Origin of the sequence: Pseudomonas sp. 313, assembly GCF_000316965.1 — a bacterium.
In the GTDB taxonomy this organism is placed as follows: domain Bacteria; phylum Pseudomonadota; class Gammaproteobacteria; order Pseudomonadales; family Pseudomonadaceae; genus Chryseomonas; species Chryseomonas benzopyrenica.
The window spans coordinates 1-57471 of the sequence record NZ_ANBZ01000014.1; the positions used below are offsets into that span (position 1 = coordinate 1).

The 57471-nt window shown below is 65.4% G+C and carries 47 protein-coding genes and 2 pseudogenes (1 of these 49 only partly in view); 17 read left to right on the top strand and 32 right to left on the bottom strand.

Going from position 1 to position 57471, the window contains the following annotated elements:
* Positions 1-189: 189 nt before the first annotated feature.
* Together hisN and C722_RS0100525 are read right to left on the bottom strand one after the other, a co-directional pair.
* On the bottom strand, positions 190-996 hold the full coding sequence (gene hisN, locus C722_RS0100520) for a histidinol-phosphatase (RefSeq protein WP_017638645.1): 807 nt from the start codon (positions 994-996) through the stop codon (positions 190-192).
* Positions 997-998: 2 nt separating this feature from the next.
* Positions 999-1949 (bottom strand): adenosine deaminase, encoded by a 951-nt coding sequence (locus C722_RS0100525; RefSeq protein ID WP_017638646.1) that lies wholly within the window; start codon positions 1947-1949, stop codon positions 999-1001.
* A gap of 228 nt (positions 1950-2177) precedes the next feature.
* Here C722_RS0100525 and C722_RS0100530 point away from each other — a divergent pair, with 228 nt between their 5' ends.
* The 3 genes from C722_RS0100530 (at position 2178) to C722_RS0100540 (ending at position 5076) form a co-directional block, all read left to right on the top strand.
* A complete protein-coding gene (locus tag C722_RS0100530; RefSeq protein ID WP_017638647.1) occupies positions 2178-3278 on the top strand; it encodes an acyltransferase in 1101 nt (366 codons plus the stop codon).
* Positions 3279-3396: 118 nt separating this feature from the next.
* On the top strand, positions 3397-4503 hold the full coding sequence (locus C722_RS0100535) for a calcium:proton antiporter (RefSeq protein ID WP_017638648.1): 1107 nt from the start codon (positions 3397-3399) through the stop codon (positions 4501-4503).
* 9 nt (positions 4504-4512) lie between these two features.
* The gene (locus tag C722_RS0100540; RefSeq protein WP_017638649.1) at positions 4513-5076 is read left to right on the top strand and encodes a DedA family protein; all 564 of its coding nucleotides are present in this window, start codon (positions 4513-4515) and stop codon (positions 5074-5076) included.
* A gap of 268 nt (positions 5077-5344) precedes the next feature.
* Here C722_RS0100540 and C722_RS0100545 read toward each other — a convergent pair whose 3' ends face one another.
* The gene (locus C722_RS0100545) at positions 5345-6364 is read right to left on the bottom strand and encodes a branched-chain amino acid aminotransferase (protein ID WP_017638650.1); all 1020 of its coding nucleotides are present in this window, start codon (positions 6362-6364) and stop codon (positions 5345-5347) included.
* 386 nt (positions 6365-6750) lie between these two features.
* On the opposite strand from C722_RS0100545, the gene C722_RS0100550 reads away from it, so the two are divergent.
* On the top strand, positions 6751-7242 hold the full coding sequence (locus tag C722_RS0100550) for a hypothetical protein (RefSeq protein ID WP_173149181.1): 492 nt from the start codon (positions 6751-6753) through the stop codon (positions 7240-7242).
* Between the two features lie 4 nt (positions 7243-7246).
* On the opposite strand, the gene C722_RS0100555 is transcribed toward C722_RS0100550, so the two are convergent.
* Both C722_RS0100555 and C722_RS0100560 read right to left on the bottom strand, forming a co-directional pair.
* The gene (locus C722_RS0100555) at positions 7247-8290 is read right to left on the bottom strand and encodes a zinc-dependent alcohol dehydrogenase family protein (RefSeq protein WP_017638652.1); all 1044 of its coding nucleotides are present in this window, start codon (positions 8288-8290) and stop codon (positions 7247-7249) included.
* 94 nt (positions 8291-8384) lie between these two features.
* Complete coding sequence (locus tag C722_RS0100560) at positions 8385-9077, bottom strand: 3'-5' exonuclease (RefSeq protein WP_017638653.1); 693 nt, start codon at positions 9075-9077, stop codon at positions 8385-8387.
* 209 nt (positions 9078-9286) lie between these two features.
* Here C722_RS0100560 and C722_RS0100565 point away from each other — a divergent pair, with 209 nt between their 5' ends.
* Entirely contained in the window at positions 9287-11620 is a 2334-nt protein-coding gene (locus tag C722_RS0100565; RefSeq protein ID WP_017638654.1) for a DNA polymerase II, read from the top strand.
* A 162-nt stretch (positions 11621-11782) separates the two neighbouring features.
* A complete protein-coding gene (yghX, locus tag C722_RS0100570) occupies positions 11783-12673 on the top strand; it encodes a YghX family hydrolase (RefSeq protein WP_017638655.1) in 891 nt (296 codons plus the stop codon).
* 535 nt (positions 12674-13208) lie between these two features.
* On the opposite strand, the gene C722_RS26605 is transcribed toward yghX, so the two are convergent.
* On the bottom strand, positions 13209-16550 hold the full coding sequence (locus tag C722_RS26605; RefSeq protein ID WP_017638656.1) for a PAS domain S-box protein: 3342 nt from the start codon (positions 16548-16550) through the stop codon (positions 13209-13211).
* A 244-nt stretch (positions 16551-16794) separates the two neighbouring features.
* Here C722_RS26605 and C722_RS0100580 point away from each other — a divergent pair, with 244 nt between their 5' ends.
* Complete coding sequence (locus C722_RS0100580; RefSeq protein WP_051226123.1) at positions 16795-17178, top strand: response regulator; 384 nt, start codon at positions 16795-16797, stop codon at positions 17176-17178.
* Here the strand turns inward: C722_RS0100580 and C722_RS0100585 are convergent.
* The 4 genes and pseudogenes from C722_RS0100585 to C722_RS0100600 form a co-directional block, all read right to left on the bottom strand.
* Positions 17175-17567, bottom strand: coding sequence for a response regulator (locus C722_RS0100585; protein WP_017638658.1), 393 nt, complete (start codon positions 17565-17567; stop codon positions 17175-17177). The genes C722_RS0100580 and C722_RS0100585 overlap by 4 nt on opposite strands.
* Before the next feature lie 83 nt (positions 17568-17650).
* Complete coding sequence (locus C722_RS0100590) at positions 17651-18658, bottom strand: NAD(P)-dependent alcohol dehydrogenase (RefSeq protein ID WP_017638659.1); 1008 nt, start codon at positions 18656-18658, stop codon at positions 17651-17653.
* Between the two features lie 105 nt (positions 18659-18763).
* Positions 18764-19147 (bottom strand): annotated as a pseudogene (locus C722_RS0100595) (DUF4398 domain-containing protein); the annotation flags it as partial.
* Positions 19148-19177: 30 nt separating this feature from the next.
* Positions 19178-19609: a DUF4398 domain-containing protein gene (locus C722_RS0100600; RefSeq protein ID WP_017638661.1), complete on the bottom strand. Its 432-nt coding sequence runs from the start codon at positions 19607-19609 to the stop codon at positions 19178-19180.
* Positions 19610-19765: 156 nt separating this feature from the next.
* Between C722_RS0100600 and C722_RS0100605 the strand changes: the two genes are divergently transcribed.
* Complete coding sequence (locus C722_RS0100605) at positions 19766-21391, top strand: methyl-accepting chemotaxis protein (protein WP_017638662.1); 1626 nt, start codon at positions 19766-19768, stop codon at positions 21389-21391.
* 4 nt (positions 21392-21395) lie between these two features.
* Here the strand turns inward: C722_RS0100605 and C722_RS0100610 are convergent, their stop codons facing one another.
* Complete coding sequence (locus C722_RS0100610; RefSeq protein ID WP_017638663.1) at positions 21396-22565, bottom strand: HPP family protein; 1170 nt, start codon at positions 22563-22565, stop codon at positions 21396-21398.
* 257 nt (positions 22566-22822) lie between these two features.
* Here C722_RS0100610 and nhaA point away from each other — a divergent pair, with 257 nt between their 5' ends.
* Positions 22823-23992: a Na+/H+ antiporter NhaA gene (gene nhaA / locus C722_RS0100615; RefSeq protein ID WP_017638664.1), complete on the top strand. Its 1170-nt coding sequence runs from the start codon at positions 22823-22825 to the stop codon at positions 23990-23992.
* A gap of 12 nt (positions 23993-24004) precedes the next feature.
* Positions 24005-24382 carry a fluoride efflux transporter CrcB gene (crcB, locus tag C722_RS0100620; protein WP_017638665.1) on the top strand — a complete coding sequence of 126 codons (378 nt, stop codon included), beginning with the start codon at positions 24005-24007 and terminating at the stop codon, positions 24380-24382.
* A 19-nt stretch (positions 24383-24401) separates the two neighbouring features.
* On the opposite strand, the gene C722_RS0100625 is transcribed toward crcB, so the two are convergent.
* Together C722_RS0100625 and C722_RS0100630 are read right to left on the bottom strand one after the other, a co-directional pair.
* Positions 24402-25454: an acyltransferase gene (locus tag C722_RS0100625; protein WP_017638666.1), complete on the bottom strand. Its 1053-nt coding sequence runs from the start codon at positions 25452-25454 to the stop codon at positions 24402-24404.
* Positions 25455-25804: 350 nt separating this feature from the next.
* Entirely contained in the window at positions 25805-26326 is a 522-nt protein-coding gene (locus tag C722_RS0100630) for a hypothetical protein (protein WP_017638667.1), read from the bottom strand.
* A 232-nt stretch (positions 26327-26558) separates the two neighbouring features.
* On the opposite strand from C722_RS0100630, the gene C722_RS0100635 reads away from it, so the two are divergent.
* Positions 26559-27995 carry a dihydrolipoyl dehydrogenase gene (locus C722_RS0100635; protein ID WP_017638668.1) on the top strand — a complete coding sequence of 479 codons (1437 nt, stop codon included), beginning with the start codon at positions 26559-26561 and terminating at the stop codon, positions 27993-27995.
* Between the two features lie 170 nt (positions 27996-28165).
* Here the strand turns inward: C722_RS0100635 and C722_RS26865 are convergent, their stop codons facing one another.
* From C722_RS26865 to C722_RS0100655, 5 genes and pseudogenes are all read right to left on the bottom strand, one after another.
* Positions 28166-28933: a methyl-accepting chemotaxis protein gene (locus C722_RS26865; protein WP_371099765.1), complete on the bottom strand. Its 768-nt coding sequence runs from the start codon at positions 28931-28933 to the stop codon at positions 28166-28168.
* Positions 28934-29020: 87 nt separating this feature from the next.
* Positions 29021-30109: pseudogene (locus C722_RS26870) on the bottom strand (cache domain-containing protein); the annotation flags it as partial.
* Positions 30110-30263: 154 nt separating this feature from the next.
* The gene (locus tag C722_RS0100645; protein WP_017638670.1) at positions 30264-31682 is read right to left on the bottom strand and encodes a sugar porter family MFS transporter; all 1419 of its coding nucleotides are present in this window, start codon (positions 31680-31682) and stop codon (positions 30264-30266) included.
* Positions 31683-31828: 146 nt separating this feature from the next.
* Entirely contained in the window at positions 31829-35656 is a 3828-nt protein-coding gene (locus C722_RS0100650; protein WP_017638671.1) for an ATP-binding protein, read from the bottom strand.
* A gap of 241 nt (positions 35657-35897) precedes the next feature.
* Entirely contained in the window at positions 35898-36791 is an 894-nt protein-coding gene (locus tag C722_RS0100655; RefSeq protein WP_081594552.1) for a LysR family transcriptional regulator, read from the bottom strand.
* Between the two features lie 96 nt (positions 36792-36887).
* Here C722_RS0100655 and C722_RS0100660 point away from each other — a divergent pair, with 96 nt between their 5' ends.
* On the top strand, positions 36888-38057 hold the full coding sequence (locus C722_RS0100660; protein WP_017638673.1) for an MFS transporter: 1170 nt from the start codon (positions 36888-36890) through the stop codon (positions 38055-38057).
* 16 nt (positions 38058-38073) lie between these two features.
* On the opposite strand, the gene C722_RS0100665 is transcribed toward C722_RS0100660, so the two are convergent.
* Complete coding sequence (locus C722_RS0100665) at positions 38074-38634, bottom strand: carboxymuconolactone decarboxylase family protein (protein WP_017638674.1); 561 nt, start codon at positions 38632-38634, stop codon at positions 38074-38076.
* 180 nt (positions 38635-38814) lie between these two features.
* Between C722_RS0100665 and C722_RS0100670 the strand changes: the two genes are divergently transcribed.
* Complete coding sequence (locus C722_RS0100670; RefSeq protein WP_017638675.1) at positions 38815-39315, top strand: GNAT family N-acetyltransferase; 501 nt, start codon at positions 38815-38817, stop codon at positions 39313-39315.
* A 51-nt stretch (positions 39316-39366) separates the two neighbouring features.
* Here C722_RS0100670 and C722_RS0100675 read toward each other — a convergent pair whose 3' ends face one another.
* The 8 genes from C722_RS0100675 to C722_RS0100710 all read right to left on the bottom strand — a co-directional run bounded on the left by C722_RS0100675 (position 39367) and on the right by C722_RS0100710 (position 50138).
* Positions 39367-40182, bottom strand: coding sequence for an SDR family oxidoreductase (locus tag C722_RS0100675; protein ID WP_017638676.1), 816 nt, complete (start codon positions 40180-40182; stop codon positions 39367-39369).
* 70 nt (positions 40183-40252) lie between these two features.
* Entirely contained in the window at positions 40253-40732 is a 480-nt protein-coding gene (locus C722_RS0100680) for a hypothetical protein (RefSeq protein WP_017638677.1), read from the bottom strand.
* A 127-nt stretch (positions 40733-40859) separates the two neighbouring features.
* A complete protein-coding gene (locus C722_RS0100685) occupies positions 40860-41981 on the bottom strand; it encodes a hypothetical protein (protein WP_017638678.1) in 1122 nt (373 codons plus the stop codon).
* Between the two features lie 350 nt (positions 41982-42331).
* Entirely contained in the window at positions 42332-45148 is a 2817-nt protein-coding gene (locus C722_RS25570; RefSeq protein WP_081594553.1) for a metallophosphoesterase, read from the bottom strand.
* A 1082-nt stretch (positions 45149-46230) separates the two neighbouring features.
* Entirely contained in the window at positions 46231-47667 is a 1437-nt protein-coding gene (locus C722_RS0100695) for an NAD(P)(+) transhydrogenase (Re/Si-specific) subunit beta (RefSeq protein WP_017638680.1), read from the bottom strand.
* A 1-nt stretch (position 47668) separates the two neighbouring features.
* Entirely contained in the window at positions 47669-47983 is a 315-nt protein-coding gene (locus C722_RS0100700; RefSeq protein ID WP_017638681.1) for an NAD(P) transhydrogenase subunit alpha, read from the bottom strand.
* Between the two features lie 39 nt (positions 47984-48022).
* A complete protein-coding gene (locus C722_RS0100705; protein ID WP_017638682.1) occupies positions 48023-49141 on the bottom strand; it encodes a Re/Si-specific NAD(P)(+) transhydrogenase subunit alpha in 1119 nt (372 codons plus the stop codon).
* 124 nt (positions 49142-49265) lie between these two features.
* Positions 49266-50138: an alpha/beta fold hydrolase gene (locus C722_RS0100710; protein WP_017638683.1), complete on the bottom strand. Its 873-nt coding sequence runs from the start codon at positions 50136-50138 to the stop codon at positions 49266-49268.
* A 73-nt stretch (positions 50139-50211) separates the two neighbouring features.
* On the opposite strand from C722_RS0100710, the gene C722_RS0100715 reads away from it, so the two are divergent.
* Both C722_RS0100715 and C722_RS26385 read left to right on the top strand, forming a co-directional pair.
* Positions 50212-50775 (top strand): TetR/AcrR family transcriptional regulator, encoded by a 564-nt coding sequence (locus C722_RS0100715; RefSeq protein WP_017638684.1) that lies wholly within the window; start codon positions 50212-50214, stop codon positions 50773-50775.
* Positions 50776-50835: 60 nt separating this feature from the next.
* Positions 50836-50973 carry a hypothetical protein gene (locus C722_RS26385; RefSeq protein WP_017638685.1) on the top strand — a complete coding sequence of 46 codons (138 nt, stop codon included), beginning with the start codon at positions 50836-50838 and terminating at the stop codon, positions 50971-50973.
* A 600-nt stretch (positions 50974-51573) separates the two neighbouring features.
* Here the strand turns inward: C722_RS26385 and C722_RS0100725 are convergent.
* The gene (locus C722_RS0100725) at positions 51574-52422 is read right to left on the bottom strand and encodes an ureidoglycolate lyase (RefSeq protein WP_017638686.1); all 849 of its coding nucleotides are present in this window, start codon (positions 52420-52422) and stop codon (positions 51574-51576) included.
* 43 nt (positions 52423-52465) lie between these two features.
* Positions 52466-53206 (bottom strand): SDR family oxidoreductase, encoded by a 741-nt coding sequence (locus C722_RS0100730; RefSeq protein WP_017638687.1) that lies wholly within the window; start codon positions 53204-53206, stop codon positions 52466-52468.
* A 347-nt stretch (positions 53207-53553) separates the two neighbouring features.
* Here C722_RS0100730 and C722_RS0100735 point away from each other — a divergent pair, with 347 nt between their 5' ends.
* Positions 53554-54384 (top strand): PhzF family phenazine biosynthesis protein, encoded by an 831-nt coding sequence (locus C722_RS0100735; RefSeq protein WP_017638688.1) that lies wholly within the window; start codon positions 53554-53556, stop codon positions 54382-54384.
* Here C722_RS0100735 and C722_RS0100740 read toward each other — a convergent pair.
* Positions 54374-54559: a hypothetical protein gene (locus C722_RS0100740; protein WP_017638689.1), complete on the bottom strand. Its 186-nt coding sequence runs from the start codon at positions 54557-54559 to the stop codon at positions 54374-54376. The two genes, C722_RS0100735 and C722_RS0100740, sit on opposite strands and share 11 nt — an antisense overlap.
* A 176-nt stretch (positions 54560-54735) precedes the next feature.
* Between C722_RS0100740 and C722_RS0100745 the strand changes: the two genes are divergently transcribed.
* Entirely contained in the window at positions 54736-55518 is a 783-nt protein-coding gene (locus tag C722_RS0100745; RefSeq protein ID WP_017638690.1) for an aldolase, read from the top strand.
* A gap of 9 nt (positions 55519-55527) precedes the next feature.
* On the opposite strand, the gene C722_RS0100750 is transcribed toward C722_RS0100745, so the two are convergent.
* On the bottom strand, positions 55528-55809 hold the full coding sequence (locus tag C722_RS0100750) for a hypothetical protein (protein WP_017638691.1): 282 nt from the start codon (positions 55807-55809) through the stop codon (positions 55528-55530).
* A gap of 381 nt (positions 55810-56190) precedes the next feature.
* Positions 56191-57471 carry the 3' portion of a PAS domain-containing sensor histidine kinase gene (locus C722_RS0100760; protein WP_017638692.1) on the bottom strand. 807 nt of this gene lie beyond the right edge of the window, so the window shows 1281 of its 2088 coding nt (coding positions 808-2088); its start codon lies off the right edge, out of view — the gene reads right to left on this strand; its stop codon occupies positions 56191-56193.

The window sequence follows — 57471 nt, forward strand, 5'->3', positions numbered from 1 at the left end:
CCCATGGCCGCGATTGCTGAGGGTTAGCTATAGGGCCCTGGCGGGTTACAGAGGGCTGCTGGTGGTTCTTGTCTCGAACAGCCTCTCCCCCAAACCTCGATAAGCAGCCAGAGCGCCGATAAGCCAGGCTGGACGAACTGTAATGTTGGGCTTCGCTGCGCTCAGCGCCAACCTACGAAAGTGGGCGTCCTAGGCCAGGTGCTTGAGCCTTTCCACCAACTGCGCATGCAGCGCCGGATCACCGCAGGCGAGGATGGCCCCACCCTGCTGGGCGTCACCACCATCCCAGGCCGTCATGCGGCCGCCGGCGCCTTCGATGATGGGGATCAGCGCCTGGACGTCGTAGGGCTGCAGGCCCGCTTCGATGATGACGTCGACGAAGCCCGAGGCCAGCATGCAGTAGGCGTAGCAGTCGCCGCCGAAGCGGGCCAGCTGCACCTCGGCGGCCACGGCGTCGAAGGCCGCCAGGCGCTCGGGGGTGTCGAAGATGTCGCGGCTGGTGCACATCAACCGGGCCTGGGCCAGGCTGGCGCAGGCGCGGGTGCGCAGGGCCGCGCCGTTGCGCCAGGCGCCGGCCGGGGTGCCCAGGTAGCGCTCGCCGGTGAAGGGCTGGTTCATCACTCCGATCACCGGACGGTTACCGTCGTTGAGCGCCACCAGGGTGCCCCACAGCGGCAGGCCGGTGATGAAGGCGCGGGTGCCGTCGATGGGGTCGAGCACCCAGCTCAGGGGACTGCTGCCGGCGACGTTTTCCTCTTCCTCGCCGAGGATGCCGTGATCCGGGTGCTCGGCCTGGATGAGTTCGCGCATGGCCCGTTCGGCGGCCTTGTCGGCGATGGTCACCGGGTCGTAGCGGCGGCCGGCGATGGCGGCGTCGCCCTTGTCGTCCACCGCCAGCTGGGCGCGGAAGTAGGGCTGGATGGCCACGGCGGCGGCGTCGGCCAGGCGCTCGGCGAAGCGTTCGTAGTAGGAGATCTCGGCAGCGGTCAGGCTCATGCTCATTTCACCAGGCGGGCGTCGAGGCTGTTCTGTGCCAGGCGCTGGGCCTGTGCCTGGGTCATGCCCAGGCCTTCGTGCAGGGCCATGAAGTTCTCGGTGACGTAGCCGCCGAAGTAGGCCGGATCGTCCGAGTTGACGGTGACCTTGAGGCCGCGGTCGAGCATCTTGAGGATGGTGTGCTGGCTCATGTCGTCGAACACGCAGAGCTTGGTGTTGGACAGCGGGCAGACGGTGAGCGGGATCTGCTGGTCGACCAGGCGATCCATCAGGCGCTCGTCCTCGAAGGCGCGCACGCCATGGTCGATCCGCACCACGCCGAGCTGGTCCAGGGCTTCCCAGATGTACTCCGGCGGGCCTTCCTCGCCGGCGTGGGCCACGGCCGGGAAACCCTCGGCGCGGGCACGGGCGAAGACGCGCTTGAACTTGCTCGGCGGATGACCCTTTTCCGAGCTGTCCAGGCCGACGGCGACGAAGTGGTCGCGAAACGGCAGCGCCTGGTCCAGGGTGGCCTGGGCGGCGTCTTCGGAGAGGTGACGCAGGAAGCTCAGGATCAGCCCACTGGTCACGCCCAGCTGCCGCTCGCCGTCGCTCAGCGCCTGGGTGATGCCACGTACCACCACTTCGAAGGGAATGCCGCGATCGGTGTGGGTCTGGGGATCGAAGAAGGGCTCGGTGTGGATGACGTTCTGTTCCTTGCACTTCTGCAGATAGGCCCAGGTCAGGTCATAGAAGTCCTGCTCGGTACGCAGCACGTCGGCGCCGGCGTAGTAGAGGTCGAGAAATTCCTGCAGGTTGCCGAAGTTGTAAGCGGCGCGCAGGGCCTCGACGTCCGGCCAGGCCAGGGCGACGCCATGGCGTTCGGCCAGCTTGAACAGCAACTCGGGCTCCAGGGTGCCTTCCAGGTGCAGGTGCAGTTCGGCCTTGGGCAGGGCATTGAGCCAGTCGTACATGGGAGCCTCGGGATAGCTTGAATCAGAAAAAGATGGACGATTGTCGCACGCTTTGCCGGGTTTTCCGCAGGCATCCGGGTTCCCGCTGACCGATGTACGGTGGTTTGGGCGGTCAGAAATTCCCAGCGTTCCACGCTTTGGGCCAGCAAAGGGCCATAACGCCTGCATTGGGTCTGGATCTGACTACAATCGGGACGCATGGCTCCAAACACCAGGCGTGAGGTATCCGTGCAGACCGTTCAGGATTACGTTGGCGGCAAGAACAACAATCTCAATCTGATTCGCATGATCGCGGCGCTCGCCGTGGTCTTCAGTCACAGCTTCGCTATCTCCAGTGGCACGGCCACGGCGGAACCGGGACGCGAGAGCCTGGGCATGACCCTGGGCGACATCGCGGTCGACATCTTCTTCATTACCAGCGGCTTTCTGGTCACCAAGAGTCTGCTCAGCCGCGCCGACATCATCGACTTCGTCTGGGGCCGCGCCCTGCGCGTGGTACCGGGCCTATTGGTGATGCTGGTGCTGACGGTGCTGGGCCTGGGTGCCTGGCTGACCCGGGCACCCTTGCAGGATTACCTGAGCGATCCCCAGACCTGGTTCTATCTGTTCAAGAACACCGGCCTGATCGCTGGCGCCGAATTCGACCTGCCCGGGCTGTTCGAGGGCAATCCCTTGCAGACCATCGTCAATGGCTCGCTGTGGACGCTGCCTTTCGAGGTGGGCATGTACGGCGCCCTGGCGCTGCTCTGGTTGTTCGTGCTCTGGCTGCGGCTGGACAGTCGTCACTTCCAGCGCGCCATCCTGCTGTTCGCCGTGGGCGCGGCGCTGTTCAAGCTGTTCGCCTACTATTTCTTCGCCAGCGAATCGCACCTGCTGCGGCTGTTCCAGATGTTCTTCCTGGGCGGTGCCTTCTATGTGCTGCGTGGCTATATCCCCCTGTCGCGGGCGGCCTTCGTCGCCGCCGTGGCGCTGCTGGCAGTGGCGATGCCCGACCGCGACAGCTTCTACCTGGTCTACAACCTGACGCTGGGCTATGTGCTGCTCTATCTCGCCTTCGTGCCGGCCGGCCGCATCCGTGCCTTCAACGAAGTGGGTGACTACTCCTACGGCCTCTACATCTACTCCTTTCCCGTGCAGCAGACCCTGGCGGCGGTGATCCCCGGCATCGAGGCCTGGACCATGGTGCTGCTCTCCATCGGCATCACCCTGCCGTTGGCGGTGGTGTCCTGGTTCCTGGTGGAACGCCATGCCCTGGGCTATCGCCAGGCCTGCGCGACCGGCACCAAGGCCGTGTGGAAGCGCCTGGCACCGCGTGCTCGGGTTGGCTGAGCGGCCTGTCAGGCGGCGGTAGCCTGGGTGGCCAGCGCCGGGGTGTAACAGGATGCGAGCCTTTTGCCCTCCAGGGCGGTCGTAACAAGGCATTGCTCAATCAAGGACGCCCCTTTCCATGCTCGCCGCCCTCAAAGACGAAACCCTGCTGCTGGTCGCCATCGGTGCCACGGTGCTGGCCTATGTGTTCGAACACGCCCTGCTCGGCGGTGGCCAGACCCTGGCGCTGATCGCGGCCGGCGGGTTGATCGCCGCCATCATCTGCGCGGCCATGCGCGTGGCCCATCACGCCGAACTGCTGGCGGAAAAGGTCGGCGATCCCTATGGCACCATGATCCTGACCCTTTCCGCCGTGCTGGTGGAGGTGATCATCCTGGCGATCATGATGAGCCACGACCATTCGCCGACCCTTGCCCGCGACACCATCTATGCCGCAGTGATGCTGGACATGAACGGCATCATCGGCCTGGCCGCGCTGCTCGGGGGCCTCAAGCACGGCGAGCAGCCCTACAACGACGACTCCAGCCGCAGCTACGGGGTGATGATCATCACCGCGGTGAGCATCTCCATGCTGGTACCGGAATTCATTCCCTCGGCCCAGTGGCACGTCTATTCCTTCTTCACCATCGGCGCCATGGCGCTGCTCTATACCCTGTTCCTACGCATGCAGACCGGCCCGCACAGCTATTTCTTCAGCTACAACTACCCGGACAAGAAGCGCAAGCGCCCGGCGGTCGAGGGCGAAGCCGCCACCGCCGGCCATGGTGAAAGCAGCGCCACCCTGTCCATCGCCATGCTGATCGTCGGCATCGTCGCCACCGGGGCGCTGGCCGAGGTGATGTCCAAGTCGCTGGACACCGGGCTGGAAGGTCTGGCCGTGCCGGCCCTGGTCCCGGCGCTGGTGGTGGCGGTGATTTCCGCCAGCCCCGAGATCCTCACCGCCCTGCGCGCGGCCATGGCCAATCGCATGCAGTCGGTGATCAACATCGCCCTGGGCGCCAGCCTGTCCACCGTAATCCTCACCGTACCGGTGGTGGAGGCCATCGCCCTGTACAACGGCCAGCCGATCCAGATGGCCATGACGCCGGTGCAGACGGTGATGATGGCCGTGACCCTGATCGTCGCCGCCATCAACCTCAACGACGGCGAGACCAACGCCATCGAGGGCATGACCCACTTCGTACTGTTCGGTACCTTCATCATGCTGACCATCCTCGGTCTCTAGGGCGGTGCCATGATCGACAGCGAGGTCATCAGCAACTACGGCTACGGCGCGGCGGTTTTGGGTGCTCTGGTGGAAGGCGACGGCGTCGCCATCCTGGCCGGCATCGCCGCGCGCCACGGCTACCTGCTGTTTCCGCTCACGGCGCTGTGCGTGGCCCTGGGCGGCTTCATCGGCGATCAGACGCTGTTCTATCTCGGCCGTCGCTATGGCGACCGCATCCTCGGCCGCTTCAAACGCCAGCAAGCGCGCATCGACTGGTTGCGCAGCCGCATTCATCGCCACGAAGCGTTGTGGATCATCGGTATCCGCTTCGCCTATGGCTTCCGCCTGATCGGCCCGCTGCTGATCGGCGCCAGCGGCGTGCGGCCGCGGCGGTTCCTGTTCTTCAACATCATCGGCGCCCTGCTGTGGGGCTTCGTCATGACCGGCATCGGCTACGCGGTGGGGGAGATCCTGCGCGACTTCTTCGCCGAGCATCATGTGTCGAAGCGCTGGCTGATCGCCGCGGCGATCTGCGTGGCGGTGCTGTTCATCGGCGCCCGCGCCGTGTTGCGGCGGCGGGAGGGGGTGTAGGGGGCTTTGTAGGTTGGGTTGAGCGGAGCGAAGCCCAACGGTGCGTAGACCTGAACCGCGCTGGAATCGCGGCCATGGGCCGCTCCTACGGCAGCTGGTCATCCTGTAGGAGCGGCCCATGGCCGCGATAGGTGAGTCGCCAGCGAGGCGAAACGAGTTTCGGCAGATCGCTCGATAAACAGCCAGGGCGGCGGCAATGGCATCAATCTGATTTACCCAAACGAAAAAGGCGCCCTGAGGCGCCTTTTTCACACTAAACCAATCCAAGTCAGACCTTGACGATCCAACCCTCCGGAGCCGGCTTGTCGCCGGTCTGGATGCCGGTCAGTTCCTCGTACAGCTTGCGCGTCACCGGGCCGACGTCGGTCAGGCTGTGGAAGACGTGCAGCTTCTCGCCGTACTGGATGCCGCCAATGGGGGTGATGACCGCCGCGGTGCCGCAGGCGCCGGCTTCGACGAACTGGTCGAGCTGGTCGATAAAGACGTCGCCCTCGACCACGTCCAGGTTCAGCCGCTCGCGGGCCAGCTCCATCAGCGACATGCGGGTCACGCCCGGCAGCACGGATTCGGAGCGCGGAGTGACGAACTTGCCGTCGCCGGTGATGGCGAAGAAGTTGGCCGAACCGACTTCCTCGATCTTGCGATGGGTCAGGGGATCCAGGTAGATGCAGTCGGCGAAGCCTTCGGCCTTGGCCTGGGCGCCGGGCATCAGGCTGGCGGCGTAGTTGCCGCCGACCTTGGCGGCACCGGTGCCCTGGGGCGCGGCGCGGTCATAGCCGGAGATCACGAAGTTGTGCGGGGTCATGCCGCCCTTGAAGTAGGCACCGACCGGGATGCCGAATACCACGAAGTGGAACTCGGGGGCGGTGCGCACGCCGATGTTGTCACCCACGCCGATGACGAAGGGCCGCAGGTAGAAGGCGCCGCCGGTGCCGTGGGGCGGGATCCAGGCCTCGTTGGCCTTGACCACCTGCTGGCAGGCATCAATGAACATCTCGGTGGGGACCGGCGGCATCAGCAGGCGGGCGCAGCTCTTGTGCATGCGCGCGGCGTTGCGGTCGGGGCGGAACAGGTTGATGGAGCCGTCCTGGCAGCGATAGGCCTTGAGGCCTTCGAAGCACTGCTGGCCGTAGTGGATGGCCGTGGAGCCTTCGCTGATGTGCAACTGGTTGTCGCGAGTCAGCTCGCCGGGTTGCCAGCTGCCGTTGCGATAGGTGGCGATATAGCGGAAGTCGGTCTTGATGTAGTCGAAACCGAGGGTCTTCCAATCGATGTCCGCAGCGCTCATAGATCCTCGCAGTGCTCTCCGGCGGTTTGGCCGGTTGTTTCGTGGTCGGGCCGTACGCCTCACCGGCGACGGTTAAAAGGGGTGGACGAGGCGGGCTCGTCGCTAGGTTCTGTATGAAAAGTCGCCGAGCGAAGGTCAGGCAAGGCAAAAATCAGCGAGGAAGCGGAGTTTACGAGTGGTAAATGAGCATTCCGAGCTGATTTTTAACGCAGCATCACCGAGCACAGGCACTTTTCGTACAGAGCCTAGACTGTGAAAGATACCGCTTATCCGGACCTCTGGGGGCACCTTTCAGCCAATCGGATCTCCAAAGACTGAAGCTGGCCCTTTGCCGCCTCTGCCTGTTGCTTCAGGCTGGGTGTGCGGGTCGCCACCAGGAGTCTGTTTTGAAAACAATGATGGCGTTGCTGGGTGCCCTGACCCTGCCAACGCTCACGGCGCAGGCCGCCGGCATCTTCACCGACAAGTTCGACACGGCGCTCAATCGTCGGGTCATCGAATGGCGTGGGGCGCCCTCGACCGACGGGATCGTCTTCAGCGTGATCGCCAGCCAGTTCAAGACCAGCGCCGGCAACGCCACCACCGATTTCCGCACCCAGCTGTCCACCTTTGGCGACAAGGTGCGCTTCCACGGCTGCAGCGCCAGTCGCTGGGAAATGAACGGCCAGCTCTACCTGCCACTCAAGGGCCAGTACCGCATGGCCGGGCTGGACGAGCGCTACGGCGAGTACTTCATCGGCCAGCCCAGCCGCCAGGACCTGGAATGGGTGGCCATGAATACCCGGGTCAATTATCGCCTCTGCCGCCTGCGCGCAACCCTGTCCGCCGAGGACCTGCAGGGGCTGCGCTGGGTGTTGCAGGCGGCGGAGTCCGGCTAGCGAGCTAGTCGAAGCGGGTGATGACGGTCACCCCGGTACCTTCGAACCTGTCCATGTGCATCAGGGCCTCGCTGGACTCGGCCAGGCTGATCTCGCGGCCGATCAACCGCTGCGGTGCCAGGGTGCCCTGGCGCAGCATGGCCATCAGCACGTCGTAGCGATGGGCCTGCATGCCGTGGCTGCCGAGGATTTCCAGCTCCTTGGCGATTACCAGATTCATCGGCAGCGCCGGCGTCGCCTGGTCGCCCAGCAGCAACCCGACCTGAACGTGCTTGCCGCGCTTGCGCAGGCAGGCGATGGAATTGAAGCAGGTGGTGGGGTGGCCCAGGGCGTCGAGAGAGACGTGGGCACCGCCGCCGGTGAGTTCCTGCACCGCCTCGGGCACGCTGGCCACCTGGGTAGCATCGAGGGTGGCCACGGCCCCGAGGCTGCGGGCCAGGGCCAGCTTGTCGGCGGTGATGTCGATGGCCACCACCTGGGCGCCCAGGGCGCTGGCGATCATGATCGCCGAGAGCCCGACGCCCCCGCAGCCGTGCACCGCTACCCACTGGCCGGCGCTGACCTTGCCCTGGTCGACCACGGCGCGAAAGGACGTCACGAAGCGACAGCCCAGGCTCGCCGCCGTGGCGAAGTCCAGCTGCTCGGGCAGGCTGACCAGGTTGAGATCGGCCTGGTGGATGCCGACGTACTGGGCGAAGGAGCCCCAGTGGGTGAAGCCGGGCTGGAACTGATGGTCGCAGACCTGCTGGTGGCCGGCGTGGCACTGTGGACAGGCGCCGCAGCCACCGACGAAGGGCACCGTCACCCGGTCGCCGACCCGCCACCTCCTGACGTCCTTGCCTACCGCCTCGACCACCCCGGCCAATTCGTGGCCCGGCACATGGGGCAGTTCGATGTCGGTGTCATGGCCGACCCAGCCGTGCCAGTCGCTACGGCAGACGCCGGTGGCCATGACCTTGAGCACCACGCCGTGCGGCTCGGGGGTAGGGTCCGGCACCGTGCACAGGCAGGGTGGCGCGGAAAAGGCTTCGTAGACGACAGCTTTCATGGCGGGGCCTCGGGCTGGATGACGCCTCCAGTATGGCAAGCCGCGCGAATTTAGCCTGTCTGCTTGCCGGTGCGGCCGGCGGACTGCCGCTCGGCTAGCCTGCCAGGGCCTGCAGCCCGCTCCAGGTAGCCGGTGCGTCCTCGCCTAGCGCCTGCACCAGGGCGGCCTTGAGGCGGCAGTCGGGCAGGGCGCGGTGGGTTTCCTGCACGGCGACGCCCTGCTGGCGAGCGGCCATGGCCAGGGATTTGCGGCGCCAGCCGTCCTGGCTGCGGCTGTCCAGACTCGGCTCCTGCCAGAACTGGGCATAGAGCTGCATCAGGCAGTGCAGGCGGGTGCCATCCACCAGTTGCACCGGCGGCGTCTCCCGCTCCAGTTCCGGGGGCAGCGCCAGACCGTGGAGCTGGGCATCGTGCCCGAGCAGGCGATAGTCGAAGGCCATGCCATAGGCCAGCACGGTGCGGCCCTGCAGCAGCGGCCAGAGGGTGGCGAACACCTCGGGAAAGGAGGGCGCCTGGCTCAGGTGGGCATCGGTCAGACCGTGGATCAGGGTCGCCTCGCGCGGCACGGCGATGCTGGGGCGCACCAGGGTATCGAGCAGCACCCGGCCTCCGAGGGTCATCACCGCCACCTCGATCAGCTGGGCTTCTTCCCCCAGACCGGTCGCCTCGGTATCCAGCACCAGCACGTCCTGCTCCAGCCAGCGACGCGCCTGCTCGCGCACCCGCATTTGCTGGGCGTTGTAGCCGGTGACGGCAGCGGTGGAAAAAGACGACGACAAGGAATTCATGACACGGCCTGACAGCTGAAACCAAGGGTGCGCCCAAGAGCCAGGGAATCGGCTCTACGACGGGTGTGGGCATTCGATGCAAGATCATCGCCACAGGACACAGGCCGTTCGGCGGGAGCGACGAGCGGACCACCCGGCGCGCCGGGGTCGCCCGCGCGGTCTGGCCTTGCGAGAATGGGCCTTCATCCATGTCGAGGAGCGCCGCTGCTTTGGCCGCCGTCCAGGGTTTCTTGCTGACACGCCTCTGGCGCGAGACTTCCACCGGGATGGAACTGGTGTTCTGGTTCGCCACCGACAGCGGTCCGCGCCAGCTGCGGGTGCCGGCGCAACAGGCCGTGGCCTTCGCCCCGGCCGCGCGACGGGCGGACATCGAGCGCCTGCTGCCGGCCGAGGTGGAGATCCGCGAATTGGCGCTGCAGGACTTCCAGCGGCGCCCCGTCCTGGGGCTCTATGCGCCGCGCTATCGCACCCTGCGCGAACTGGAGCAGCGCCTCCCCGCCGCCGGCATCGAGGTCTACGAGACGGACATCGCCCCGGCGGATCGCTTTCTCATGGAGCGCTTCATCACCGCGCCGGTGACGCTGCCCACGGCCGACGGCGGGCCACTGCGGCCCGATCCCGACTACCGCCCCTCGCTGCGCACCCTGTCGCTGGACATCGAGACCAGCGAGCGCGGCGAGCTCTACAGCATCGGCCTGCACGGCTGCGGCCAGCGCCAGGTGTATATGCTCGGCCCGCCCACCGGGGAGGATGCGGCGGTGGACTTCGACCTGGAATACGTCGCCGACCGCGCTACCCTGCTCGAACGCCTCAATGCCTGGATGGCACGCCACGATCCCGACGTCATCATCGGCTGGAGCGTGCTGCAGTTCGACATCCGCGTGCTCCACGAACACGCGCGCAAGCTGGGCGTGACCCTGCATCTGGGCCGTGGTGCCCCCGAGGACGATCACTACGAACCCGGCGGCCAGGGCCGGCCCTTCCAGGCGCTGCTGGCCGGGCGGCCGATCATCGACGGGGTGGAGGCACTCAAGTCGGCGACCTGGGTATTTCCCTCCTACAGCCTGGAGAACGTCAGCCGTACCCTGCTGGGCGAAGGCAAGGCCATCGACAATCCCCACGACCGCATGGCCTCGATCAATCGCATGTTCGCGGGCGAAAAGAGCGCCCTGGCGCGCTACAACCTGGTGGATTGCGAACTGGTCACCCGCATCTTCGCCAAGACCGAGCTGCTGCGCTTCCTCCTGGAACGGGCCAGCGTCACCGGCCTGCCGCTGGAGCGCCATGGCGCCTCCATCGCCGCCTTCTACCATCTCTATCTGCCGTTGATGCACCGCCAGGGCTTCGTCGCGCCCAATCTCGGTGCCCAGCCACCCGAGGCCAGCCCCGGTGGCTTCGTCATGGATTCCCGGCCTGGGCTCTACGACTCGGTGCTGGTGCTGGACTACAAGAGTCTCTATCCCTCGCTGATCCGCACCTTTCTCATCGATCCGGTAGGGCTGGTGGAGGGCCTGGCGCTGCCCGAAGACGAGACGGTGCCGGGCTTTCGCGGCGCGCGCTTCCACCGCACCCGGCACTGCCTGCCGGAGATGGTGGCGCGGGTCTGGGAGGGGCGCGATGCCGCCAAGCGCGCGGGCAACGCGCCCCTGGCTCAGGCGCTGAAGATCATCATGAACAGCTTCTATGGCGTGCTGGGCACGCCGCACTGCCGTTTCTTCGATCACCGCCTGGCCTCGTCCATCACCCTGCGTGGCCACGCGGTGATGCACCAGACCCGCGAGCTGATCGAGGCGCGTGGTCATCGGGTGATCTATGGCGACACCGACTCCACCTTCGTCTGGCTCGGGCGCACCCATGCCGAAGCCGAGGCCGAGCGCATCGGTCGCGAGCTGGTGGCGGCGATCAATGCCCACTGGCGCACCCAGCTGCAGGCCGAGCTGGGGCTGGAAAGCCACCTGGAGCTGCAGTACGAGACCCATTTTTCCCGCTTTCTCATGCCCACCATCCGTGGCGCGGAAGAGGGCAGCAAGAAGCGATACGCCGGGCTCAGACCCGGAGCCGACGGTCAGCCGGAACTGGTGTTCAAGGGCCTGGAAACGGTACGCAGCGACTGGTCGCCGCTGGCCCAGCGCTTTCAGCGCGAGCTGTACCTGCTGATCTTCACCGGTGAGCCCCATGAGGACTATGTGCGCGACTTCGTCGCCCGCACCCGCGCCGGCGACCTCGACGACCTGCTGGTCTATCGCAAGCGCCTGCGGCGACCGCTGGAGGAGTACCAGAGCAATCTCTCGCCCCAGGTCCGCGCGGCGCGGCTGCTGGAGGCGGAAAACGCCCGGCTGGGACGCCGTAGTCGCTTTCGCCGCGGCGGCTGGATCAGCTACCTGATCACCACCGCCGGCGCCGAGCCGGTCGAGCTGCCCCATGCACCACCCGACTACGATCACTATGTAGAGCGCCAGTTGGCCCCGGTGGCCGACGCCATCCTGCCCTTCGTCGGCGACCGCTTCGACCGGTTGCTGGATCGGCAGATGGGGTTGTTCTGAACAGGGCGGTCGTTTCGAAGCGTTGATCGCCGAGCTGCACGCCCAGCGCGGCACCCGCGCGAGGCCATGGCATAGTCAGACGATTCGCGGCACACTCGGGGGCCACCGGGGCGCCTACCCAGCTGGGCTGGCGGTCCCCTTTCCCGCCAGAGGAGCGCTGCGATGACCCGCCTCACCGCCCAGGATTTCTCGCCCGAACTGCTCGAACTCTACGACTTCTATGTCCACGGTCGCATCAGCCGCCGCGACTTCCTCGACCGCGCCGGGGCCTGTGCCGCGGTGCTGGGGCTGTCGGCCACCGGCGTGCTGGCGGCGCTGAGCCCCAACTATGCCCTGGCCAGCCAGGTGGAATTCACCGACCCGGACATCATCGCCGAGTACGTCTATTACCCCTCGCCCAAGGGCCATGGGCGGGTGCGTGGCTATCTGGTGCGGCCGGCCAAGGCCAGCGGCAAGGTGCCGGCAGTGGTGGTGGCCCACGAGAATCGTGGCCTCAATCCCTATATCGAAGACGTGGCCCGGCGTCTGGCCAAAGCGGGCTATCTGGCGCTGGCACCGGACGGCCTGACGTCCATGGGCGGCTATCCCGGCAACGACGACAAGGGCCGTGAGTTGCAGCAGCAGGTCGATCCGGCCAAGCTGATGAACGACTTCTTCGCCGCCGTGGAAACCCTGATGAGCCACGAATTCAGCACCGGCAAGGTCGGTATCACCGGCTTCTGCTATGGCGGTGGCGTGGCCAACGCGGCCGCCGTGGCCTATCCCGAGCTGGCCGCGGCGGTGCCCTTCTATGGACGTCAACCGCGCGCCGAGGAGGTGGCGGCGATCAAGGCGCCGCTGCTGATCCACTACGCCGAAAACGATCCGCGCATCAACGAGGGCGCCGCCGCCTACGAAGCGGCGCTCAAGGCGGCCGGCAAGACCTACGAGGTGCAGCGCTATGCCGGCACCAACCACGGCTTCCACAACGACTCCACCCCGCGCTACGACGAGGCGGCTGCCCAGCTGGCCTGGCAGCGCACCCTGGACTGGTTCGGGCGTTACCTGGCCTGAGCGCTCTGGGCTATCCCGGGTGCCGGGATCCCATGCCGTAGCGTTTTCCACGGGCGGGGCCAACCCGAAACGCTGGACAAGGAGGCGTTAGCCCGTCGCGACTGGTTGGGCGGGAGGCACCGTTGGGCTTCGCTGCGCTCAGCGCCAACCTACGCGAGAGGCCGGACCATGGTGGCTACCGAGGTAGGTTGGGCTGAGACTGCGTCATCGTCGAAGCCCAACAGGCCCCCGGCTGAGCCTCGGCACCGTTGGGCTTCGCTGCGCTCAGCGCCAACCTACGCGAGAGGCCGGACCATGGTGGCTACCGACGTAGGTTGGGCTGAGACGGCTTCATCGTCGAAGCCCAACAGGGCCCCGGCTGAACCTCGGCACCGTTGGGCTTCGCTGCGCTCAGCACCAACCTACATGAGAGGTCGAACTGCGGTGGCTGCCGACGTAGGTTGGGCTGAGAGGGCTTCATCGTCGAAGCCCAACAGGCCCCCGGCTGAACCTCGGCACCGTTGGGCTTCGCTGCGCTCAGCGCCAACCTACGGAGTCAGGTCCCCTCGATCAGATCGCGGATGCGTACCGCCAGGGCGTCCATGGCGAAGGGCTTGGTCATCACGTGCATGCCGGGCTCCAGATGGCCGTTGCCGACCACCGCGTTCTCCGCGTAGCCGGTGATGAACAGTACCTTGAGGCCCGGGCGGCGCTGGCGGGCGGCGTCGGCCATCTGCCGGCCGTTCATGCCGCCGGGCAGGCCGACGTCGCTGATCAGCAGGTCGATGCGCACATCGGATTCCAGCAGTCGCAACCCGGAGCTGGCATCCGCCGCTTCCAGGGCGGCGTAGCCCAGTTCTTCCAGCACCTCCACCACCAGCATCCGTACCGTGGGTTCGTCATCCACCACCAGCACCGTCTCGCCGTGACCCTGGCGTGGCAGCGCCGGTTGGCTGGCGATGAGGTCCACACCCGCTGCCGTTTCGCGGTGGCGCGGCAGGAACAGGGTGACGCTGGTGCCCTCATCGACCTGGGAATGGATGCGCGCCTGGCCGCCGGACTGGCGCACGAAGCCGTAGATCATCGACAGGCCGAGCCCGGTACCCACGCCGATCGGCTTGGTGGTGAAGAAGGGGTCGAAGGCCTTGGCGATCACCTCGGGCGGCATGCCGCAGCCGTTGTCGGTCACCGAGAGGGCGATGTATTCGCCCGGCTCCAGGTCGCGGACCCGGGCCATGCGCGCATCCAGCGCCCGATTGGCGGTCTCGATGAAGATGCGGCCACCCTCGGGCATGGCATCGCGGGCATTGATGCAGAGATTGAGCAGGGCATTTTCCAGCTGCGGCGGATCGACCAGGGTCGACCAGAGTTCGCTGCTGGCCACCACCTCGATCTGGATCGCCGGACCCACCGTGCGGCGGATCAGGTCTTCCATGCCGGCCACCAGACGATTGACGTCGGTGGGCTTGGGATCCAGCGTCTGCCGGCGGGAAAAGGCTAGCAGCCGGTGGGTCAGGGCGGCGGCGCGGATGGCGGCGCCCTGGGCGGCGGTGGTGTAGCGTTCAAGGTTGTTCAGCCTACCCTGGCCGATGCGCACCGTGAGCAGGTCCAGACTGCCGACGATGCCGGCGAGCAGGTTGTTGAAGTCGTGGGCCAGGCCGCCGGTGAGTTGGCCGACCGCTTCCATCTTCTGCGACTGGCGCAGCTGCTCTTCCAGCAGCGCCTGGGTCTCCGCGGCGTCCTTCTCGCGGGTGATATCGCGCCCGGCACCGGTGACGTGCTCCTGATCAGTGTCTAGCGACAGCGTCCAGGACAGCCAGCGCCAGCTGCCATTCGCCGCCTGGACACGATTCTCCACCCGGGTCGGCAGGCCGCTGCGGCGCAGGTCGTCCAGCGCTACCAGCACGCCCGGTAGATCGTCGGGGTGAATGAGTTCGGTGTAGGGGCGGCTGAGCAACTCGGCCTCGGAATAGCCCAGGCCGCGCGACCAGGATGGGCTCACCCGCAGCAGCTGCCCGGCGAAGTCGGCGGTGAGCAGCAGGTCCTCGCTGAGCGCCCAGAGCCGGTCGCGTTCGGCGGTGCGCGCCTGGACTTCCTGGCTGAGGCTGAGATTCTGCGCCTGGATCAGCGCCTGGGCGTCGCGCTGGACGGTGACGTCCTGGGCGAAGACATAGAAGCCGTCCACCGCGCCGCGCCCATCCCGCCGCGGCCGATAGTGGATGTCGGCGATGCGTCGCCGGCCGTCCGGCCAGGCCCAGGGCAGATCCAGCCGCGCCGGGGTGCCGTCCAGGGCGGCCTGGATGGCCGGGCGGCGGGCAGCGAACAGCTCCGGCGCGAAGACCTCGGCCATGCTGCGACCGAGGATGCTCTGCGGCGCATCCTTGAACCACTTGGGCGCCTCGACGTTGGCGAAGCGATAGATCAGGTCGCGATCGACGAAGGCGATCAGGCAGGGCAGGGTGTCGGCCACCAGGCGCAGATTGAGTTCGCTGTCGCGCAGTGCACGTTCCGCGGTCAGCCGCGCCGTCGCCGAGCGGGTGCGATTGGCGACCTCGCGGATGAATTGCAACTCGGCCGGCGTCCAGCGCCGCGGCTGACTGGAACCGACATAGAGCAGGGCCACCAGGTTGCCGTGCTCGAACAGCGGCAAGTTGACCAGGGCACGGGTCTCCAGGCGTTGCAGCGCCGCGAGGTTGTCACGGGCGCGCGGGTCCGCGTGCACATCCTCGATCACCACGGTTTCGCCGCGCTTGAAAGACTCGCTGTAGCTGCCGTAGTCGTGGAAATTCAGGGTGCCCATCAGGCTGCGGGCGCCCGGGATCGTCCAGTCGCGCCCCACGGTGATGGTCTCGGCCTCGGCGTCCACCAGGCCATAGCCCACCAGGTGGGCATCCAGGCTGGTACCCAGGGTGGCGCAGGCGAGGTCGGTGACGGCTTCGATGTCGCCCAGCTGGCTGAAGCCTTCACCGAGTTCGGCCAGGGCCCTGCGATAGCGCTCTTCGTCGCGGGTCGCCTGGGCGGCCTGCTCGCGCTCGGTGACATCCAGGAACAGCACCAGAAAGCTGTCGGGACCGGCCTTGTGCGCATGGCCTTCGTACCAGCGCCCGTTGTGCTGGAATTGCCGCACGTAGCTGAACGACTGGCCGGTATCCACCACCCGGGTGAAGTCTTCCACCCAGAGGTCTTCGAGATCGGGAAACAGGCTGCGCGCGGTCTGGCCGACCGCCTGTTGCGCACTCAAGCCGAAGTGCGTGCACCAGGCCCGGTTGACCTGGTCATAGCGCCAATCCCGGCCGCGGCCCTGGTCATCGCGCAGGATGGTGCCGAGGATGAAGCCCTCGTCCAGTTGCTCGAACAGGCCACGCCAGTAGCGCTCGCTCTCCGCCAGCTGCTGCTGTACCTCGCCCACGTAGCGCTGGCTGTCGCGCAGGGCCTCGCCGGCCAGGTGCTGGGACGTGCGGTCGCGGAGGATCTTGACGAAGCCGGTATGGGTACCGGCGTCGTCGTGCAGCGGATGCATCTCGCCACTGGCCCAGAAGCGAGTGCCATCGCGGCGCAGGTGCCAGCGCTCGTCCTCGGCACGGCCGTCCTGCAGGGCCAGCCGCATTTCCAGCGAGGCGCGGCCGCTCTGGTTGTCTTCCGGGGTGAAGAAGCGCTCCGCCGGTGCACCGCGAATCTCCGCGGCGGTCCAGCCCAGCAGGCGCTCGGCGCCGCTGTTCCAGTCGGCGATCACTCCGGCCGGATCGAGCACGATCATGGCGAAATCGATGGCGCCATCGAAGATTGCCAGGCGCCGTTGGGCGTCCTGGGGCGGCAGCGCGGTGCACTGGTCGAGCGCGGCGCGCAGGCGGCGTACTTCGGCCTGGAGTTCAGCGTGAGAGAGAGCGGATTCAGCCATGGGATCTTTCGAACAGGTGGGCAGCGAAAGCAGACGGCGGTGACGTCCAGCGAGAGCCTTAGAGTAGGAGAGTCGGGCGCCGGCCAGCGATCTGCCGGCACCTTTTTCCGACAGACAGGGAATTAAGTAGCCGCTGCGGCATCAGACAAGTGCCAGTACCAACCGGCCAGCCGTCCATCCGAGGGTTGTGATCCAATTCGAGTAATTTCGGTCTATTTAGTCGTACTAATGAAGTAGCGTTGCCATGACCGATGTAGTTTCTTCCGCAGCCGTTACCACTGTGCTGGTCGTCGAAGACGATCCCGTACTGCGCTCGCTGGCGACGGAGGTGTTCGAAATGGAAGGCTACGCCGTCCAGTCGTTCGACACCGCCGATGCCGCCTGGTGCTGGTTCGAAGCCGATCCGCTGCCGCCCGATCTGCTGTTCACCGATGTGCGCATGCCCGGTCGGTTGGATGGCCTCGCCCTGGCCAAACAGGTCCGCCAACGTTTTCCACAGTTGCCGATCCTGGTGTCCTCTGGATACACCGGCCAGCAATATGCCGAACGCGAAGACCGAGCGCTGTTCCTGCCCAAGCCCTGGACCATCGACCAGTTGCTGAAGGCCTGCGGGCAGCTGGGCGTCTAGTCGCCTGCCTGACGCGCTCGCGCCAGGCGTACCGCCGAATCCACCTCATCCAGCGTCCAGGGCTTCTGCAGGAAGATCACCTGAGGGGGCAACGTGGTGGTGATTTCGTAGCCGTAGCCGGAAGTGATCACCATGGGCAACTCGGGCCAGCGCTGCAGCAGCATCTGCGCCAGCTCGCCGCCGCGCAACTGGCCGGGCATCAGGTGATCGGTAACGACCAGGGCCGGCGCTTCCTGGCATTGCAGCAGATGCACCAGGGCATCGTCGGCATTGTCGAAGCGGGTACAGGCCCACTGCAATTGTTCTTCGAGATGATTGCCCAGCAGCTCGGCGAGCAGACTGTTGTCTTCGATGACGACGGCATAGGGCAGGGCGGTAGACGAAGTCATCGGGACATCCGGAACGCGATGAGGCAATTCCGGAAGTCTAGCAGAGCCCTGTCGGTCTCAGTCTGGCTTTCGTCTGACCATTGTCAGATCTCCAAGACGATCTTGCCGAAATGGCTGCCGTCCTTCTGGAAGGCGAAGGCCTCGGCGATCTCGGCCAGGGGATAGCCGCGATCGATGACCGGCTTGATCCCGTTACTCTCCAGCGCCTGGATCATCTCCTGCTGATGGCGGCGACTGCCGACGATCAACCCCTGCAGTCGTTGGTGCCGACGCATCAGATTGGCGGTGGGGACCTGGCCCTCGACGCCGGTGAGCACGCCGATCAGCGCCAGATGACCATGGATACGCGCGGCCTGGATGGATTGCGCCAGCGTCGCCGGGCCGCCCACTTCCACCACGATGTCGACGCCGCGCCCCCCGGTGATGGCCTGTACCTTGGCGCCCCATTCCGGCTCGTCGCGGTAATTGATCAGGTGATCGGCGCCCAAGGCATAGGCACGCTGCAGCTTCTCGTCCGACGAAGAGGTGGCGATCACCGTGGCGCCCATGGCCTTGGCCAGCTGCAGGGCGAAGATGGACACCCCACCGGTGCCCATGACCAGCACGCTGTCACCGGCCTTGAGATTGCCGTCCACCACCAGGGCACGCCAGGCGGTGAGCCCGGCGGTGGTCAGGGTCGCCGCCTCGGCATGGCTGTAGCCCTTGGGCGCGCGGGTAAAGGCCGTGGCCGGGCGCACCACCACCTCGCAGGCGAAGCCGTCGATGCCATCGCCGGGCGTGGTGGAGAAATCGTCGATTGTCGGCTCGCCGTCCAGCCACTGGGGAAAGAAGGTCGAGACCACCTGATCGCCCACGGTGAATTCGCTGACGCCTGCGCCCACGGCCTCGACCACCCCGGCGCCATCGGACATGGGAATGCGCCCATCGGTGGTCGGCATCTTGCCGAGCACCACGCCCAGATCATGGAAATTCAGCGAGCTGGCCTTGATCCGCACGCGGATCTCGCCGGCTCCGGGCTGACCGGGATCGGGCAGTTCACAGTGTTCCAGCTGATCCAGACCACCGGGTTTGCGTAGGCGTATGGCGTGCATGAAAGATCCTCCGGACTATGGCGAGCAAGACGCTCGCGGGTCTGTAGAGGACCACGGTGCCGGGCGCAGGATTCCCGAAGGAGTCCTGCGCCCATGGCCTTACTTGATCGCCTTCTGCAGTTGCTGCAGCTGCTCGGTGCGGGTGTTCAGGCGGGTTTCGCCGCGCTGGGCATCGACCTTCTTCAGCTCGGCCTCGGCCATGCGCAGCTTGATGGTCTGCATGGCGGTCTGGATGCGTTGCTGAGTCAGGTAGGCCAGCTGGTCGACGGTGCGCTCGTTCTCACCGTCCTTGTAGGCCTTGTCGGTCTTGGCCAGCCAGGTGCCGGCATCCTTGGTTTCCAGCGCCGCCAGCTGGGTGGCCTGGGGCTGGGATTCGAGGGCGGCGTAGTCGTTGCGCGCCTTTTCCAGGTTGGGGTTGGGCGGGGTGGCGCAGGCGGCCAGGGTGAGGGTCAGGGCCGACAGTACCGGAAGCAGAAAACGTTTACGCATGGGTTTCGTCCTTCAAGAGAGCGGGCAGCCTTACTGCTGCACCTTTTTCTGTAGATTCTGTTGCAGCTGGAGGTTGATCTGACCTTCCTCGCGGATCTGCTGGATGCTGTTCTGGGCATCCTGCAGCGCCGCCGCGGCCTTGGCGGCCTGGGTCTTGCGAGTCGCCAGGCGGGCATCCCACTCGGCCTGCTCGGCCAGGCGCTTGGCGTCGTCGTATTTCTCGTTGGAAAGCGCCGCCTGGGCCTGGGTCCACTTGTCCTGGGCCGACTTGGTCTCAATCGGGGCGAACTGGTTGCCGCCGCCGCTCACGGCTTCGTTGACGGCCGATTGGGTCACGGCCATCTGCGCGGTCGGCGGATTGCCGGCGCAGCCCGCGAGGAGCAGACCGCCACCCAGGACCAGGCTGGCGAGCAGCGCACGAGGCGCGGAGAACGGGGAGGCGCGAGAGGGACCGGTTTTCATCCGAACATTCCTGGCAGGTCGCCCGGAATGGGCGACAGTGCCTGTGAGACGACGAAAACGCGGCGAGGTTCGCTGCAACCGCTGCGCTAAAGGGCAGGGTGTCCTGGCCGATATATGTTGTCAGACAACAACAGGGCCAGCGGCCACGGAGATTCCATGCTGTTACGCAACTGCAATATCGCGCCCCGCGCCGCGCTGGGCTTCGGCCTGATCGCCCTGATGGTGGCTTTTCTCGGCCTGTTTTCCCTGGCGCAGATGGCGGGTATCCGCGAACGCCAGGTGGTGACGGAGCGCGACTGGGTGCCGAGCATCCGCGCGGTGGACGCCATCCGCGAGAACATGCTGCGCATCCGCACCATCTCCTTGCGGCTGGCGCTGGACCCGGAACCGCGCAACATCGACACCTATGTCAGCCAGTACGAGGCGCGCAACAAGGTGCTCATGGAGGGCATCAAGGCCTATGAGGTCTTTGTCGACACCCCCGAGGAGCACCAGCGCTGGGACCTGTTCAAGCGCGATTTCGCCACCTATCAGCAGGGCATGACCGAGTCCTTCGCCCTGGCGCGGCGGGGCGATACCGTCGCGCTCAACAAACTGACCCTGGTGGACATGAAACCGGTGGTGGACGGCACCGGCAAGCAGCTGGGCGAGTTGGGCGACCTCTATGCCGAGGGTATCGAACGCGATGGCAAGGTCTCGGCGGACCGCTATGAGGCCTCACGGCTGATCGTCATCGCGGTGATCGTCCTGGCCGCCCTGGCCACGGTGCTCATGGCCTGGCTGCTGACCCGCAGCATCGTCGGACCGCTGCGCGAGGCGCTGCTGGCCGCCCGCCGTGTCGCCCAGGGCGACCTGACCCAGACCCTGGCGGTGCAGGGGCGTGACGAGGTGAGCGAATTGCAGCGCGCCTTGCAGCAGATGCAGGGGCAGTTGCGTGAGACCCTCTCGCGCATCGCCGGCTCCTCCACCCAGTTGGCCACTGCCGCCGAAGAGCTCAATGCGGTCACCGAGGCCGCGGGCCAGGGCCTGCAGCAGCAGAACCAGGAGATCGAACAGGCCGCTACCGCCGTTACCGAGATGAGCACCGCGGTGGACGAGGTGGCGCGCAACGCCGTCTCCACCTCCGAGGCTTCGCGGGCCTCCAGCCAGGCCGCGCAGCAGGGCCAGACCCGCGTCGCGGAAACCCTGGGCGCCATCGAGGCGCTGTCCGACGAGGTCGCGGCTACCGGGACGGTGGTCCAGCGCCTGGCCGAGCAGTCCCAGGACATCGGCAAGGTGCTCGACGTCATTCGCGCCATCGCCGAGCAGACCAACCTGCTGGCGCTCAACGCCGCCATCGAGGCGGCGCGGGCCGGTGAGGCCGGGCGTGGCTTCGCCGTGGTGGCCGACGAGGTGCGAGCCCTGGCCAGCCGTACCCAGCAGTCCACCCTGGAGATCGAGCAGATGGTCTCGGGCATGCGCAGCGGCGCCAGCCAGGCCCTGGGCTCCATGCACAGCAGCAGTCAGCGCGCCCAGGCCACGCGGGCCCTGGCGGAAACCGCCGGGGTGGCGCTGGACGAGATCAACAGCCGCATCGGCGAGATGTACGAGCGCAACCTGGTGATCGCCAGCGCGGCCGAGGAGCAGGCCCAGGTGGCCCGCGAAGTGGATCGCAACCTGGTCAACATCCGCGATCTCTCCACCCAGTCCGCCGACGGTGCGCGCCAGACCAGTGCCGCCAGCCAGGAATTGTCCCGGCTGGCGGTGGATCTGCAGGGGCTGGTGAACCGCTTCCAGGTCTGAATCGTTAGACGCGCACCGCCTGGTACAGCGCCCGGATCAGATCCGACTGGGTGATGATGCCCACCAGGCGGCGCGAGCTGTCGATGATGGGGATGTGGCGGTGGCCGTTCTCGGAAAACACCGGTACCAGATCGATCAGCAAGCGGTCGGCGCTGGCCACCCGCACGGTACGGGTCATGATGCGGCCGACGCTGTGTTCGTCCTGGCGCGCCTTCGGCCGGACCAGGGAGCGCAGGCGCCAGCCGAGGCCCTCGTGCACGTCCAGGTCGATCTGCCGCATGAAATCGGCGACGGTGACGATGCCCAGCAGATAGCCCTGGCGATCCACCACCGGCAGCGCCTTGATGCGCCGGGCGCGCATCAGCGCCCAGGCTTCCTGCAGCGGCATCTCGGCACGGGCCGTCACCGGTTGCTGGCTCATGACGTCGGCGCAGCGCAATTCGCCCATCTTGCGCTGGTAGGCGCGCGCCTCCACCTGTTCGAGCAATTCGGCGAGGTCGTCGCGGCTGATGTCCAGCACCTGGTTGTAGCGCGCCAGCACGGCGTCCAGGTCGGCGCGCTGCAGGCGCGTTTCGCTGCTCGGCTCGGCCGGGCGTGGCACATGGGGCCAGGGGCGCCGGGTCAGGTTGTTGTAGAGCAGACCGGCGCTCACCAGCAGCAGCGAGTCCAGCGCCACCGGACTCCAGGCATAGCTGAAATCCTGGGCACCGATGAGCACCATCAGCAGCGCCGAGGCGCCGCCCGGAGGGTGCAGGCAGCGCAGGGCGAACATGGCGGCGATGGCCAGGGCGACCGCCACCGCGGCGGCCAGATTGGCTTCGGGAATCCACCGCGCGCAGGCGATGCCGATCAGCGCCGCCAGGGTATTGCCACCCACCACCGACCAGGGCTGCGCCAGGGGACTGGAGGGCAGGGCGAACACCAGCACGGCGCTGGCGCCCAGCGGCGCCACCAGGGCCAGTGCCAGGGCGCCGTGCTGATGCACCGGCTGGCCTTCCAGCCACCAGGCCGCCAGCAGCGCCGCGAGCAGGATGCCGAGGCCGGCGCCCAGGCTGGCGCGTAGTCGCTCGCGCCCGTCGATGGGTAGCGGCGCGGGCCAGAAGGCCCGCAGGCCCTGGACCAGGCGCGCGGAAAGGGAGGGCGAGGGGGACGGCGTAAGGGGTTCCTGGGACATGGGAAAGCAGCTGCTAGGCAGAACGAGGGCGCTGATGGTCCTCCCTGTACGCCGCCCTGGCAAGACCGAACCGGTCCCTGTGCCGCCTCTTCCAGGGGTCAGGCAGCGCTCCAGAGCGTCTGCCGCCCCAGGTGGATTTTCTACTGCGAGGGGCCGTCCGCCGTAGTAGGATTATCGGCTGGGTGTCGCCGCAGTCGCGCGGTAGGACAGGTTGAATCGAGCGCAGGTCGGGCCGCCGCGCAGGAGTCCTGCTGCCCATGTCATCCCTGCTATCCCCCACCAAGGCCCTGGCCTTCGTTCAGCGCTTCTGCGCCGCCGAGGCCGCCGGCGGCATCGTATTGATGGTCGCCGCGGCCATCGCCCTCATCGTCGCCAACTCGCCGTTGGCCGAGGGCTACTTCGCCAGCCTGCACTGGTACGTCGGCGGGCTCTCCGTCGGTCACTGGATCAACGACGGCCTGATGGCCCTCTTCTTTCTGCTGGTGGGCCTGGAGATCAAGCGCGAGATGGCGGTCGGCCAACTCGCCAGCTGGGGCGATCGCGCCCTGCCGGGCCTCGCGGCCCTGGGCGGCATGCTGGTGCCGGCGCTGCTCTATGCCCTGGTCAATCGCCACGATCCCCAGACCCTCTCGGGTTGGGCGATTCCCGCCGCCACCGACATCGCCTTCGCCCTCGGCGTGCTGTCGCTGCTGGGGTCGCGGGTGCCGGTGTCGCTCAAGGTTTTCCTTTCGGCGCTGGCCATCCTCGACGACCTCGGCGCGGTGCTGATCATCGCCCTGTTCTATACCAGCGATCTCTCCGCCAGCATGCTGCTGGCCGCGGCAGGGCTGGTGGCGGTGCTGTTCGTGCTCAACCGCCTCAAGGTCACCGCCCTGCTGCCCTATCTGCTGGTCGGGGCGCTGCTGTGGTTCTGCATGCTGCGCTCGGGCATCCATGCGACCCTGGCCGGGGTGATCCTGGCGTTGTTCATTCCCCTGGGCGATAGCGCGGCCGACGACGCCTCGCCGCTGCTCCGGCTGGAATCCGTGCTGCACCCCTGGGTGGCCTTCCTCATCGTGCCCGTGTTCGGTTTCGCCAATGCCGGGGTCTCCCTGGCCGGCATTTCCCTTGGCAATCTGCTGGACCCGGTGCCGCTGGGCGTCGCCTTGGGGCTGTTTCTCGGCAAGCAGGTGGGCATCTCGCTGATGGCGCTGCTGGCTATCCGCAGTGGCCTGGCGCGGCTGCCGGAGGGTGCCAGCTGGCTGCAGCTCTATGGCGTGGCCCTGCTTTGCGGGATTGGCTTTACCATGAGCCTGTTCATTGGTGCCCTGGCCTTTCCGGGTGCGCCCTTCCTGGTCGACGAGGTCAAGATCGGGGTGCTGCTGGGCTCGCTACTGTCAGCCCTGGCCGGCATCGCCGTGCTGCTGGTCGCCGCCCGTCGTCGTTGAGAGGAGTTCGAGATGCCCTATGCGCTGTTCGCGGTGATGTTCGGCGGTGCCCTGGGGAGCGCCTGCCGCTGGTGGGTCGGTCTGCGGCTGAATGCACTGTTCCCGCTGCTGCCGATGGGCACCCTGCTGGTGAACCTGGTCGGCGGCTTCGTCATCGGTCTGGCGCTGGGGCTGTTCGCTCGCTATCCGGGGCTGGACGTGCAATGGAAACTGCTCCTGGTGACCGGCTTCTGCGGCGGCTTCACCACCTTCTCGACCTTTTCCGCCGAGGTGGTGACGCTGCTGCAGAGCGGTCGCCTGGGCTGGGCGGCGCTCACCATCACCGCCCATGTGCTGGGATCGCTGCTGCTGACCCTGGCCGGGTTCGCCCTGGCCGGTCGCCTCGGCTGAGTCGACCGGCCGTTGCGCGTCAGGCGGGGGCCACCGGCGCGGTGGGGGCCTGGCGCCGCGGCTTGAATTTCAATGCCGGCGCCTCGATCAGGTGCCAGGACAGCACCGCAAGGCCCAGGGTCAGGACGTAGCTCACCACCAGGAAACCGGGCAGCGAGAAGCTGTCGGGAAACCAGTGCATGAGCAACTGCTGGACCGGGAAGTTGAACAGGTAGAGGCCGTAGGAATAGTCGCCGAAGCGGCCGAAGCCGTGTAGCACCGGTACCTGTACCTGGGCCAGGTAGATGATCACATAGGCCAGGGACACCAGGTGGATCACCGGCAGCACGTGCCAGACGATGGCTGCCAGCGACAGCAGACAGAGCGCTAGGGCCAGGTCCAGCCGCCAGGGGATGCGCGGCCCGGCCAGTTGCAGCAGGGCACCGGCGAAAAAGAACATGCCCAGGCTGAACACCTTGTGCAGCACGAAGCTGGCGATGCCCATCTGCGGCAGCAGCAGGAAGTTGCCCACCACCAGCACCACCAGGGTGGCCATGACCACCGAGCGGGTCAGCAGCCCCAGCACCCCGATGATCAGCAGCGACAGGTACATGAAGACCTCGTAGGGCAGGGTCCAGTAGCTGCCGTTCACCGTGTCGGGAAAGGGATTGCCGGTGAAGACGCCGGGCAGTTCGAAGCGCGTCATCAAGAGGATGTTCTTGAAGAAGCCCAGGGTCTGGCGATCGCTGAAGTAGGCGCTCGTCTCGCGACTGGTGGCGAGCCAGCCCACCACCAGCACCGAGAAGAGCACCGAAACGATCAAGGCCGGAAAAATCCGCAGGGCGCGCTTGGCGAGAAAATCCAGCGGATTGCGGCTGCGCTGGAAGGACGCCGTGATCAGGAAGCCGCTGATCACGAAGAACACATAGACGGCGATGTTGGCCGCGTCGGTGAAACCGGTGAAGTTGAGGATCGGCTCGGCGCCGATGTGACCCGAGAGCCAGAAGCCGTGGCCGATCACCACGGTGGAGGCCGCGGCGAATCTCAGGAAATCGAAGTTGTTGCGTCCCTGGGGGACGTGGGCGGTGGTCATGTCTGCTCCTCGCAGCCGTGGCCCATGCCGCGGCCGCCGCCCGGGAGCGGACTCCAGGCGGACGGCGACGCACACGGCATCGGCGGGAACGTCCGTCAGCGCGACGGACGCAGGCAAAGGCCGCTGCCGGCTATACCGGCAACGAAAGGGCGACAGCCGACACGATCAGCGAGATCGGCCAGCCGGCGAGGGCAGGGGCTATGGGGGGCTGAGCGGCGCGAAAGCGGGCGTCATGCGCCAGGACTCCGGGAGAGCGGTACCGCGAGAGGCGACGGGGGCGACGAGACGCGCGCAGGCGAACGGGGTCTGGGGCCTCCCGGCCGCCCCTTGCGCTGCACGCGCCTCGTGCATCAGGCGCTGGCCTGCAGCGGCTGGTCGTGCGCTTCTTGCGCTTGTTCCATGGCGAAGGGCTCCTGGGCGAAATAGAGGGCGGCGCTCTGGCGGGCGTGATCGCCGAATTCCTGTGGGTGGCGCATGACGATCCGTTCGAAGGCGCCCGGCTCCAGGCCGTCTTCATAGAAGCCGTTGTGGCACTGCAGGATGCCCGAGGCGCAGACGCTGCGCTCGACGGCGGCGATCAGGCCGCCGGCTCTGAGACTCTTGACGATGTTGTGCGGCAGCCGCTGGCGGCGTCTCAGACTGGCGGCGGTGTCGCTGAGGGTATCGAGGATCTCGGTCTCGGCCGGCGACAGCTTGCGTACGTCCAGCTTGGACTTCTGCACCAGGTAGCGACGGGAGAGCAGGCGGGCCTGGTCGTTGAGCGCCTTGAGCACCGTACCGCTGAGTTCACCACGGGTGAACAGACCGGTTTCCAGAGCGATCAGGTAGGACCAATCGTTGATGAGCGGAATCTTGCTGATGTCACGTTCCATGTGAATGCCTGCGTCCATATAAGTTGGCTAATTGAGGATATGAAGCCTCAATGGTTCCAGATCGCCAGTATAAGGTGACGAGTGGCATAGAATTTGACGGTCCTGACAAGAATTGTCGGTTTTTTGTCGAAGTGGGTCACGCCTTGAGGATGCAACCTCAACGCTGCGCTTGGGGTCACTAGCTGGAGTCCTGGCGCGAGTCGGGTGACCCTCCGTAACCTCAGGTGATGAGATGAGTGACCCTGTAGCCGCTTCGACCCCCGCCGATCTGCAGTGCGACGTCGCCGTGATCGGCGCCGGAACCGCGGGCCTCGCCGCCGAACGCGCCGCCCGACGCCAGGGCGCCAGCACCCTGTTGATCGATGACCGCTGGGCCGGCACTACCTGTGCCTCGGTGGGCTGCATGCCTTCAAAGTTGCTGATCGTCGCCGGCGAGGCCCATCATGCCGTCCAGCGCGCCGGCGTCTTTGGCATCGAGGTGGGCAACGTGGGCGTCGATGGCGCAGCCGTCATGGCGCGGGTACGACGTGAGCGCGATCATTTCGTTGCCGCCACCAAGGAGGGGTTCGAGCAATTGCCCGAGGGTGTTGCCCAGCACGCCACCGCTCGCTTCGTGGCGCCGGATCGACTACAGCTCAGTAATGGTAAGACTGTTAAGGCTCGTAGCGTGATCATCGCCACCGGCTCCTATCCCCTGGTCCCCGAGCCTTTCGATGCGCTCGGCGACCGGGCCCTGACCAACGAGACGCTCTTCGAGCTGGCCGATCTGCCACGTTCCCTAGCGGTGATCGGCACCGGTCCTGTAGGCCTGGAACTGGCCCAAGCCATGGCCCGGCTCGGAGTGGCTGTCACCCTGTTCGGTCAGGATGATGGCCTGGGTGCGCTCAAGGACGCCGAGGTCAAGGCCGAGCTGCGCAAGATCCTGGCGCAGGACCTGACCCTGTACCTGAATGTCGAGGTGGATGCCCGCCGTGAGGGCGCGGGCGTGCGGCTGTCCTGGTCCGGTGCCGCGACCGGCGAAGGCGACTTCGATTATGTGCTGGTGGCCGCCGGCCGTCCGCCGCGACTCAAGGGCCTGGGCCTGGAAACCACCGGCATCGAGCTGGACGACCATGGCACGCCGGTCTACGACCCCAAGACACTGCAGTGCGGGTCCTCGTCGATCTTCATCGCTGGCGATGCCGACCATGACCGGCCGATTCTCCATGAAGCCTCCGACGAGGGCGCCATCGCCGGGCACAATGCCGCCTGCTATCCCGAGGTACGGCCCACACCGAGATCGCCGCTGTTTTCGCTGATCTTCACCGATCCGCCGGTGGCCGTATTGGGCAGTCCGCCCGATGACGACAGCCTGATCGGCACCTCCTCCTACCATGACCAGGGCCGCGCCCGGGTCGAGGCGCGCAACCAGGGCATCGTCCGCTTCTATGCCGAGCCAGGCACCGGCAAGCTCACCGGCGCCGCCATGGTCGGGCCGGGCATGGACCATATCGGCCACCTGCTGGTGCTGGCGCTGATCCATGGCGAGACCGCCAGTTCGCTGCTCGACATGCCCTTCTATCACCCCACCCTCGAAGAGGGCCTCAAGAGCGGCCTGCGCGAGATCTGCCAGGCGGCCCACAGCAGCCTGCGCGGCGATCGCGACCAGGGTTCGCCGTCCGGGGCTTGAGGTGAGGGGTGTTGGGCTTCGACGATAGGGCCGTCTCAACCCAACCTACGGTGCACCCGTAGGTTGGCGCTGAGCGCAGCGAAGCCCAACGGTACGTTCTGCCCCATTCGGCCACACAAAAAAAGCCCCGTCGGGATCACCCGCGGGGCTTTCGCTCGCTCAACCAGCCATCAGGCCTTGAAGCGTCTCACCAGTCCATCCAGCTCGCCCGACAGCTGCGACAGGCGCGAGGAGTCGCGGGTGGTGGATTGGGCCAGGCCTTCCACCTGCTGGGCATCGTCCTGGATCTGGGCGATGTGGCGGTTGATGTCTTCGGCCACCTGGTGCTGCTCCTCGGCTGCCGCGGCGATCTGCAGCGCCTGATCGCGGATCTCGTCCACCGACTGGCGGATGCCTTCGAAACTGCCACGCGCCTCGCTGATGGAGGCCACGCTGGTCTGCGACAGCTCCAGGCTGGTCTCGATCTGGCGGGTGACCTCCTGGGTCTTGCGCGCCAGGTTGCCGAGCAGGCCGTCGATCTCGCCGGTGGAATCGGCGGTGCGCTTGGCCAGGGCGCGGACCTCGTCGGCCACCACCGCGAAGCCACGACCTTGTTCACCGGCACGGGCCGCTTCGATGGCGGCGTTGAGCGCCAGCAGGTTGGTCTGTTCGGCGATGCCGCGGATGGTGTCGAGGATGGTGTTGATGTTGTGACTGTCTTGCTCCAGCACCGCCATGGCCTGGGCCGACTCGGCCAGGCTGCCGCTGAGGCGATTGACGTTGCCGGTGGCCTTCTCGATCTGGCCGTAGCCTTCCTGCACCCGGTGGTGACCGGCGTCGGCGGAGGCCGCGGCGTGGCTGCAGGAACGCGCCACTTCGTTGGAGGTGGCGACCATCTCGTTGAAGGCGGTGGAGACCATTTCCACGGCCTCGCGCTGGCGCCCGGCCACCTCGTTCATGCTGGCGGCGGCCTGGGTGGTGGTCTGCGACGCCTGCTGCAGGTCGGTGGAGGCCTGGCCGATACGCTGCACCAGTTGGCGGATGCTGGCGAGGAACTGGTTGAACCAGCCGGCCAGGGCGGCGGTTTCATCCTTGCCCTGGACGTTGAGGCTCTTGGTCAGATCGCCTTCGCCCTGGGCGATGGATTCGAGACCGGCGGAGACGCCACGGATCGGTCGCACGATCATGCCGGCAAAGGCCGCACCGAGCACGGCGAACAACAGCGCCAGTACGGCGGTGATGCCGGCGATCTGCCAGGTCAGGGCGGTGGCCTTGCCCATCACCTCGTTACGCTCGATCAGGCCGATGAATTTCCAGCCGAGGTCCTTGGCCTGATAGACGTTGACCATGTAGTCGGTGCCATTGAGGGTGACCTCGCCCAGGCCGCTCTGGATGCCGCTGAGGGTCTGGTAGGCGTCGCCCAGCTCCTTGAGCTGCTTGAAGTTGTGCTTGGGATCGCGCGGGTCGACCAGCACGTTGCCATTCTCTTCCACCAGCATCAGGTAGCCGCTCTGGCCCAGGGTGATGCTCTTGACCAGATCGGTGAGCTGCTTGAGCGAGATATCCAGGCCCACCACACCGCGGACCTTGCCGCTGGCGTCTTCCATGGTCCGGACGATGCCCATCAGCGAGACGTCGTCGGTCGCCCAGTAGTAGGCCGGGGTACGCACCACCTTGCCCGGATTGTTCATGGCCGCCTGGTACCAAGGGCGCACGCGCGGGTCGTAGTTGGCCAGCTTGGCGTCGTCCGGCCAACTGGCGTAGCTGCCATCGGTCAGGCCGATCGACAGATAGGCCGTGGTGGGGTGGGTCTTGGCGAAGCGGGTGAAATAGCTCACCGCCTGCTGGCCGGCTTCGGTCTGCGGCTGCTGGGCGGCATCCGCGCCCTGGTAGTTCTTCAGGCCATCCAGGGCCAGGATGCTCGGCTCCTTGGCCAGGTAGTCGACGTTCTGCTGGATGCCGGCAAAGAACTGCTGGATGTTGCGATCGATCTGACGGATTTCGCGCCCGCTACCGTCGAGGAAGTCCCCGGTGGCCTGGCTGCGCACGTTCATGATGACCACGCCCGCCACCAGGATCACCGGGAGGCAGGCGGTTACCGCGAAAAGCGAGGTGAGTTTTTGTTTGATGTTCATCGAAAGCCCCGGTCGCGCCCTGGCGCGAAGAGTGACGGCAGCATGCCTTCACTCTGCATCGGCCTGGATAATTCCGACTTGATACGGCAAGAAAAATTATTCCATTTGGTCCGCAGTAAGCCGGAAAATCGTCGATCGGTCAGCTAACGACCCGCTATAACTCTTTCTTCAGATGGCGTTCGATTTCTTCCAACGACTTGCCCCGGGTCTCCGGCAAGCAGAAATAGACGAACAGAAGTGACCCCACATTGATGGCGGCGAAAACATAGAAGGTGTAGTTGCCGATGGCTTCCAGAGCCACCGGAAAGCTGAAGGCCACGGTGGCGTTGCACAGCCACTGCACGGCCACCGCCACCCCGGTCAGCAGACCACGGACCTGGTTGGGAAACAGCTCGGACATCAGCAGCCAGTACACCGGCGCGATGCACATCTGCATGAACAGCAGGAACACCAGGATGCAGGCCAGCGCCAGGTAGCTCTGGGTGAGGTTCTGCGGCAGCCACAGCAGCACGCTGCCCAGCGCCAGTTGCGCCAGCACCACGATCACCAGGCCGACCAGCAGCAGGGTGCGGCGCCCGGCGCGGCCGATGGCCCAGATACCCAGCAGGGTGGCGATCACCGAGACCACGCCGTTGCCGATGGTGGCGGTCAGGGCCGCGCTGGTGCCCATGCCGGTGCTCTTGAGGATGATCGGGGTGTAGTACATGAAGGCGTTGACCCCGGTGAACTGGGCGACGAAGCCCAGGCCGATGCCCAGCAGCAGCAACTTGACCACCCAGCCCTGGCTGAGCAGCTCGCGCAAGGGCGGCCGATGCTTGGCCTGCTCCTCACTCTCGCGCATCTCCTTGACCTCCCGCTTCACCTCCTCGGGGGTGTCACGCAGGCGTTCCAGCACGGCTTCGGCTTCTTCGATCCGGCCCTTGGCCGCCAGCCAGCGCGGCGAGGTGGGCAGCAGAAAGGTGCCGGCGAACAGCAGGATGCCCGGCACCATGGCGATGGCCAGCATGTAGCGCCAGATGCCGTTGTCGTGCACCAGCCAGGCGAGCAGCGCGCTGAGCACATAGGCCAGCAGCTGGCCGCTGACGATCATCAGCTCGTTGCGGCTCACCAGCCGGCCACGCCGCTTGGGCCCGGCGATCTCGGCGATGAACACCGGCACCGTGGCCGAACCGCCGCCCACCGCCAGGCCGAGCACGAAGCGCGCGACCACCATCAGCTCCACCGAGGGCGCCACCGCGGTACCCAGGGCACCGACGACGAAGAGGATCGACAGCAGGCGCAGGGTGGTGCGCCGGCCATAGCGGTCGGCGAGATAGCCCGCCGCCAGGGAGCCGAAGGCCGCGCCGACGATCAAGGCGGCGGTGACCAGGCCCTCGGTGTAGGCGTTGAGCCCCAGGCCACCCTGGTCGGCGGGCAGGGTCATGAAGGGCAGGGCGCCGGCGATGATGCCGGTGTCGTAACCGAAGGCCAGGGCGCCCATGGTGGCGACCAGGACGGTGATGAAGATCAGTCGCCGGGCGGAGGCCTTCTGATCAGGGTCAGCGGCGGGAGCGGTGGAGCGGGAGGAAGACATAGGGAGCGCGGGTATCCTGAAAACCTGAGGGGTAGGCGAGGTCGCACCGCCCCTCGCGCCGCTGGCGACGGAGGGCGGTCGGTCCGACCTGGCTGGATAGGACAGGCGTCAGCCCCAGGATTTCCCGCCCAGGGCGCAAACCCTGGTCAGGGGTGCTCGCGACGGTCCTGCAACAGGCCCTGGATGCGCTCGCTGAGCACCTCGATGGCGAAGGGCTTCTGCAGCAGCTGCATGCCCTGGCCGAGGAAGCGCTGCACGTCCATGGCCTCTTCGGCGTAGCCGGTCACCAGCAGCACGGCGATGCCGGGGCGCTGGCGACGGATCTCTTCCACCAGCTCGCGGCCGTTCAGCCCCGGCAGGCCCACGTCGGAGACCACCAGGTCCAGTTGCGGCTCGCGCTCCAGCAGCGCCAGGGCGGTGGGCGCATCCTCGGCTTGGAGGGCGGTATAGCCCAGGTCCTTGAGCACCTCGACGATCAGCAGGCGCACTCCGGGTTCGTCTTCCACCACCAGCACCCGCTCGCCGCGACCCGGTTGCAGCGCCACTTCCTCCGGCACGGCTTCGCTGGCGACACCCTGATGGCGCGGGAACAGCAGGCTGACCCGGGTGCCGCGGCCTTCCTCGCTGTGGAGGTCGATGTAGCCACCGCTCTGCTTGATGAAGCCATAGACCATCGACAGGCCCAGCCCCGTGCCCTTGCCCTGCGGCTTGGTGGTGAAGAAGGGCTCGAAGACCCGTTCCAGCACGGCGGCTGGGATGCCGCTGCCGGTATCCTCTACCGCCAGCTCGACATAGTCGCCGCTCAAGCGCTCGGGCAGCATCAGCAACCGGGGATCACGCAGGTTGCGCGTGGTGATCACCAGCTGGCCGCCCTGGGGCATGGCGTCCCGGGCATTGATGCAGAGATTGAGCAGGGCGTTTTCCAGCTGGTTGGCATCGCTGCAGGTGGACCAGGTGGCCGCATCGAGCTGCAGCTGCAGCCGGATGTTCTCGTTGAGGGTACGCTGGATCAGGGTCTCCATGCCGGTGACCAGCCGATTCACGTCCACCGGCTGCAGATCCAGGGCCTGGCGCCGACCAAAGCTGAGCAGGCGCTGGGTGAGGGCGGCGGCCCGCTGCGCCGAGGCGATGGCGATGCCGATGTAGCGCTCGGCGCGGGGCTGTTCGCCGTTCAAATGGCGCTGCAGCAATTCCAGCGAGCCGGTGATCGCCGTGAGCAGGTTGTTGAAGTCATGGGCGATGCCGCCGGTGAGCTGGCCGATGGCTTCCATCTTCTGGCTCTGGCGCAGGGCGTCCCGCGCCTGTTCCAGCTCCAGCGCCCGTTCGCGCTCGACGGTGACGTCACGGGCCACGCAATAGAGCAGGCCGCCCTCGGGCACGGCGGTCCAGGACAGGGTGCGGTAGCTGTCGCTGCGGGTGCGAAAGCGATTCTCGAAATTGAAGCTGGCGGCGCCGGCCGCCAGTTGGGCGATCTCCTGGCGGGTGCGCTGGCGATCCTCGGGATGCTCCAGCCATTCCGAGGTCTTGCCGATGATCTCGTCCACCGCCCAGCCCAGGGTACGGGTCCAGGCCGGGTTGATGCTGACCCAGATGCCACGGCTGTCGGCGATACCGATGAGGTCGTGGCTGTAGGCCCAGAGCTGGTCACGCTCGCGAGTGCGTTCGCGGACGCGGATTTCCAGCACCTCGTTGGCCTGGCGCAGGGCATCGGCGGTCTCGCGTCTGAGTCGCGCCAGGCGCATGGCGCCTTCCACCCGGGCGATCAGCTCGCGGGCGCTGAAGGGTTTGACCAGGTAGTCGTCGGCGCCGGCGGCGATGCCTTCGATGGAGGCCTCTTCGCCGGCCCGTGCCGACAGCAGGATGATGGGCACCTGGCCGGTGCCCTCGTCGCTGCGCAGGGCACGCAGGACGCCGAAGCCGTCCAGCACCGGCATCATGACGTCGGACAGCACCAGCGCCGGCAGTTGCCGCTGCACCGCCTCGACCGCGGCGCGGCCATCGGCCACGGCTTCCACCTGGTAGCCGGACTCCTTGAGCAACCGTTCGACATAGCCGCGCATGTCGGCGTTGTCGTCGGCCAGGACGATGCGCTCGCCGCGCCCCTGGCCACCCCCGACCTGTTCGTCGCGCGTCACGGGGGCGCTGGGGAGCGGCTCGTCCGGCAGCCAGCGCAGGGCCTCGGCGACAAAGGTGTCGGCGCGGGTGGCGGTGGACACCTGGGTGGCGCTGACCCGGTTGGCCTCGGGCAGATGGGCGTGGCCGAACGGCAGCCACACCTCGAAGGTGGTGCCCACGCCGATCTGGCTGGTGACCCGCACCTCGCCGCCATGCAGCTCGGTGAGATCCTTGACCAGCGCCAGGCCGATGCCGGTGCCCTCGTGGGTCCGGCCGATCTGGCCCTCGATGCGGTGGAAGCGGTCGAACACCCTGCCCAGTTCGCTCTGCGGGATGCCGACGCCGCTGTCGGCGACAGCCAGCACGGCACAGCCATCCTGGCGCCGCAGGCTGACCCGCACCTCGCCCGCCAGGGTGTACTTGAAGGCGTTGGAGACCAGATTCAGGACGATCTTTTCCCAGAGATCGCGATCCACCCAGACCGGTTCATCGAGGGGGCCGCAGTCGATGCCGAAGGCCAGGCCGGCGCGGGCCATGGCCGAGCGAAAGCTGCTAGCGAGTTCCGCGGTATAGAGCGCCAGGTCCAGGGGCGCGAAGCTCGCGCGCATCCGGCCGGCTTCCATGCGCGAGAAGTCCAGTAGCGAATTCACCAGGCGTAGCAGGCGCTGGCCGTTGCGCTGGATGAGTTCCAGCTCCTGGCGACCGACCCGGGGTTCGCCCGCGGTGCGATCCGGGCGTGCCAGCATGTCTTCCAGGGGGCCGAGCATCAGCGTCAGCGGCGTACGGAATTCGTGGCTGGCGTTGGAAAAGAACGCCGTCTTGGCCCGGTCCAGTTCGGCCAGCTGCTCGGCGCGGCGGCGTTCTTCCTCGTAGCGCTGGGCATTGGCGATGGCGGTACCCAGGTGCCCGGCGGCGCGGACGAAGAGATTCCGGTAGTCGGCATCCACCCGCCGTCGTGGACTGATGCCCGCGACCAGATAGCCATGGGGCTCCTCGCCCGGCGGGCCGGGGATGGGCACCACCAGGGCCTCTTCCAGCGGCTCCGGCCAGGGCGTGCCGATCAGGCGGCCCCCCAGGCGCTCGGCCAGCCCGCCGATCAGCGCCGGCGCCTGGCGGGCCGCGGCAAAGGACCAGGGCAGGGCGTCGCTGTCCGCCGTGATCTCCAGCGGCGCGAGGGGATCGTCTGCGGCCAGCCCGGCCAGGGCCACGCGCCTCAGGGCGCCGGTGGCGGCGTCACGCAGATAGGCCAGGCAGAAGGGCGCTTCCTCCGGCACCTCATGCAGGCAGCGCACCCCTTCGCGACAGGCGTCCACCGCCGCGCGGGTTGCCGAGGTGGCTTCGGAGACGTTGCGCAGCAATCGCTCGCGCCGTTCCGTCAGCACCCGGTAGGTGGTCTCGGTCACCGCGGTGAAGATGCCCTCCACCGCGCCGGTCTCGCCGCGCACCGGGCTGTAGCTGTAGTAGAAGTAGCACTCCTCCACGTAGCCGAATCTGTTCAGCGGCAGCAACTGGTCTTCCGACCAGGTGGCCTCGCCGGTGGCCATCACGTGATCGAACATCGGTCCGATGATGTCCCAGATCTCCGCCCAGACCTCCCAGCCGGCGCGCCCCAGCGCCCAGGGATGCTTGCGCCCCGGCACCGGACTCCAGGCGTCGTTGTAGATCAGGGCGCGGGTCTCGCCCCAGTAGAGCACGATGGGGAAGCGCGAGCCGAGGCAGATGCTGACCGCCGAACGCAGGGCGGTCGACCAGGTCTCCAGGGGGCCGAAGGGCGTCTGGGACCAGTCCTTCTGGCGCATCAGCGCGGCCATTTCACCGGGGACGTCGAGAAAGGCCAGCGGTGAGGGAAGGTTGGACAAGAGAGCTCCTGCGGGGCGAGGAAAGAGGGCCTGGGACGTACCGCCGTCGGCAGCGACAGCGACAGGCAGGAGGGGCCGCCGCAACGGGCAGCGAGCGGCCTTGCCGTGAGCGATGACGCCGCGACGCGGACCCGATCTAAGCGTGTTGATTGCTCAGACTATTACAAGCGGACCGGCTTGGCGAATGACGCAGGCGGCAAAGCGCCTGCCCATACCGGGGCGACGCCGGTCGAAGGGCGCGTCAGCGGCCCAGGCGTTCCACCAGGAAATCCACGAATACCCGCACCCGCGCCGGCATGGTCGAGCCGCCGACGAACACCGCATGGATCGGCTCCAGATCGCCCGGATTCCAGGCCTCCAGCAGCGGCACCAGAGCGCCGCTGCGCAGGTCGTCGGCCACGCTGAATTCCCCGATGCGGGCGATACCGGCGCCTTCCCGGGCCAGCAGCGCCAGGGCCTCGCCGCTGTTGCACTCGATGTTGCCGCTGATCTTCAGGGCGAAGGCCTGGCCGTCGCGGACGAAGGGCCAGTCGGGCAGGGCGCGGCGAAAGTTGAATCTCAGGCAGTTGTGTTCGAGCAGGTCCTCCGGCACCTGAGGCGTGCCGTGGCGGGCGAGGTAGGCGGGCGAGGCCACCACCACCTGCCCGGTGACGCCAATGGGGCGGGCACTCAGGGGGCTGTCGGCCAGTTGGCCGAAGCGGATCGCCACGTCGGCCTGGCCGGCGAGGATGTCCACCACCTCGTCGCCCAGCGCCAGGTCCACCACGATCTCCGGATAGCGGGCGCTGAAGGCCGCCACCAGCGGCACCAGGGTCAGGCGGCCATGACCGAGGGCGGCGCTGACCCTCAGTCGCCCTCTGGGCACGCCTTGGTCGGCGATGGCGTCTTCCACCTCGGCCAGGTCCGCCAGGATGCGTCGTGCCGCGCGCAGATAGGCCTCGCCCTCGGCGGTGAGGGTGATGGCCCGAGTGGTGCGCAGCAGCAGTCGGGTGCCGAGGCGCTGCTCGGTGCGGGCGATGGAGCGACTCACCGCCGAAGGCGTCAGGCGCAGGGCTCTGGCCGCTGCCGAGAGGCTGCCGGCCTCCACCACCTGGGCGAACACCGCCATCTCTCCCGAGCGACCAGTCAGATCCACTTGTGACTCCAGAGCAAAGGTGCATGCCAAAACCGCCGTCTACCGGCGTTCGAGCGAGGAGCTTAGCATTCACCGCATAGATAAGGAGCCTTTCCCATGCGTATCAATCCGCCCCTGCTGTCCCTGGCCACCGGCGCCTTCGGCATCGGCGTCACCGAATTCGCGCCCATGGGCATGTTGCCCGGCATCGCCGCCGATCTTGGCGTCTCCATCCCGGCGGCGGGCCTGCTGATCAGCGCCTATGCCTTGGGCGTGCTGATCGGCGCGCCGCTGATGACCCTGACCACCGGCCGCATTCCGCGCCGCCAGCTGCTGATCGGCCTGATGGCCATCTTCACCCTGGGCAACCTGATGTCGGCGCTGGCCACCGACTACACCAGCCTGCTGATCGCCCGGGTGGTGACCTCCCTCAACCATGGCGCCTTCTTTGGCGTCGGTGCCCTGGTGGCGGCCAGCGTGGTCGCCCCGGACCGGCGCGCCGGGGCGGTCGCCGCCATGTTCATGGGCCTGACCCTGGCCACCATCGGCGGCGTGCCCCTGGCCACCTGGTTCGGCGAATTGCTCGGCTGGCGCCAGGCCTTCTGGGGCATCGCCGGTCTCGGCCTGCTGACCATGGCCGCGCTCTGGTTCGCCCTGCCCAACGTGGCCCTGCCACCGAGCGACGGCGTGCTGGCCGAGATCCGCGTGCTGGGTCGCCCGCCGGTGCTGGCCGCCCTCGGGCTGACCGTGGTCGGCTCGGGCGCCATGTTCACCGTCTTCACCTATATCGCGCCCATCCTCGCCCGCGAAACCCATGGCTCCACGGCCTTCATCACCGCCATGCTGGTGCTGTTCGGCGTCGGCCTGACCCTGGGCAATCTCTGGGGCGGCAAGGCCGCGGACAAATCCATCGACCGTACTCTGATCGCCTCGCTGGGCGTGCTCATCGTGGTGCTGCTGGCCTTCAGCGTGCTGATGCGCTGGCCGCTGGCGGCTGCCGTAGCCATCCTCGTCTGGGGTATCGCCAGCTTCGCCCTGGTGCCGCCGCTGCAGATGCGCGTGATGGAAGCCGCCGAGGACGCCCCCAACTTGGCGTCGGCGGTCAACATCGGTGCCTTCAACCTGGGCAATGCCCTCGGCGCGGCCCTGGGCGGCGCGGTGATCGATGCCGGTCTCGGCTATCCGGCGATCTCCCTGGCCGGCGCCGGCATGGCCGCCCTGGGTCTGGCGATGGCCCTGGTCCTGGCCTGGCGCGGTCGGGCGACCGGTGCGGCCGTGGCCGGGTAGCTACGAGCAGACGGCGCTATTCGGCGAAGGGCAGGGGCGCGTCGCCGCCCCGATCCACCGCGAAGGCGTTGAGGGTCATGGCCACCAGGCTGTAGTAGCCATAGACGCCGATCAGCTCCACCATCCCCGCTTCACCGAACAGCGCCACGCCCTGCTGATAGAGCTCCTCGGGAACCCGCCGGGTGTCGTAGAGCGCGACGCCAATGGCATGCACGCAGGCCTCCTCGGCGGTATCGAAGGCCGGCACGTTGCCCTGCCGGAGCGCCTCGATCACCTGATCCGGCAACCCCGCCTGGCGGGCGATGGGCTCATGGATCTGCCACTCCGCCTGGGAACGCCACCAGGCCGCGGTAGTGAGGATCGCCAGCTCCGTGAGGCGCAATTTCAGCCGGGTGCCATAGCGGCAGAAGGCCCCCAGCCGCTGGGCGTGATCGGCCAGCGCCGGGCTGTGCACCCAGGCCAGGAAGGGACCGTCGAGATTGCCCCGCGGGCCGCTGAGGATCTCGTCCAGCACCCGCTGCTGCTCGGGCGTCGTGTTCTGCTCGGACAGGGGCGTCAGCCGCGACGAGATGGGCATGGTGGTGATCCTCAAAAGATGGCGAACAGCTCAGTTGGTTCATCCAATACCACCTCAGGCCCCCGGGGCAAGGTCGCGGTGCTGCACTCGCGCAGCCTCGCCAAGCGTCGCATTCAGACTGGCATCACCCCCACCGCTCTGGTCACAATCGGCGCTGACCTTTTCCAGGGAGTCTTGGCGATGGACCGGACCTGCACCACCTTCTACCTCGAAATGACGGCCTCGACCGAGTTGCGCGAGAAGCCACAGCGGCCCGATCTGCAGATCGTCGAGTGCGAGGTGCCGCAACCCGAACTCAACCGCTTTCTCTATGCCCTGGTCGGCCAGGCCTGGGACTGGAGCGATCTCGACAGCTGGAGCGACGCCCAGTGGCGCGAACTGGTGGAGCAGGAAGGCCACCGTACCTGGGTCGCCTATCACCGGGGCGCCATCGCCGGTTACTACGAGCTGTACCGCCCCGATGGCCGCAACGCCGAGATCCGCTACTTCGGCCTGGCCGGCGCCTTCATGGGCCTGGGTTTCGGTGGGCCGCTGCTCAGCCATGCCCTGCGTTCCGCCTGGGATTGGCCTGGCACCGAGCGCGTCTGGGTGCATACCTGCACCCTGGATCACCCGGCCGCCCTGGCCAACTACCAGGCGCGTGGGCTGCGGCTCTACTACCAGGAAGACACCCTGCTCTGAAACACCGGCATAGCCGCTTACACCAGGCCGCGGTCTTTGCCTACTCTCCGGCTAGGGCGCTTCCGCCGTCGCGGGCGTCACCGCCGAACCGGCCAGCAGGCCGCCGTCCAGATTCAGCTCGCTGCCGGTCATGTAGCCGGCCTCGTCGGAGGCCAGCAGCAACGCCACGGCAGCCACTTCCTCGGGCCGGCCAAAGCGCCGCAGCGGCGTATCCCGCACCAGCGCCGCCATGCGGGCCGCGCGGTCCGGTCCAGCGCCGAGCATGGGCTCCCACATCGGCGTGAGGATGGCGGCGGGGTGGATAGAGTTGCAGCGGATCGCGAGGCCTTGCTCCGCGCAATAGAGGGCCACCGTCTTGCTGTGGTTGCGCACGGCGGCCTTGGACGAGGCATAGGCCGCCGCGCCGGGGATGCCCACCAGCCCGGACCGCGACGAGATATTGATGATGGACCCGGCGCCTGCCTGCCGCATGGCACGGATGCCGTATTTGCAGCCGAGAAAGACGCCATCGAGATTGGTGCGATGCACCGCGTGCCAGTCTTCGAGACTGGCGTGCTCCGGATCATGAGCCACCAGGCCCTGCTCGAAGCCAGTGATCCCGGCGTTGTTCACCAGCACGTCCAGCCGACCACGCTCTGCGAGGATCTGCCGCGTCACCCGCTGCCAATCGTTTTCCAGGCGCACATCCAGATGCAGGTAGCGGGCACCGTCTCCCAACTCGGCGGCGACGGCGCGGCCGAGGTCAGCGTTCAGGTCGCTGACATAGACGAAGGCACCCTCCGCCACGAAGGTCCGGGCGATGGCGGCGCCTATGCCCTGGGCCGCGCCGGTGACCAGGGCGGTCTTGCCGCTGAGTTTGGCTGCCATACGAGCACGCCCTCCAGATCGTGACTAGCCTCCGAGGGTAGCCCGGGAGGTCGGGTCAGGGGGGCCAGCATCACGCCCGGGCGCTGACCCCGCCGGTGCTGTCGCCGGCCTTCTTCAGGGCTTCGGTATAGGCGGCATAGGCGTTCATCAGCGCCGCGCTGGCGGCGGCCACATTGGCCTGGGCGGCTTCGCGCGCGGCCTGGCTAGCCTCGTCAGCCTTACCCTCGCCCTTGCTCTGGGCCTCCACCGCGCGCAACTGCTTTTGCGCCAGCTCCAGTTGCCGCTTGGCCATGTCGATGGCCTTTTGCAGAGTATCCAGAGTCTTGTTGCCGGTGCTGCTCTTCTCGCCGTCAGAGGTGGCGTCGGCTTCGGCCTGGTCCTTGATCTGGTTCAGCGAATTGGGCTTGCCGATCCCCTTGGTCTTGCTGGCTTGCGTGGCCTTGGCCGCTTCATCTTCGGCAGTGGACTTGGCCGGTGCGCCACTCAGCGTGAGCGTGGCCGGGCGCAAGATGCCATGGCCGATGCCATTCACCGACAGCGTGCTGGACATCGCGGACTCCTTGAAAGGTACATCCCAAGGATAACGGCCGCGTGAGGCAAAGGTTGAGAGCGGGCGGGGCAGAGGGAGCCCGCATACGCTGCCAGCGCGCACGGTGCCCGGCCCCGCTGATCTCAGGTTACTGGGTGATAACGGCGTGGTTGGAGAAGCCGCTCTGGGTGATGTTGATGGCATTGCCCGCCGTGTTCTGGGTCAGATTGGCGGTGTGCTGGTAGCCACTCTGGTTGGCGGTGATGCTGGAGGCGTTGCCCTGCACGAAGGCCGTCACCCCGAGGTCGTTGCCTTGCTGATCGACCTTCAGCTGGCCGTCGTTACCGAGGTAATAGGCGGTGATGCCATTGCCGTCGCCATTGGACACCAGATCCAGCTGGTTGCCCTCGCCCGAGACGGTGGCGGAGGCGCCATTGCCGTTACCGCTCTGCGCCAGGGTCAGCTGGCTGCCGACGCCATAGACATTCACGTCCGCACGGTTGAGGTCACCGCGCTGGGCGATGTCGACGGTGCTGGGCCGCGAATAACCGCTGGAATGCCGGACCCGGGCATCGTTGCCGTTGCCCTGTTGCACCACCTTGGTATCCACCCGCTCACCGCCTTGCTTGAGGCCGATGTAGTTGTCGTTGCCGCGCTGCTCGATGATCGTCGTGGAGTCTTCGCCGTTCTGGCTGACCCAGGCCGCGTTGCGCAGGCCGAAGCTGGTCACCTGCAGGTCCTGGCGGTCACCGTGCTGAGCCAGGTCCAGCTTCCCGTCGAGTCCATCCTGGCGCACTGTCAGGGTGTTCTGGCCCGCAGCATAGCTGTCCTGCTCGATATCGATCCGGTGATTGCCGCCGTCCTGATGGACATAGGTGTCCTGCCGCAAGCCGCTCTGCCGCACCACCGTCTCGTTGCCGCTGCCCGGCCCCTGATCGACCTGCACCCGGTCATAGCCGCCATCGCGCTGCTCGATATCCACCAGACGCCGCGAGCCCCAGGCCTGGTTGACCTCGACAGCGCTCTTGCCATTGGTCTGCAGCACCCGCACGCGGTCATCGGCATCGTTCTGCTGGGTGACCTGGGCATTGAGAAAACTGCCGCTCTGCTGGATATCCGCCTGGTTGCGCGCCGACAGCTCGCTGCCCTGGTTCAGGTTCACCACGTTGAAGCCGCCGTTTTGCTGGACGTTGGCCGTATGGGATTCGGCCAAGGCAGCGCCGGTGTTGGCTAGCAGCAACGCGACCATGAGGGAGCGGGAGGTTGGCATGGGGACGGTCCTTGTAGAAACAGTAGGTGCAGCGATCGGCAAAGGTAATTAACGGAATTTAGCTATGAGAGATAGTTTTGCAATCGGTTGAAAGACTGATTTCTGTCGATGTTTCCGAAATTACAGTTCCGTAAGAGGTTCGATTTTGTGTCTATGGTGTGTGTGGCTTTGAAAGCGAAGTGGGATTCGTTTGACCTAATTTCTTCTTGTAGGATTTGAGTGGTCGGGGGTTTAGTTCGCTTGTGTAAGTATTGATATTTGGGGGTTGGTCAGCTCGTACTAAAGGTAATGTTTGGCACTTGTTTTTTAGGAGTGCCAAACGTTATTAGGAAAGGGTGTTGCTATGAGTCTTAGCGTGTGGCGTTATTTACTAGTGTCTTAAGGGAGCTGAAGTTCAAGTGTTGCACGCGGTTACCGTCAGGGAGTTCTGCTTTTGATTTAAACTGGGATACAGTTTTCCCTAAATCTGAAAGTATATTTACAGCTTCGACACTAGATAGGTTTTTTGCTCTCTTCTTTTCTAGCCTATTTAAGTACGCTCTGTAGCCAGGAACTTCCAGGTCGGGGCGCAGCTTGATGAATGTTGAGAGTAGGCACCAAGTGGCATCGGAAGTTTTGGAAAATGCTTCGTCAGCATAATCGCGATGCAGTGCGGCTAGTGTTTTGTCAATTGCGGCAAGATACATAACCGCACTTGGAATGTCTAATCGCAATATTTCTGCTTCATCAGAAATGGTAAACAAAGCAAAGGTAACGCTTTCTATCAAGTTTCTCGCTTCAAGTTCACAAAGAGCCCATTCATGGTAAAATCCTTGCTCCGGGGATTTGCCCTGAAAACTCTCGAATAGTTTTAGGGCATCAGTAAAGCTTCTTTCTTTTCGATAAAATTTTGCGACTTTCGTAAGTAGTTTATAATTGTTTGGGTCTGTTTTTAGTAGTGCCTCAGATAGCTGAACGGCAACCACGTTTTTGCCTTTTTCGAAGAACGCGTCGGCCATTTTAAATCTCCAGAATTCAAAATTAGATACGCGTTCCAACTTGGCTTTCTGTTCTGCTGCTACCGCGAGTTCAATGAATAGAGCTGCGGTATCGACATCAAAGTTTCGTTCTAGGACAGCTACTATTGCCTGAGCGATATAGCGATGCCGTGTAAAGATTGTTGTGGATGTCCCGGTGGCAGCGGCCTCATCACCTAGTTTGTTTAGCACGACTCTCTTTAATTGTGGTATTGCCATTCCCATGGCTGCACTTAAGACGTCGTATGTAAGCTTGTCAAAACCTTCAGCGTGCATTACTGCAATATAGGCCAGTGCGTTTCTTAAGGTTTTTCCGTCTGAAACTTCTTTTTCACCAAGCCTTGCAAGCATGGCTTCTGCGTGGTCCAGAAGTTGGCCATTGTGCCTGCTAAGCAAGAGCGCACCGAAAAATGCTCCTTCGTCACGTTTTGATTCTTGTCGCGCATAATATCGAAGCTTTTCCACTCGGCTGTAACTGTCTAAGTTATTTAGGCCGCCATCGCCAAGTCCAGCTTCTCCATAAGCCTCCCAAGAGTGTACTATTTTCTCAGCATCGACCTTGCTCAAATCTTTTAAAACGATCTCTTTGTATGCGCAAGAAAATCCCCAAGATAAAGAGTCAGCTTCGCTAGCCCTCCAATCCGAATCTCGACAAGCGAGCAAAACATCTATGCGTCCTACATACCCAGGGCATCCGGATTCGATGAAGCTTAAAATCGCTTTTGCTTCTTGATCCGCATCATCTATAACTACAAGCCAATCGTTATGTTCGTTTAACATTGGCAGGAGAGCGTCTATTTTGAATGGGCGTTGGCTGTTTTTTCTAAATAAAATATTTTTCTCATTTTCTTGTTTTATTATTTCGTAACTTGCTTGAAGTAGGGCGGTAGTCTTCCCTTCACAACCTGCTCCTAGTAAGGTGCATACTACAGGTAAGCCTGATGCATTTGATTTTAATCTATGAAATTCGGTGCATAAGCGAGTCACAATTTCCCTTTTAGGTATTGATGTGGAAATTGCTATTTCCCAGTTAGGGTTGGCTCCATCGAAAAAGAAAACCGCTTGGCTTTCTGTAAGAGGTTTAGTTAGTTTTTTGAGACTTTCAAGCTGAATGGTTTCCCACCCGCCGAAAGGTAATATCTTTTTATTGCTTTGATTTGGTGTGGTAGTAAAATTCTTTGGAAGTTGAAAGACCCATTTGTCCCCTGCTCGATGAGTTTCAGGAAAGCCAGCGGATTCTAGCTTCCAATTTTGTTCATCAAAATCCCAAACGAACGGTTGAAGGCTAATTGTTTGGGTGTCGAGACTGGCCTCGCCCCATAAAATACTATTCTTCCATTTGCTACCTTCTGGTGCCTGGAATGAGGCACCGGCTTGCACTGTCATAAATGATGCGCCGTTAGCATATTCCGGCTTGCCCCAGACCTTGTGCATGTGTCCGTGAAGATATACAACATTATATTTTGCAAATAGTGACTTGATCGGCTCGGCATGGATTGGGTGTAGCCAGTCTAAGGGGTGGTGCCCTAGTACTAAGGTTAAATCGCATCCAACAGCTTTGCTAAGTACGCCTCTAACGAGAGGCAGTCCTGGCGTTAATAGTCCTTTGTCGCTTTCATCGCGACAAAGCCAAGAGGTGTTGATGCCGATCAGTCCAACAGTTAATCCATTTAAAGAGATATTGTGGATATAAGCTCCCGCTTCCTGCTCAAAAGCGGTCGAAAATGAGGTGTGAGAGTGATTGATAAAATTCTTTATACGATCAATAAGCATTGATCGATCTGCATGGGATTCTTTTGTTGGCTCGAAGTTCCCATCGAACTTAAGGTGCTCTTCTCGTCCGAAATTTCGGCTGACTGTCCGCTGAACATCATGGTTGCCAGGAATTATAAAGACATTATCTAGGTAGTCGCTACCAAAGTTTTCCGCTATTGGTAGTATGACGTGTTCGTTGAATAGTTCGTACTCGTCAGGTGCGCCCGAGTTCGCAATGTCGCCAGTGATAAATATGAAATCTGGTTTGCGATCGATCAAACTTTGTTTAACAGCGTGTTCGATGATTTTACTTGCCATGAAGGGTTGTTGGTATAAGTTATGAGGTTTTTTTCCAAAATGAAAATCTGATAGATGTAACCACTTAATTGATTTCATGACTCTTCCTTTTAGCAGTTTTAAGTTGTTGCATTTAGGTTTGTTTAGGCTTAAGTGTTATATGGTTGTGCTTTCCTTGACGCCTTGCTGGTGATTTTATAATTGGTAGATAATCGTTCTTTGGATTATTCTATTTGGTATCCGTGATTGTGTTTGGGAGCAGCTATAATTGGCTGAGTGATAGGCTCTCTGAGGTTAAATCTTTCCGAAAGATTTACATTGATCACTGTAAAAGGTAATCCAATCAGGCCGATTTTTGTGAACTCACGATGCGGCCAAATTAAATTTGCCGCCGTTCCACCAGAAGTTGAATAGCATTGATTGACTAATAGTGAGGATGAACTGCGCAGGCGAGTTAGCTCCTTCCCCATCTTGTACCGGGCAAGATAGGCTGCTGACACCTTTCTCCACAACCCAGACCATGTTCCGTGGGGTAAGGCGCCATAGCGGCACCGGAGCTGCCTTCATCTATAGCGTAGCCTTGCTTGAAGCAAGCATTCAGGAGCCGAGGGGCAGTAATAACTTGGCGAGGTGTAGGTGCGAAAGGGTTGGCGGGCGATGTAGGGTTTTGGGTTTCCGCAATTTCATAGGGGAGCTTTCCTACAGACCCAGGATGCAGTGAGCGCTGCACCCAAAGCCAGTCGAGCCAAATTAGGGCGACAGGCACCAGTAGCCAGACGAATAGCAGGGGAGAGTGCTGCGCCTTGCTGCGGCGAAGGTAGTCGGGAACGGCGTCGAATTCGGCGATGAGCGCGGCGCGGTAGTCCTGCTCGGTGTTGCCGTGACAGTCTTTGGGTGGCATGGCGGCGTCCTGGCCGGGGCCGAGACGAGGGATCGTATCGGCTGCTTCCTTGTGATGGAATTCACGTTAGGCGGCGGGCCGTAGGGCGTCAAGACTGGCAAAGGGCCGTGATAAGACGTCGTGCCACGCAGAAGTCCAACGATTTAGCGAACGAGGCAGGCGAAACGGCGGGCTGAAGCGGGTGCCGGGTAGGATGAGGTGGTGAGGAGGCGTCGGCGCCGCAACTGTCAGCGCCGACGAACTGCCCCCACGACCGCCCAAACGGTCGCAGGGGCAGGGCTTAATCCACTGCCTTGACCATCTCCTCGATGACCTTCTTGGCATCGCCAAAGACCATCAGGGTCTTGTCCAGGTAGAAGAGTTCATTATCCAGGCCCGCATATCCGCTGGCCATGGATCTCTTGTTGACGATGATCGTCTTGGCCTTGAAGGCTTCGAGGATGGGCATGCCGGCGATGGGTGAGGTGGGGTCGTTCTTGGCCGCCGGGTTGACCACATCGTTGGCGCCGAGCACCAGCACCACGTCGGCCTGGCCGAATTCGGAGTTGATGTCGTCCATCTCGAACACCTGGTCGTAGGGCACCTCGGCCTCGGCCAGCAGCACGTTCATATGGCCGGGCATGCGGCCGGCCACCGGGTGGATGGCGTATTTCACCGTCACGCCGTTGTGCACCAGCTTTTCGGTCAGCTCCTTGAGCGCGTGCTGGGCGCGGGCCACGGCCAGGCCGTAGCCGGGGACGATGATGACGCTGTCGGCATTGCCCAGCAGGAAGGCGGCGTCGTCCGCCGAGCCGGATTTGACCGGGCGCTGCTCCCCACTGCCACCACTGGCTGCCGCTTCCGTCGCCCCGCCGAAGCCGCCGAGGATGACGTTGAAGAAGGAGCGGTTCATCGCCTTGCACATGATGTAGGAGAGGATGGCGCCGCTCGATCCCACCAGCGAGCCGGCGATGATCAGCATGGAGTTGTTGAGCGAGAAGCCGATGCCGGCGGCGGCCCAGCCGGAGTAGCTGTTGAGCATGGAGACCACCACCGGCATATCGGCGCCGCCGATGGGGATGATGATCAGCACGCCGATCACGAAGGCCAGGGCCACCAGCACGGCGAAGGCGCCGAGGTTGCCGCTGAAGGTGAAGACCAGGCCCAGGGCGAGGATGGCCAGGCCGATCACCAGGTTGAGCGGATGCTGGCCGGCGAAGCGCACCGGGGCGCCCTGGAACAGGCGAAATTTGTACTTGCCGGAGAGCTTGCCGAAGGCGATCACCGAACCGGAGAAGGTGATGGCGCCGATGGCCGCGCCGAGGAACAACTCCAGGCGGTTACCGCTGGGGATCGGCTGGCCAAAGGTGGCGACGATGCCCAGGGACTGCGGCTCGACCACCGCGGCGATGGCGATGAACACCGCGGCCAGGCCGATCATGCTGTGCATGAAGGCCACCAGCTCAGGCATCTTGGTCATTTCCACGCGCTTGGCCATGTAGGCGCCGGCGCTACCGCCCACCAGCAGGCCGACGATGACGTAGCCGATGCCCTGCACCGCCAGCTCGCTGCCGAGCTTGTGGATCAGCGCCAGGGTGGTGAGCACCGCGAGGGTCATGCCGGCCATGCCGAAGGCGTTGCCGCGGCGCGAGGTGGTAGGGTGAGAAAGGCCCTTGAGCGCCTGGATGAAGCACACCGAGGCGACGAGGTAGAGCAGGGTGATGAGGTTCATGCTCATGTCAGGGCTTCTCCGCCGAGGCCTTGGGGGCCTTCTTCTTGAACATTTCCAGCATGCGGCGGGTGACCAGGAAGCCACCGAAGACGTTGACCGCCGCCAGGGCCACGGCCAGGGTGCCCATGGTCTTGCCCAGCGGGGTGACGGTGAGGGCGGCGGCGAGCATGGCGCCGACGATGACGATGGCGGAGATGGCGTTGGTCACGGCCATCAGCGGGGTGTGCAGCGCGGGGGTGACGTTCCAGACCACGTGGTAGCCGACATAGATGGCCAGCACGAAGATGATCAGGTTGTAGAGGCCGTCGGAAATCAGATCCATGGGGGCAGTCCTTTAAAGGCAGAGGGGCCGGGCTGGGGCTCAGGCGTTCTTGCGGCGCAATTCGCCGCCGTGGCACATCAGGCAGGCGGCAACGATGTCGTCGGCCAAGTCGAGGTGGAAGGCCCCGTCCTTGAGCACCAGCTTGAGGAAGTCCAACAGGTTGCGGGCATAGAGCGCCGAGGCGTCCGCCGGCACCCGGGCGGCCAGATTGCCGTAGCCCACCAGGGTGACGCCGTGCTTGACCACCACCCGGTCCAGCTCGGTCAGCGGGCAGTTGCCGCCCTGGCTGGCGGCCAGGTCGATGACCACGGAGCCGGGCTTCATCTCGGCCACGGTGGCTTCGTGCAGCAGGGTGGGGGCGCGGCGACCGGGAATCAGCGCGGTGGTGATGACGATGTCGGCCTGCTTGGCGCGCTCGTGCACGGCCTTGGCCTGGCGCTCCATCCAAGTGGCCGGCATGGGCCGGGCATAGCCGCCGACGCCTTCGGCGCACTGGCGCTCCTCGTCGGTCTCGAAGGGCACGTCGACGAACTTGGCGCCGAGGGATTCGATCTGCTCCTTGACCGCCGGACGCACGTCCGAGGCCTCGATCACCGCGCCGAGGCGCTTGGCGGTGGCGATGGCCTGCAGGCCGGCCACCCCGGCGCCAAGGATCAGCACCCGCGCGGCCTTCACCGTGCCGGCGGCGGTCATCAGCATGGGCATGAAGCGCGGATAGTGGTCGGCCGCCAGCATCACCGCCTTGTAGCCGGCGATGTTGGCCTGGGAGGAGAGCACGTCCAGGCTCTGGGCGCGGGAGGTGCGCGGCGCCGCTTCCAGGGCGAAGGCGGTGAGGCCGCGGGCGTTCAACTGCTCCAGGGTCTCCTGGGCGAAGGGGTTGAGCATGCCGATCAGCACGGCGCCGGGCTTCATCAGCGCCAGCTCGGCGGCATTGGGCGCCGCCACCTTGAGCACCAGGTCGGCGCCCAGGGCCGCGGCAGCATCGCCGAGCTGGGCGCCAATGGCGGCATAGGCCGCGTCGGGCACGCTGGCGCGCTCGCCAGCACCCTGTTGCACCACCACCTGGTGGCCCTGGCCGATCAGTTTCTTGAGGGTTTCGGGGGTCGCGGCCACGCGCGTTTCCCCCGCACCGGTTTCCATCGGGACGCCGATCAGCACGGGTGTCACTCCTTGTTATTCGTGCCGCCACAATGGGACCTGGGGCAGCGGGATGACTGTCCGGAAACGACGGGGAGCTTTTGGAAAAGCGACAGGCGCGCCGTGTTGGCGGCCTGTTTGGGACTCAGCTCAGACCCGGTGAGCGGGGCAGGGCGGCGAACCAGTCCAGGGCGCGGTCCCACAGGGGCTGGGCGCTGGCGCGGAAGTAACCCATGTGGCCGATGGCGCCGCCGTGCTGGCGGGGGTCGAGGTCTTCGCGCTGCAGGTCGACGTTGCGATAGGCCTGCATGAAGGCATCGCGCGAGCGCGGCGTGGCCCAGAGGTCGTCCAGGGCGTTGACCGCGACGATGGGGGTGCGCACCTCGGCATAGCCGGCCTCGATGCCTCGCATGGCCGGGTCGTCGAAGAAGTAGTGGGGGTAGCTGCACCAGTGACGCCACTGGCGATAGACGTCGCGCGGCAGGTCTTCGCCCAGGCCCAGGGCGCTCCAAGGGCAATAGCCTTTCCACCAGGTCAGCACCGGCAAGACCAGCTTCCACATGCCCAGCACCTTGAGGCGTTCGAGCGGCGGCATGTAGCCGTGCCAGCCGGCGCTGGTGCCGAAGACGTAGAAGCCGGCGACCTTGGCGTGATTGGGCAGCAGGCCGAAGGCATGGCCGCCATAGGAGTGGCCGACCAGGTAGAGAGGGACGTCGCCCTGGGCCATGGCGTCCACGGCGGCGGCGAGGTCCTGGCGCGCCCAGTCCAGCAGGTCCATGCGAAAGCCCTTGAGCGAGGCCGGTGCCGAGCGGCCGACGCCGCGATAGTCCAGGGTCAGGGTCTCGAAACCGCGGGCCGCGGCGTGCTGGGCGAAGCGGCGGTAGAAGCCCTGGGGCACGGCGGTGGCGCCGGCGACGATCAGCCGTCCTTGCAGCGGCTCCTGGGCGGGATAGCGACTGGTGCTGAGGCGATAACCGTCCGCGGTGATCAGGTCCTCGACGAGGGCGTCGCTGGGCATGGGGTGGTCCCTATGACAGTTGTTATAATGCCTGGACGGTAGATTATGACGACTGTCATAGCAAGGAGAATGAATGACCGAGCAGTCGACGGTGCGGGAACGGGTAGTGGTGGCCGCGTCGGCCATGCTGGCGCAGCACGGTCTCAATGCCACCAGCATCCGCGAGACCATCAAGCGCGCCGAGGCGCCGCTGGGGTCCACCTATCATCACTTCCCTGGCGGCAAGCACCAGCTGGTGGTGGAGGCGGTGGAGCTAGCCGGTGCCCAGGTCAGTCGCGATCTGGAGCGGCAGCTGCAGGCCGGGGCCCTGGCGGGGATCCAGGGCTTCCTAAGGCTCTGGCGTGACATCCTGCTGGACTCGGATTTTCGCGTCGGCTGCCCGGTGATGGCGGTGGCGGTGGAAGAGCCGGTGGACGAGATCGCCCAGCGCGAGCTGGACGCGGCGGCGGGCATCTATCGCCGTTGGGAGGCGCGCTTGCAGGTGGCGTTGGTCGAGCATGGGCATTCGGCCGAGGCGGCCACGGGGCTGGCCACGCTGCTGGTAGCGGCGGTGCAGGGGGTGATTCCGCTGTGTCGTGCGCAGCGCTGCATTGAACCCTTCGACCGGGTCGCCGAACGTCTGGTGGCGCTGGTCTAGCGGGAACGCCACCGGGACTGGCGGACTCCACCGAAGGCACTTCTTTTATTGGAGTACCTCATGAATCCCGAACCCGCGGACGACAAGCAGACCCCCCACGACTACGACGAATACGGCGATGTGCCGGATTCGGCGGACACCACCACCGCCGAAGAGCGCGAGGACCTGGACGACAGTCCCTTGAGTCCCAAGCGGTAGCGGACTGGTGTTTGGCGCCTGGACAAGGCTGCGCCGTTGTCCACGCTACGAGGTGCCACGATGCCGGCCCCTCGTTGGGCTTCGCTGCGCTCATCGCCAACCTACGTCTGGCGTAGGGTAGAAAACCGCAGGGCGTTTTCCACGCATCGCTGCTCTTGGCTAGCACCAAACCTGACCGCTATCTATTGAACCGCCCCCTCTCCCTCTGGGAGAGGGTTGGGGTGAGGGTAGCCGCCCTCTGTTGGGCTTCGCTGCGCTCAGCGCCAACCTACGTTTAGTCTGGCGTAGGGTGGAAAACCGTAGGGCGTTTTCCACGCATTGCTGCGCTCGGCTAACGCCAAACCTAAAGGCTATCCACGGAGCCGCCCCCTCTCCCTCTGGGAGAGGGCTGGGGTGAGGGTGCTCACCCTTTGTTGGGCTTCGCTGCGCTCAGCGCCAACCTACGTTTAGTCTGGCGTAGGGTGGAAAACTGCGCAGCGTTTTCCACGTAGTGAGATTCTCTGATTACTCCACGCGTGCTCTTCATCGGCATGACCATTTCCTCACCCCCGTGCCCGTTCAAAACGGGCACGGCGATGTCAACGCGGATGAAGGGAGCTTTCAGTCGGCGGCGACGGTGCGCTGGTGCTGCTCGCCCAGGCCCTGGATGCCCAGGCGCATTTCCTGGCCGGGCTTGAGGTACACCGACTGCGGCTTGACGCCCATGCCCACGCCCGGCGGGGTACCGGTGGAGATGACGTCACCCGGCTGCAGGCTCATGCAGCGGCTGAGGTAGGCAATGATCTGCGCCACCGTGAAGATCATGGTGCGGGTGTTGCCGTTCTGGTAGCGGTGGCCGTCCACCTCCAGCCAGAGGTCGAGGTTCTGCGGGTCGGCCACTTCGTCGGCGGTGACCAGCCAGGGGCCGAGCGGGCCAAAGGTGTCGAAGCCCTTGCCCTTGTCCCAGGTACCACCGCGCTCGATCTGCCACTCGCGCTCGGAGACGTCGTTGACCACGCAATAGCCGGCCACGTGATCCAGGGCATTGGCCTCGTCGATGTAGCGTCCGGCCTTGCCGATCACCACGCCCAGCTCCACTTCCCAGTCGGTCTTGGTCGAGTCGCGGGGTATCTGCACGGCGTCGTTGGGGCCGCAGATGGCGCTGGTCCACTTGTTGAACACCACCGGCTCCTTGGGCACGTCCAGCCCGGATTCGGCGGCGTGATCGGCGTAGTTGAGGCCGATGCAGATGAACTTGCCGACCCGACCCACGCAGGGGCCCAGGCGCGGTGAGCCGTCCACCAGCGGCAGACTGTTCGGGTCCAGCTGACGCAGCCGGGCCAGGGACTCGGCGCCGAGCGCCTCGCCAGCGAGATCGGCCACCTGGCCGGAGAGATCGCGAAGCCGGCCCTGGGCATCCAGCAGACCGGGTTTTTCCTGGCCCTGGGGGCCGTAGCGCAAGAGTTTCATCGGAGCTCCTATGAGGGGAAAAGGGTGCGGACGAAAAACGGCGTCAGACGCTCCAGCCGCCATCGATCACCTGGGCGGTCCCGGTGACGAAGGCGGCGGCGTCGGACGCAAGATACAGGGCGAGGGCGGCGATCTCTTCCGGGCGGCCCACGCGACCCATCGGCTGGCGGGCGGCGAAGGCGGCCTGAACCTCGGCTTCGCTGCGGCCTTCGCGGGCGGCCTGGTCGGCGATGCGCTGGTGCAGCGAGGGAGAGTCCACGGTGCCGGGGCAGATGGCGTTGCAGCGGATGCCCTGGCCGACATAGTCGGCGGCCACCGACTTGGTCAGACCGATCACCGCCGCCTTGCTGGCGCCATAGGCGCAACGATTGGCCACGCCCTTCAGGCTGGAGGCGATCGAAGCCATGTTGATGATGCAGCCGCCGCCCTGGGCCAGCATGCCGGGTAGCACGGCGCGGATCATCCGGTACATGGCGGTGGCGTTGAGTTCGAAGGAGAAGCGCCAGGCCTCTTCGTCGCAATCGAGGATGCTGCCGGCATGGACGTAGCCGGCGCAGTTGAACAAGACGTCGAAGCTGCCCAGCTCGGCGACCAGAGCCGACACGGCCGCGGCATCGGTGACGTCGAGCACCCGGGTCTGCAGGCCATCCAGGCTGTCCAGGGCGGCGGCATTGATGTCGGTGGCGATGACCTCGGCACCGGCGCGATGGAAGGCGAGGGCGGTGGCCCGACCGATCCCCTGGCCGGCGGCGGTGACCAGAACGCGTTTGCCTGCATGACTCATGCGGGAGACCTCTTGGCTGGCTTTTGTTATGGATCGCCTGACCGCCAATGGTCATGGGTCAGGCCGTCGGTCGTATTGTTTAGACCCCGTCAGGTTCACAGGCAAGGATTTTTTCGCGACACAATGCGCGACCTGAACGAGGCGGCAGTACCCCTTTCGGTGATCGGAAAGGTCAGGTTCCAACGATAGATCGCTGTCCGACTCCGCGTTCTCACCGCCGCCAAGTAGCTGCCGGGCAGCTTCTCTTCCGACACCCATCTGTACGGACCTTTCGCGGCTTGGCTGTGGCTGGTCCGGCCTGGGCTCCACCGGTGACAATCGACTCTTTGCCCCAAGAGCCTGCCGCCATGTCCCTCGTTTTCCATCAGGTCGATGTCTTCGCCCAGCACCCCCTGGAGGGCAATGCCCTGGCGGTGGTCTGCGGTGCCGATCAACTTTCCACCGAGCAGATGGCCGCCCTGGCGCGCTGGACCAATCTGTCGGAGACCACCTTTCTCCTCGAACCCACAGATCCAGCCGCGGACTACCGGGTGCGCATCTTCACCCCGGTCCGCGAACTGCCCTTCGCCGGCCATCCGACCCTGGGCAGCTGTCATGTCTGGTTGCGCGAGGGCGGCCAGCCGCGCGGCGGCGAGGTGATCCAGGAATGCGGCGCGGGCCTGGTGCCTATCCGCGCCGCCGGGGACGAGCTGGCCTTCGCCGCGCCGCCACTGCTGCGGGGCGGGCCGGTGGCGCCCGAGGTGCTGGCGTGCATCGCCCGTGGCACCGGCCTTTCGCCCGCACGCATCCAGGCCAGCCAATGGGCCGACAATGGCCCTGGTTGGGTCGCGGTGCTGCTGGAGAGTCGCGAGGAACTACTGGCGATCCGCCCGGACTATGCGGCGCTGGAAGGCCTCAACGTCGGCCTGATCGCACCCTGGACGGGCAGCGCTGCCGAGGCGCAGTTCGAGGTGCGCGCCCTAATGGGCGAGGAATTCGCCGAAGACCCGGTCACCGGCAGCCTCAACGCCAGTCTGGCGCAGTGGCTGATCCCGGCGGGCCTGGCCCCGGAGCGCTACCTGGCCAGCCAGGGGACGGCCATGGGTCGCCGTGGTCGGGTGCGGGTGGCCCGCATCGCCGACCGCATCTGGGTGGGCGGTGCGGTGCAGGATTGCATCCGCGGTACCCTTACCCTCTAACCGCGGATCCGAGCCCGACCAAGCGTCCCTTGAAGCCGACGGCGCCGAAGTAGCGGGTATCGCCGACGTTCTGGGTCTTGAGTTCGATGACCAGCCCGCCCGCCACCGGTGCGGCACGCTGCACCTGGTGGCTGGCCTTGCCCCGCTTGTCGACCTCCAGACTCTCGCCAAGCACCCGACCAGTTGCCCCTTGGCTGGGATCTCCAGGGGCAGCAGGTGGGCCAGGGCTCTCTACGGAAGCGAAGACAGCAGATATATAACAAGAGACGGCTGAATCTTCATGATGATAGCCCCATGGCAGGGAGCGGCATCCTTTGTGCAGCGTTCCGGCCTCTTCCCAAGGAGCAACCCATGGCCCACGCCTTCGAGAGTACCGACGCCACTGCCCATCAGCTTGATCTGAATACCCCAGCCATCCGCCAGGCGCGCATCGATCTTGCCGCCTGCTTTCGTATGGCCGCCCGCCTGGGGCTGGGCGAGGGCATCTGCAATCACTTTTCCTTCGTGGTGCCGGGCCACGACGAGCTCTTCATGGTCAATCCCTATGGGCTGGCCTTCGCCGAGGTGACCGCCTCCTCGCTGCTGATCTGCGACTTCGACGGCGGCGTGGTCATGGGCGAAGGCGCGCCCGAAGCCACCGCCTTCCATATCCACGCCCAGCTGCATCGGCTCAATCCGGGCGCGCGGGCGGCTTTCCACACCCATATGCCCCACGCCACGGCGCTCTGCCTGCTGGAAGGCGACCCCTTCGTCTGGGCCGGGCAGACCGCGCTGAAGTTCTATGACCGCCTGAGCGTGGACGAGGACTACAACGGCCTGGCGCTGGACGCGGCCGAAGGCGAACGCATCGCCCGGGCGGCGGGTGACGCGGCGGTGGTCATGCTGAAGAATCACGGACCCCTGGTGCTGGGACCGAGCATCGCCGAGGCCTGGGACGATCTCTACTACCTGGAGCGCGCCGCCGAGGTGCAACTCAAGGCCATGGCCAGCGGCCGACCACTCAAACCGGTGGCGCCAGCCATCGCCCACGCCGCCTGCCAGCAGATGCTGCAGGGCAATGCCGACAGCGCGCGCCTGCACCTGGACAGCGTGAAGCGTCAGCTCATGCGGTTGGAGCCGGATTATCGGGACTGAGCGGGGCGGTCAGCCGCCGCGGAGGCGGCGCTGGGGCACGGCCTGAGGCTGAGGGGTAGAGCGGTCCAGGGAGTCGATTACGACACTGGGCAGCTGGGCATCCAGCTGCTCGACCAGGCGCTCGCGCAACTGGCGCTTGATCGTGCGGCTCAGGTCGAGCTGTCCATGATGATCCAGGGCCAGAAAGCCCTGCCGGAGCATCTCGATGGACAGGGACGGGGCCTCCGCGCCGAGGGGGCAGACATCGAAGGCGAGCGACGAGGCGGTGGCTGACGGCATCCTGGTGATCATGGCTGTCCCTCCTGGACGAGAGCCTCATGATGCCAGGGCCGGCGAATGTCGCTGCAGTGGCAAAGCGCGGACCCGTGGACTGTTGCGCATTTTGTCGACGCGAAAAAAAGCCCGGGATCCTCCCGGGCTGAAAGCGCAGATGTCAGCTTCTACGATGCCTTTCGGCACGAGGTATAGCTTGCCATCGTCCGGCTTATGGCTGGCTTAACGTGATTAGCGAATCAACGAGGCCAGCAGGGCCATGCAGGCGATCAGGGTAAAGATCAGCAACAGGTGAACCAGAGAGCGCTTGTCCATAGGCTTCTCGACAACAGAGGGCACTGAAAAAAGTGATGGCGAATAGTAGCAAAAAGCCATCATTCGTAATCGCTCAGGCTGGGTTCAGCGTTCGTCGAGCAGTAACTGGATGCGTCGCTCCAGCGTATCCAGGGTGAAGGGCTTGGTCAGCACCCGCATGCCCGCCTCGAGATCCCCGGCACCTATGACATTGGCCTCGGCATAGCCGGTGATGAACAGCACCGGCAGCTGCGGCTGCAGGCCGCGCAAGGCATCGGCCAGTTGGCGACCGTTGAGCGCGCCAGGCAGGCCGACGTCGGTGACTAGCAGATCCAGATGGCTGTCGGGCGGGAGCAGCGCCAGGGCGGTAACGGCATCGGCCGCTTCCAGCACCCGGTAGCCCTGGGCGGTCATGGCGTCCACCAGCAGGGTACGGATGGTCGGTTCGTCGTCGACCACCAGGATGGTCTCGCCCTGGCCGGGCAGGTTGGGTTCGGGCTCGGGATGGACCGGGGGGCTGATCACCGGCGCCAGGCCATGGCGCGGCAGATAGAGGTGTACCCAGGTGCCCGCGCCGGGGGCGGAGTCGATGCGGATCTCGCCCCCCGATTGCAGCACGAAACCATGCACCATGGAGAGCCCCAGTCCGGTGCCCTGGCCGAGGGGCTTGGTGGTAAAGAAGGGATCGAACACCCGCGCGAGGACCTCGTCGCTCATGCCGCTGCCGGTATCGCCCACGCTCAGGCGCACGAAGTCGCCCGGGGGCAGCGCCTGGTGCTCGGCCTGGGCTTCGTCGAGACACTCATTGCCCAGGACGATGCGGATGCGACCGCCGTCCGGCATGGCGTCACGGGCATTGAGGCAGAGGTTGAGCAGGGCGTTTTCCAACTGGGAGGCGTCGATGTGCGTCAGCCACAGCTGGGGATCGGCTTCGCGCTCCAGGGCGATCTGCGGGCCGATGCTGCGCTGGATGAGGTCTTCCAGACCGATCACCAGTCGTTCCAGCGCCACCGGTTGCGGATCCAGGGTCTGGCGCCGGGAAAAGGCCAGCAGCCGGTGGGTCAGGGCGGCGGCGCGCTGGGCGGCGCTGCGGGCGGTGCCGGTGTAGCGATCCAGGTCCTGCAGCCGGCCCTGGCGCAGACGCAGGTCGAGCATCTCCAGCGAGCCGAGGACGCCGGTCAGCAGGTTGTTGAAGTCATGGGCGATGCCGCCGGTGAGCTGGCCGACGGCCTCCATCTTCTGCGACTGGCGCAGGGCCTCTTCCATGACCTGGATGCGCTGTTGTTCTTCAAGGCGCTCGGTCACGTCGTAGGCGAATTGATAGGCACCGATGGAGCGTCCTTCGGCATCGTGCAGCGGGCTGAATTGCAGTTCGTAATGGCGCCG

Excerpts from the sequence above, each read along its gene's own strand:
- hisN (WP_017638645.1), bottom strand. The coding sequence starts at position 996 with ATGAGCCTGACCGCTGCCGAGATCTCCTACTACGAACGCTTCGCCGAG.
- C722_RS0100525 (WP_017638646.1), bottom strand. The coding sequence starts at position 1,949 with ATGTACGACTGGCTCAATGCCCTGCCCAAGGCCGAACTGCACCTGCAC.
- C722_RS0100535 (WP_017638648.1), top strand. The coding sequence starts at position 3,397 with ATGCTCGCCGCCCTCAAAGACGAAACCCTGCTGCTGGTCGCCATCGGT.
- C722_RS0100540 (WP_017638649.1), top strand. The coding sequence starts at position 4,513 with ATGATCGACAGCGAGGTCATCAGCAACTACGGCTACGGCGCGGCGGTT.
- C722_RS0100545 (WP_017638650.1), bottom strand. The coding sequence starts at position 6,364 with ATGAGCGCTGCGGACATCGATTGGAAGACCCTCGGTTTCGACTACATC.
- C722_RS0100555 (WP_017638652.1), bottom strand. The coding sequence starts at position 8,290 with ATGAAAGCTGTCGTCTACGAAGCCTTTTCCGCGCCACCCTGCCTGTGC.
- C722_RS0100560 (WP_017638653.1), bottom strand. The coding sequence starts at position 9,077 with ATGAATTCCTTGTCGTCGTCTTTTTCCACCGCTGCCGTCACCGGCTAC.
- yghX (WP_017638655.1), top strand. The coding sequence starts at position 11,783 with ATGACCCGCCTCACCGCCCAGGATTTCTCGCCCGAACTGCTCGAACTC.
- C722_RS26605 (WP_017638656.1), bottom strand. The coding sequence starts at position 16,550 with ATGGCTGAATCCGCTCTCTCTCACGCTGAACTCCAGGCCGAAGTACGC.
- C722_RS0100580 (WP_051226123.1), top strand. The coding sequence starts at position 16,795 with ATGACCGATGTAGTTTCTTCCGCAGCCGTTACCACTGTGCTGGTCGTC.
- C722_RS0100585 (WP_017638658.1), bottom strand. The coding sequence starts at position 17,567 with ATGACTTCGTCTACCGCCCTGCCCTATGCCGTCGTCATCGAAGACAAC.
- C722_RS0100590 (WP_017638659.1), bottom strand. The coding sequence starts at position 18,658 with ATGCACGCCATACGCCTACGCAAACCCGGTGGTCTGGATCAGCTGGAA.
- C722_RS0100600 (WP_017638661.1), bottom strand. The coding sequence starts at position 19,609 with ATGAAAACCGGTCCCTCTCGCGCCTCCCCGTTCTCCGCGCCTCGTGCG.
- C722_RS0100605 (WP_017638662.1), top strand. The coding sequence starts at position 19,766 with ATGCTGTTACGCAACTGCAATATCGCGCCCCGCGCCGCGCTGGGCTTC.
- C722_RS0100610 (WP_017638663.1), bottom strand. The coding sequence starts at position 22,565 with ATGTCCCAGGAACCCCTTACGCCGTCCCCCTCGCCCTCCCTTTCCGCG.
- nhaA (WP_017638664.1), top strand. The coding sequence starts at position 22,823 with ATGTCATCCCTGCTATCCCCCACCAAGGCCCTGGCCTTCGTTCAGCGC.
- crcB (WP_017638665.1), top strand. The coding sequence starts at position 24,005 with ATGCCCTATGCGCTGTTCGCGGTGATGTTCGGCGGTGCCCTGGGGAGC.
- C722_RS0100625 (WP_017638666.1), bottom strand. The coding sequence starts at position 25,454 with ATGACCACCGCCCACGTCCCCCAGGGACGCAACAACTTCGATTTCCTG.
- C722_RS0100630 (WP_017638667.1), bottom strand. The coding sequence starts at position 26,326 with ATGGAACGTGACATCAGCAAGATTCCGCTCATCAACGATTGGTCCTAC.
- C722_RS0100635 (WP_017638668.1), top strand. The coding sequence starts at position 26,559 with ATGAGTGACCCTGTAGCCGCTTCGACCCCCGCCGATCTGCAGTGCGAC.
- C722_RS26865 (WP_371099765.1), bottom strand. The coding sequence starts at position 28,933 with ATGAACGAGGTGGCCGGGCGCCAGCGCGAGGCCGTGGAAATGGTCTCC.
- C722_RS0100645 (WP_017638670.1), bottom strand. The coding sequence starts at position 31,682 with ATGTCTTCCTCCCGCTCCACCGCTCCCGCCGCTGACCCTGATCAGAAG.
- C722_RS0100660 (WP_017638673.1), top strand. The coding sequence starts at position 36,888 with ATGCGTATCAATCCGCCCCTGCTGTCCCTGGCCACCGGCGCCTTCGGC.
- C722_RS0100665 (WP_017638674.1), bottom strand. The coding sequence starts at position 38,634 with ATGCCCATCTCGTCGCGGCTGACGCCCCTGTCCGAGCAGAACACGACG.
- C722_RS0100670 (WP_017638675.1), top strand. The coding sequence starts at position 38,815 with ATGGACCGGACCTGCACCACCTTCTACCTCGAAATGACGGCCTCGACC.
- C722_RS0100675 (WP_017638676.1), bottom strand. The coding sequence starts at position 40,182 with ATGGCAGCCAAACTCAGCGGCAAGACCGCCCTGGTCACCGGCGCGGCC.
- C722_RS0100680 (WP_017638677.1), bottom strand. The coding sequence starts at position 40,732 with ATGTCCAGCACGCTGTCGGTGAATGGCATCGGCCATGGCATCTTGCGC.
- C722_RS0100685 (WP_017638678.1), bottom strand. The coding sequence starts at position 41,981 with ATGCCAACCTCCCGCTCCCTCATGGTCGCGTTGCTGCTAGCCAACACC.
- C722_RS25570 (WP_081594553.1), bottom strand. The coding sequence starts at position 45,148 with ATGAAATCAATTAAGTGGTTACATCTATCAGATTTTCATTTTGGAAAA.
- C722_RS0100695 (WP_017638680.1), bottom strand. The coding sequence starts at position 47,667 with ATGAGCATGAACCTCATCACCCTGCTCTACCTCGTCGCCTCGGTGTGC.
- C722_RS0100700 (WP_017638681.1), bottom strand. The coding sequence starts at position 47,983 with ATGGATCTGATTTCCGACGGCCTCTACAACCTGATCATCTTCGTGCTG.
- C722_RS0100710 (WP_017638683.1), bottom strand. The coding sequence starts at position 50,138 with ATGCCCAGCGACGCCCTCGTCGAGGACCTGATCACCGCGGACGGTTAT.
- C722_RS0100715 (WP_017638684.1), top strand. The coding sequence starts at position 50,212 with ATGACCGAGCAGTCGACGGTGCGGGAACGGGTAGTGGTGGCCGCGTCG.
- C722_RS26385 (WP_017638685.1), top strand. The coding sequence starts at position 50,836 with ATGAATCCCGAACCCGCGGACGACAAGCAGACCCCCCACGACTACGAC.
- C722_RS0100725 (WP_017638686.1), bottom strand. The coding sequence starts at position 52,422 with ATGAAACTCTTGCGCTACGGCCCCCAGGGCCAGGAAAAACCCGGTCTG.
- C722_RS0100730 (WP_017638687.1), bottom strand. The coding sequence starts at position 53,206 with ATGAGTCATGCAGGCAAACGCGTTCTGGTCACCGCCGCCGGCCAGGGG.
- C722_RS0100735 (WP_017638688.1), top strand. The coding sequence starts at position 53,554 with ATGTCCCTCGTTTTCCATCAGGTCGATGTCTTCGCCCAGCACCCCCTG.
- C722_RS0100745 (WP_017638690.1), top strand. The coding sequence starts at position 54,736 with ATGGCCCACGCCTTCGAGAGTACCGACGCCACTGCCCATCAGCTTGAT.
- C722_RS0100750 (WP_017638691.1), bottom strand. The coding sequence starts at position 55,809 with ATGATCACCAGGATGCCGTCAGCCACCGCCTCGTCGCTCGCCTTCGAT.